Origin of the sequence: Mycobacterium sp. IS-2888, from assembly GCF_001954215.1 — a bacterium.
Lineage (GTDB): Bacteria > Actinomycetota > Actinomycetes > Mycobacteriales > Mycobacteriaceae > Mycobacterium.
Genome location: NZ_MBET01000104.1, coordinates 1 through 57671, shown reverse-complemented (window position 1 = coordinate 57671; position 57671 = coordinate 1). Strand labels below are relative to the sequence as shown.

Here is a 57671-nt window from a genome sequence, read left to right as displayed (position 1 = left end):
TGCGCCGGCCCGACCTGACGCTGGCGACCGAGGATCACAACGTGCCCACCATCGACATCGACAAGCCGATCGCCGACCCGATCTCGCGCACCCAGGTCGAGACGTTGCGGCGAAACTGTGCCGAATTCGGTGTGCGGCTCCATCCGATGGGTGACATCGAGCAGGGCATCGTCCATGTCGTCGGGCCGCAGTTGGGGCTGACTCAGCCGGGAATGACGATCGTCTGCGGCGATAGCCACACCTCTACTCATGGCGCGTTCGGCGCGCTGGCGATGGGCATCGGCACATCGGAGGTCGAACATGTGCTGGCTACGCAGACATTGCCGCTTCGGCCATTCAAGACAATGGCGGTCAACGTCGACGGCGAATTGCCCGCCGGTGTGACGGCCAAGGACATCATTTTGGCGTTGATCGCAAAAATCGGCACCGGCGGTGGACAGGGTCACGTCATCGAATATCGGGGCAGCGCCATCGAGTCGCTGTCAATGGAAGGCCGGATGACGGTCTGCAATATGAGCATCGAAGCGGGTGCCCGGGCGGGCATGGTGGCGCCGGACGAAACCACGTACGAGTTTCTGCGCGATCGTCCGCATGCGCCGCGCGGCGCGCAATGGGACGCCGCGGTCTCCTATTGGCAGCAGCTGCGCACCGACCCCGGTGCCGCCTTCGACACCGAGGTCTATCTCGACGCGACGTCGTTGAGCCCATTTGTCACGTGGGGAACAAACCCCGGACAGGGCGTCCCGTTGGCCGCGAACGTCCCGGACCCCGACCTGATGACCGACGACGGCGAGCGGCAGGCCGCCGAGAAAGCCTTGGCGTACATGGACCTTCGACCCGGGATGCCGATGCGCGAGATCGCCGTCGACGCCGTGTTCGTCGGCTCGTGCACCAACGGTCGCATCGAAGATCTGCGGGCGGTGGCCGAGGTGTTGCGCGGCCGCAAGGTCGCCTCGGGCGTGCGGATGCTGGTTGTTCCGGGCTCGATGCGGGTGCGCGCCGAGGCCGAAGCCGAGGGTCTCGGTGAGGTATTCACCGCCGCGGGTGCGGAGTGGCGGCAGGCGGGTTGCTCGATGTGCCTGGGCATGAATCCCGATCAGCTTGCGCCGGGGGAGCGCTGCGCGGCGACGTCGAACCGCAACTTCGAAGGGCGGCAGGGCAAAGGCGGCCGCACGCATTTGGTGTCGCCGGCCGTTGCTGCGGCTACCGCGGTGCGCGGCACGCTGTCCGCGCCGGCCGACTTGAACTGATTCAACTTCGATAGAGGATGAGCATGGAAGCCTTTCACACCCACACCGGTATCGGGGTGCCACTGCGGCGCTCCAATGTGGACACCGACCAGATCATTCCCGCGGTGTATTTGAAGCGCGTCACCCGAACCGGTTTCGAGGACGGCTTGTTCGCAACGTGGCGCTCAGATCCCTCATTCGTCCTAAACCTCAGCCCCTTTGACCGCGGCTCGGTTCTGGTGGCTGGCCCCGATTTCGGCACCGGATCGTCGCGTGAGCATGCGGTGTGGGCGCTCATGGACTACGGGTTCCGGGTGGTCATCTCGTCTCGATTCGGTGACATTTTCCGGGGCAACGCGGGCAAGGCGGGGCTGCTCGCGGCAGAAGTCGGCCAGGACGGCGTCGAGCTTCTTTGGAAGCTCATCGAGCAGAGTCCGGGCTTGGAAATCACTGCCAATCTTCAAGATCGAAATATCACCGCGGGAACGGCGGTGCTGCCGTTCAAGATTGACGATCACACTGCGTGGCGATTGCTCGAGGGTCTTGACGATATAGCCCTTACGCTGCGAAAACTCCGTGACATCGAATCGTTTGAGGCGGCTCGTCCGGAGTGGAAACCGCGCACTGTACCCAGCTCCTGATGCGAGTCGACCCGGGCGGAATTTCGTCTCGCCCGGCTAAGTAAGCGGGTCGAATTCGGGGTGCGCCACCGGTCAAGGGCGGCAACCGGATTGCGAAAATTCCAATCATCGCGTCTTGAAATTGCGCGTGGCGCTTGGCAATTTGCCAGGTGAGGGTTTACCGTGTTCGCTAGTTGGTTCGAAACGAGGACCACTGGCTTCGGAGGATTTTGGATGAACAAAGCAGAGCTCATTGACGTGCTCACGCAGAAATTGGGCTCGGACCGTCGGCAAGCGACCGCTGCTGTCGAGAATGTTGTCGACACCATTGTGCGCGCGGTGCACAAGGGCGACAGCGTAACTATTACCGGCTTCGGTGTGTTCGAGCAGCGCCGCCGCGCAGCGCGCGTGGCCCGCAATCCGCGCACCGGCGAGACGGTGAAAGTGAAGCCGACGTCTGTCCCGGCGTTTCGTCCGGGTGCCCAATTCAAAGCGGTTGTCTCTGGCGCACAGCGCCTCCCGTCGGAAGGACCTGCAGTGAAGCGTGGTGTTGTGGGCGGTGCGGCCAAGAAGGCTGCCAAGAAGGCTCCGGCTAAGAAGGCCGCCGCCAAGAAGTCTCCGGCCAAGAAGGCCGCCAAGAAGGCTCCGGCCAAGAAGGCCGCGACCAAGCGGGCGCCGGCTAAGAAGGCGACCAAGAGGGCGCCGGCCAAGAAGGCCGCGACCAAGAGGACGCCGGCTAAGAAGGCGACCAAGAGGGCTCCCGCCAAGAAGGCCGCGACCAAGAGGACGCCGGCTAAGAAGGCGACCAAGAGGGCTCCCGCCAAGAAGGCCGCGAAGCGAGCTCCGGCCAAGAAGGCGACCGCGCGCCGCGGCCGTCGCTAAGCACTAACCCGAATTCCAGACGCAGATACCCTTTGGGGGCAGCGCTGCCCCCAAAGGGTATTCGCGTGTTTAGGCCCGCACGTTGGCGGCCAGCGAGCCGCCGATATGGTTGGCCGCCACTAGCCGGCCCGCCGCCAGCGACAGCACCCACGTACTGCCCTTGTGGTTGCGGGACTTGTCGGGGCGAACGCCGTCGCGTTCGCACCACCAGGCGATCAAGTCCGGAATCACCTTGCCCTGCGTGCAGATCACCGGGGTGCCGTCCTGCGCGGCGATATCCATCACCCGGCGCCGGCCGCGTTTGGGGTTCTTGGCGTATGACTCTTCGGTGAGGGTGGGCTCGTTGCGGATCGTCACACCGAGTTCCTGTGCGAGCGGTTCCACGGTCTGGTGGCAGCGGAGCCGGTCGGCCGCGTGGACGTCGGTGGCGCCGAAGACCATCAGCTGTGGGACCAGTGCCTCCGCCTGCGCGCGTCCCCTCTTGTCCAACGGTCGCTTGGTGTCGTCCCCGGAGAACCGGGACTTGCGGCCGGCGGTGCCGTGCCGGACCACCAAGACGGTCTTCGTATCTGCTGGCTGTTTTGCAAAGCGGCGCAATACTTTTCGATCGTGTACGTAGTCCAGTTTCTTCATCGCGTCACGGACCGGCAGCCAGATCAGCTCGTCGACCTCGCTGCCCGCGCTGAATTCCCCGCCCGACGCGCGCGCCGCCCAGTAGTACACCTTTTTGACGCCCTGGTCGATCGGATAACTCACGGTGGGAAGGCGCCTGCCGAGGACGCACCGGTGCCCGGTCTCCTCCATCACTTCGCGCGCCGCGGCCACGGGCGCGGTCTCGCCGGGGTCCACTTTGCCCTTGGGCAGCGACCAGTCGTCATAGCGGGGGCGGTGGATGACGGCGATCTCCGGGTTGGCCGAATCGAAAGTCCCGGGCCGCCACAACACCGCGCCGGCGGCATACACGAGCCGGCTCCCCGAGCGCCGGCCGGAGGACGAGTTCTGGTCGGACACCTCACTCCTGCAGGTTAATTCGGCCTGAGTCGCTCCGGCCTTGGGCGTGACCTCGAAACGTAGCACACGCCGTCAGGCGCTACGGTGCAGCTCCATCAGCGATACCTGATGGTCGCGCACGCTGTGACCATCCTGTGGCGATGCGGTCCACTGCCCGTCGGACCCGAGCTCCCAGCACCGGGTGGACGGGTCCAGCGCGGACTCGAACAAGTCGTCCAGATATGCGGTGAGCCTTGGGTCTTTGACCTGAACCAGCACCTCGACTCGGCGGTCGAGGTTGCGGTGCATCATGTCGGCGCTGCCGATCCAGTACTCGTCGATGCGATCGAAATGGATGATCCGCGAGTGCTCCAGGAACCGGCCGAGAATCGAGCGGACCGAAATGTTCTCCGAGAAGCCTTCCGTTTCGGGGCGCAGTGCGCAGATGCCGCGCACCACCACCTCGACCCGCACGCCCGCGCGCGACGCGCGATACAACGCGTCGATCACCTGCTCGTCGACGAGGGCGTTCATCTTGAGCCGAATCCGCCCCCCGCCGTTTTCACGGTGCGCGGCGATCTCACGCTCGACGCGTTCGATGATGCCGGTGCGAATGCCGTCCGGCGCCACCAACAGGTTGCGGTAGGACACTTTTCGGGAGTAGCCGGTCAGCGAATTGAACAGGTCGGTCAGGTCGGCCCCGATATCGGGCGCCGCCGTGAGCAGCCCGACATCCTCATACAGCCGCGCCGTCTTGCTGTTGTAGTTGCCGGTCCCGATGTGGCAGTACCGCCGGATCGTCGAACCCTCGCGTCGCACCACCAGGCACGTTTTGCAATGTGTCTTGAGGCCGACGAGCCCGTACACCACGTGCACGCCCGCTTGCTCCAGCGCACGCGCCCAGCGGATGTTGGCCTGTTCGTCGAAGCGTGCCTTGATCTCGACGAGCGCCACCGCCTGCTTGCCGGCCTCGGCGGCGTCGATCAGCGCCCGGACGATCGGCGAATCACCCGATGTGCGGTACAGCGTCTGTTTGATCGCCAGCACATTGGGATCCGCGGCGGCCTGCTCGATGAATCGCTGCACGCTGGTGGAGAACGAGTCGTACGGATGATGCACCAGCACATCGCCTTCGCGCAGCGTCGCGAAGATGCTCTTGGGGGTTTCCCGGTCGGCGAAGGCGGGGTGGGTGGCCGGAACGAACGCCGGGTCTTTGAGCGCCGGGCGGTCCAGTCCGTAGATCTGCCACAGCGACGAAAGATCGAGTAGGCCGGGCACTTCGATGACGTCACTGGGATTCACGTCGAGTTCTCGCAGCAGCAGCTCCAGCATGCCCTCGGTCATGTCGTCGGCGATCTCGAGTCGCACCGGAGAACCGAACCTCCGTCGCGCCAATTCCCGCTCCAGCGCTTGCAGCAGGTCTTCGTCGCGGTCCTCCTCGACTTCGAAGTCGGCGTTGCGAGTAATGCGGAAGGCGTGATGTTCGACGACGTCCATACCCGGGAACAGCACCGGAAGGAAGGCCGCGATCAGCTCTTCCATCGGCAGGTACCGGATTATGGTGCGCGCTTCGCCGGAGCCTTCGCGGGCCGGTTCGCGGCTGCCGAGTTCGACGAAGCGATCGACGTTGTCGGGCACCTTGACTCGCGCGAAGTGCTGGCCGCCGTCTTCGGGTTGCTTCACCGTGACCGCTAGATTCAGGCTCAGTCCGCTCACAAACGGGAACGGGTGGGCGGGATCGACTGCCAACGGTGTGAGGACGGGGAAAACCTGCTCGTTGAAATAGGTCGACAGTTCGTCGCGCTCGGCCTGATCCAGATCGGCCCACGTGACGATGTGAATGCCTTCCTCGGCCAGGGCCGGCCGCACCGAATCGAGAAACACGCGGGCGTGCCGCGTCGCGATCCGCTGCGTCTGCTCGCCGATGCGGGCCAATTGCTCACGCGGTGTCAGACCGTCGGCGGAGCGGACCGACAGACCCATCTCGTCGCGGCGCTTCAGTCCGGCGACCCGAACCATGTAGAACTCGTCGAGATTGGAAGCGAAGATCGCCAGAAACTTTGCCCGCTCCAGCAGCGGCAGCGAGTTGTCGTCGGCCAGCGCTAGCACGCGCGCGTTGAAGTCCAGCCAGCTCAGTTCCCGGTTGAGGTAACGGTCTTCCGGCAGTGCATCGCTGATCGCGGCGGGGGTCGCGGCCGGCGGTGCGGCCAGCGCCGGACCATCCGGTTGCCATGCCGTTTCTGCGAGGCGCGCCTCGGCTTCGGTTTCGGTCACCATGCGATCATCCCGCATCACCCGCTGGTGCTGCTAGCGCCCGACAGACATCCATCCGTCGTTGGCGCGTCGTTCATCCCCCGGACAGGTTTGCTGCCGGGGACCGGATCGGCCTAGATCTCTCAGTGCCGCGCGACGGCACGTGCTGTCGCCGCGCCGACGCCCAGCTGGCGCGCGGCCGCCAGGTCGGCGGGTGTGTCGACGTCGCAGCGCAGGCCGGGCCACGCGCCGGTCAGCTCGATCGCACCCGAACGGCGGTGCCGCGCGCAGGAATCCGGCCCGAACTGCGGCTCGAGAAAGGAACCGAACGCGCACAGCGCCGCGGTCCCGGTCGCCAGCCGGTCTGCGACGAAGCTGCGCCGATGTTGCCGGGCGGCGGCGATCGCCTCCGCCAGTTCTTGTGTCTGCAGCGCCGGCAAATCGCCTTGCAGCACAACGACATTCGAGAACGACCGGGCCACCGCGCGTTCGGCGGCGCCGATTGCGTTGTTCAGCGGGTCGCGATGGCCCTCCGGGGTCGGATCGGCCAGCACGTTCGCCCCGAGGTCGGCCGCCGCGGCCGCCGCGGCGTCGTCGGGTGTGATGACGGTGATCGAGCCGACCGATGCGACGCCGGCCGCGGCGGTCAGGGTGTCGACCAACATGGCGAGCACCACGCTCTCGCGGGTTTGCGCCGAGAACACCGGGGCCAGCCTGGTCTTGGCGGCGGCCAACCGCTTGACGGCGATGATCAGGGCAACGTCAGCTGCCCCGTCGCCCGCACCGTCGGCGCGTGTGCCGCTCATGAGGCCATCCTGCCAGCGCCGATTCCCGCAACGCCGCCTCGGGCTAATCTGAAGCGCCGGCCGCGCGATAAGAAGGCGGCGCGGTACACGGTCTCGAGGACAGACGGGGTGGTAAATGGCCAGCACGATGCCCGGCTCGGGGGGCGCCGTTGCGGTGATGGGCGCCGGTGCGTGGGGCACCGCGCTGGCCAAGGTGCTGGTGGACGCCGGGGGCCCGGACGCACGGGTCACGCTGTGGGCCCGGCGACCCGACATCGCCGAGCAGGTCAACGCCACCCGATATAACCCCGCCTATCTGCCCGGCACGTTGCTGCCGGATGGCATCCGCGCGACCGCCGATGCGAAAGATGCGCTGGCCGGCGCGTCGACGGTGCTGCTGGCGGTGCCCGCGCAGACGATGCGGGCCAACCTCGAGCAGTGGGCGCCCTGGTTGGCCGACGGCGCGACGCTGGTCAGTCTGGCGAAGGGCATCGAGCTGGGCACGCTGATGCGGATGAGTCAGGTCATCGTTTCGGTGACGGGCGTCGACCCCGCACAGGTCGGAGTGATTTCGGGGCCGAACCTCGCCAGCGAGATCGCCGAATGTCAGCCTGCCGCCACGGTTGTCGCGTGCAGTGACTCCGGCCGCGCCGTCGCCGTGCAGCGGATGCTGAACAGCGGGTACTTCCGCCCGTACACGAATAGCGATGTGGTCGGCACCGAGATAGGTGGGGCGTGCAAGAACGTCATCGCGCTGGCATGCGGGATGGCGGTCGGCGTCGGCCTCGGCGAAAACACCGTGGCGGCGATCATCACCCGCGGCCTGGCGGAGATCATGCGCCTGGGGATGGCCTTGGGCGCCAAGGGCGCGACGCTGGCCGGCCTGGCGGGGGTGGGCGACCTGGTGGCCACGTGCACGTCGCCGCATTCGCGTAACCGGTCGTTCGGCGAGTGCCTGGGCCGCGGCGGAACGATGGAATCGGCGATGCAGGCCGGGAAAGGGCACGTCGTCGAGGGGGTGACGTCGTGCGAGGCGGTGCTCGCTCTGGCGGCCAGCTACGACGTCGAGATGCCGCTGACGGAAGCCGTGCACCGGGTATGTCACAAGGGGCTCTCGGTGGGGGAGGCGATGCTGCTGCTGCTGGGCCGCAGCACCAAGCCCGAGTGAAAGCCCAGCTAGCGGCCCGGCACCCGGCCCGAGGGCGCTCCACCCGGTAGCCTCTCCAGGTTGTGAGTGCCAGCGACCGCGTGCGCGTCGCCGTCGTCTTCGGCGGGCGCAGCAACGAGCACGCCATCTCGTGCGTGTCCGCCGGCAGCATTCTGCGCAACCTCGACCCGCAGCGTTTCGAGGTGGTCGCGATCGGCATCACCCCGGAGGGTTCGTGGGTGCTCACCGACGGCGACCCGGACGCGCTGGCGATCACCGACCGACAGCTGCCCGGGGTGACCACCGCTTCGGGCACCGAGCTGGCGCTGCCGGCCGATCCGCGGCGCGGCGGCCAGCTGGTGTCGCTCCAGGCCGGTGCGGGTAGCGCCGGGGAAGTCCTGGCGTCGGTCGACGTGGTCTTTCCGGTGCTGCACGGCCCGTACGGCGAGGACGGCACGATCCAGGGGCTGCTCGAACTGGCCGGGGTGCCGTACGTCGGCGCCGGCGTGCTGTCCAGTTCGGTCGGTATGGACAAGGAATTCACCAAGAAACTGCTTACCGCCGAAGGACTTCCGGTCGGCCCGCATGCAGTGCTGCGCCCGGCGCAGGCGGCGCTGCCCCTCGACGAGTGCGAGCGGCTGGGTTTGCCGGTGTTCGTCAAACCCGCGCGCGGCGGTTCCTCGATCGGCGTCAGCCGGGTGTCGGGTTGGGACGAGCTGCCGGCCGCGGTGGCGAATGCTCGCCGGCACGATCCGAAGGTGATCGTGGAGGCGGCGATCAGCGGTCGTGAGCTGGAGTGCGGCGTGCTCGAAATGCCCGACGGCACAGTGGAAGCCAGCACGTTGGGGGAGATCCGGGTGGCCGGGGTACGCGGCCGCGAGGACTCGTTCTACGATTTCGCGACCAAATACCTCGACGACGCAGCCGAATTGGATGTTCCGGCGAAGGTCGACGACGAGATCGCCGATGCGATACGCCAATTGGCGATCCGGGCGTTCAAGGCCATTGACTGCCAGGGCCTGGCCCGGGTCGATTTTTTCCTCACCGACGACGGGCCGGTGATCAACGAGATCAACACGATGCCGGGATTCACCACGATTTCGATGTACCCGAGGATGTGGGCGGCAAGCGGCGTCGACTATCCCACGCTGCTGGCGACCATGGTGGAGACCGCGCTGGCGCGGGGCGTGGGTCTGCGCTAACGGGCCCGCTAATCCGGCCGGGCCGGGTCGATGGGCACCGCCGCGATGGTGCGGTCGATGATCTCGGAGAGCTGCTGGATGGGTGTCGGCCCCGATCCCGACGGCAGCGTCAACGCGACATACACCGGCCGGTCCACGGTGTACCAGGTGGATCTGCCCGCATTGGTCGATGGGGGGCCGGCGGATTGCTGTTGGGCCCCCACCTCAAACCACTGCACCCGGTCGACGGCCTGGATCGGGGATCCCACCACGAATTCGGCCGGGCGGTCGAGTCCGCAGCGCAGCACCAGCGGCGGGCTGTCGGGTCCTGACCGCCAAGCGGCCGCGCCCTGCGGCGCCGGCTGCGCGAGCGACGCGCGCTGATAGTTACCCAGCCGCTGCGGCAGCGCGTTCGTGAGCGCCTTGCATGCGGCGCTGGCGGCCTGCGGCGCGGGGACGGCCGGAATGGCGACGGGTTGTGGTGGCGCCTCGCGGTTCGCCGCGATGACCAGGATCGCGCCGATCGCCGCGACTGCCAGCGCGACCGCGGCGATCATCGCGGCGCGCGGAGGTCCGCCGAGATCGGTCGCGGTACTGGGGTCGGTCGTCACCGCCCGCGCACCTCCTGTCTCCTACACTGGCGCGGTCGGGCAAAGACCCAACTTACCGCAGGTCGGGGCGACCCCAGAGTGGCCCGAGGAGGTGGCGTGCGTGGACTCTGACTTCGGAGCATCGGGGGAGTTCCCCACGCTGGCACGGCTCGGCGAATTCGCGGTCATCGATCGGTTGGTGCGGGGACGCCGGCAACCCGACGGGGTGCTGCTCGGGCCCGGCGATGACGCGGCGCTGGTGTCGGCGGGCGACGGCCGCACCCTGGTCTCGACCGATGTCCTGGTGCAGGACCGCCACTTTCGGCTGGACTGGTCGACGCCCCACGACGTCGGCCGCAAGGCGATCGCGCAGAACGCCGCCGACATCGAGGCGATGGGTGCGCGGGCCACGGCGTTCGTCGTCGGCTTCGGCGCCCCCGGTGACACCCGCGCGGCGGACGTGGACGCGCTCGTCGACGGGCTGTGGGACGAGGCCGCGCGGATCGGCGCGGGCATCGCCGGCGGCGACCTGGTCAGCTGCCCCCAGTGGGTGTTGTCGGTGACCGTGCTGGGCGACCTGGACGGACGCGCCCCGGTGCTGCGGTCCGGGGCCCACGCCGGTTCGGTGCTCGCTGTCGCCGGCGAGTTGGGTCGCTCGGCTGCGGGATATGCCCTGTGGCACAACGGTATTGGTGGGTTCGACGAGCTTCGGCGTCGTCACCTGGTGCCCGAGCCGCCGTACGGCGCGGGAGCCACGGCCGCGAGCGCGGGCGCGGAGGCGATGATCGACGTCTCCGACGGTCTGGTGGCCGACCTGCGCCACGTCGCCGAGGCGTCCGGGGTGGGGATCGACCTGTCCACCGCCGCCCTGGCGGTGGACCGCGACGCGCTGGCCGCGGCCGCCGCCGCCGCGGGCGCCGACCCGTGGTCGTGGGTGCTGGCCGGCGGCGAAGACCACGCCCTGGCGGCCTGTTTCGCCGGTCCGGCGCCGGCCGGCTGGCGCGTCGTCGGCCGCGTGCACGACGGGCCGGCCCGCGTACTCGTCGACGGAGCGGAGTGGAGCGGCTACGCGGGATGGCAGTCGTATTAGTGTGGCGCCGTGACCGTCTACGCCATCGCCCAGCTGAAATTCACCGACCGGGCGGTATACGACCGTTACCAGGCGAGGTTCATGGAGGTCTTCGCCCGTCACACCGGAACCCTGCTGGCCGCCGACGAGTCGCCGAAGGTCGCGGAGGGACAGTGGGATCGCGAGAAGGTGGTGTTGATGTCCTTTCCCGACGAGGCGGCGTTCCACGCTTTTGTGCAATCGCCCGAATACGAGGACATCGCGAAGGACCGGCGCGCGGGCGCGGACACGGTGGTGCTGCTGGTGCAGGGATTACGGTGACCGCGCGCCCATTGAGCGAGCTCGTCGAGCCGGGCTGGGCGACCGCGCTCAAGCCAGTGACCGACCAGGTCGCCGAGATGGGCCAATTCCTGCGTGCCGAGATCGCCGCGGGGCGCAGGTATCTGCCCGCCGGGCCGAACGTGTTGCGCGCCTTCACGTTTCCGTTCGACGACGTCCGGGTGCTGATCGTCGGCCAAGACCCCTACCCGACACCGGGACACGCTGTGGGCCTGAGCTTTTCGGTGGCCCCCGAAGTGCGTCCGCTGCCGCGAAGCCTGGCCAACATCTTCGACGAGTACAGCGCCGACCTGGGCCATCCCCAGCCCTCGTCCGGCGACCTGACGCCGTGGGCGCAGCGCGGGGTCCTGCTGTTGAACAGGGTGCTGACGGTGCGCCCCAACAACCCGGCGTCGCATCGGGGCAAGGGCTGGGAAGCGGTGACCGAATGCGCGATTCGCGCCCTGGTGGAGCGGTCCCGGCCGCTGGTGGCCATCCTGTGGGGCCGCGACGCGTCGACGCTCAAACCCATTCTGGCCGAAGGGGATTGCGTGGCGATCGAGTCGCCGCACCCGTCGCCGCTGTCGGCGTCGCGCGGCTTCTTCGGCTCGCGGCCGTTCAGCCGCGCCAACGAGCTGCTCGTCGGCATGGGCGCCGAGCCCGTCGATTGGCGGCTGCCGTGACCGAGATGACGGCGCTGCGGGCGCACCGCAGGGGCGGACCGGAGGTACTCGTCGTCGAGCGCGCCCCGGCGCCGGTGGCGGGCGCCGGCGAAGTCGTCGTGGCGGTGCACGCCGCGGCCATCACGTTCGACGAATTGACGTGGGACGAAACGTGGACCCGCGACGGCGTCAGCCGCACTCCGGTGATCCCATCGCACGAGGTATCCGGCGTCGTCTCCGATATCGGCACGGGCGTCGGAGATTTCGCGGCCGGCGACGAGGTGTACGGGTTGATCGGATTCGACCGTGACGGCGGGGCAGCGGATTTCGTTGCCGTCCCGGCGGCCGAGCTGGCGGCCAAGCCGTCGGCGGTCTCACATGTGGTCGCCGCCGCGTTGCCGCTGGCCGGGCTCACCGCCCTGCAGGCGTTGGTCGACCAGGCCGCGGTGCAACCGGGGGAGGCCGTGTTGGTGCACGGCGGCGCGGGCGGGGTCGGTGCCCTGACGGTGCAACTGGCCGCGATCCTCGGCGCGGAGCTCACAGCCACCGTGCGCAGCGACGCGGGCGAACTGCTGCGCGGCTTCGGCGCGCAGCGGGTGATCGACGTTCGAACGCAACGGTTCGAGGAAACCGGTGATACCTACGACGTCGTCATCGACACCGTCGGCGGCGAGACGCTCGACCGATCCTTTTCGGTGGTGCGCCGGGGCGGGCGGCTGATCACCCTGTCGGCGCCGCCGCCCGCGGGCAAAGCCGACGAATACGGGATCACGGCGACGTTCTTCATCGTCGAGCCCAATCGAGACCAGCTCGGTGAGCTCGCGGCCCTCGTCGACAGCGGCCGGCTGCGCGTCGAAATCGCGGCGACATTCCCACTCGAGCAGGGTCGGGAAGCGTTCGAAAGCGGTCAGCGCCCGGGCCGGCGGCCCGGCAAGAGCGTCATCGTTGTCCGCAGCTAGCCGCGGACGACCTTGCCGGCCTTGATGCAGGACGTGCAGGCGTTGATCCGCTGCTTGTTGCCGCCGGGACGCGCCACGACGTGCACGGTCTGGACGTTGGGGTCCCACCGGCGGCTGGTGCGGCGGTGGGAGTGCGACACCGACTTACCGAAGCCGGGGCCTTTCCCGCAGATATCGCACACAGCGGCCATTCTTCAAGCTCCTCAAAATTCGGGGGCCCGGCAAAGGATGGATCTCGACGAGCCGGGACGGCCCAGGCTGACCCGGGCCAGCCCAGAATACCGACTGCTGCGGGCAACCACCAAAACGGTCAACAGTCCACCGGCGGCAACGACCGGCGCCGTCGTCCGCGCTGGCTAGGCTCAATATGCCGGTTTACCCGAATGAAGCGCTGAGGAGGTGGGTCACCTGAGCACGTCGTCGCAGGATCGTTTGCTGGACGCGGTGGCCCTGCGCGACTGGGCGCACACCGCCGTCAGCGACCTGATCACTCACATCGACGAGATCAACCGGCTCAACGTGTTCCCCGTCGCCGATTCCGATACCGGCGCCAACATGCTGTTCACCATGCGTTCCGCCCTGGCCGAGGCCAACGCGCGCGCCGACGGCGGCTCCGGATGCGTCGCCCGCGTCGCAGGCGCCCTGTCGGCCGGGGCGCTGAACGGGGCCCGCGGCAATTCCGGCGTGATCCTGTCCCAGATCCTGCGCGGTATCGCCGATGTCACCGCCGGCGCGGCCGCCGACCGCGGCGGTGAATTGCCCGAAATGGACGCCGCGACCCTGGCCGGCGCGCTGCAACGCGGCGTCGATCTGGTCATCGCCTCGATGGGCGGGCAGGAGGTCCCGGGAACCATCGTCTCGGTCCTGCGGGCCGCGGCCGAGGCCGTCGAGGAATGCGCGGACGACGGGCTGGCCCCGGCGATCACCGCGGCCGGCGACGCGGCCGTCGTCGCGCTGGAGAAAACCACCGAACAGCTCGACGTCCTCGCCGACGCCGGGGCGGTCGACGCCGGGGGCCGGGGCCTGCTGGTCCTGTTGGACGCGCTGCACAGCACCGTCATCGGGCAGGCGCCCGCCCGCACGGTGTACGAGTTGTCGCCCCGCGCGCCGCAGCCGGAGGCCCCCGCCGAACGCCCCGCGCCGCAGTTCGAGGTGATGTACCGCCTGGACGGGTGCGATCCCGCGGCGGCCGACGCGCTGCGGGACCGGCTGTCGGAATTGGGTGATTCCGTGGCCATCGCGCCCGCGACCGCGCAGGGCACCTACTCGGTGCATGTGCACACCGACGACGCCGGCGCCGCGGTGGAAGCGGGCCTGGCGCGCGGGCGGCCGAGCCGGATCGTGGTCTCGGCGCTGAGCTCCGGCGTCACCGGGCTGCCGGCGGGCAGCTGGACGCGGGAGCGGGCGGTGTTGGCCGTGGTCGACGGCGACGGCGCCGCCGAGCTGTTCGCCAGTGAGGGCGCCTGCGTGCTGCAACCGGATCGCGAGGCGGGCGACCCGGCCACGGGTATCAGCGCCCACCAGCTGGTGCGTGCCCTGGTCGACACCGGCGCCGCACAGGTGATGGTGCTGCCCAACGGTTATGTGGCCGCTGAGGAGCTGGTCGCCGGCTGCACCACCGCCATCGGGTGGGGCATCGACGTGGTGCCGATACCGACCGGCTCGATGGTGCAGGGGCTGGCCGCGCTGGCCGTGCACGAAACCGACCGCCAGGCCGTCGACGACGGCTACACCATGGCCCGCGCCGCCGGAGCCGCCCGGCACGGATCCGTGCGCATCGCGACCGAAAGCGCGCTGACCTGGGCGGGTCGCTGCCAGCCCGGTGACGGCCTGGGCATCGCGGGCGACGAGGTGCTGATCGTGGCGGCCGATGCGGCCGGGGCGGCGATCGGCCTGCTCGATCTGCTGCTGGCGTCGGGCGGCGACCTGGTGACGGTGCTGGTCGGGGCCGGCGTCGAGACGGCCGGTGCCGAGACCGCGATCGGCGACATCCTGCAACAGCATGTGCACGACCACCATCCGGGTACCGAGCTGGTGATCTACCCCACCGGCCACCGCGGCGACGCCCTGCTGATCGGGGTCGAGTAGCCGTGGTGTCACTGGGTGACCGGCTGGACTACATCGTGGGCGCCAAGGCCGCCGGCGACCTGGACGACGTCTTCGGCATCCGGACCGTCGACGACCTGCTGCGCCACTACCCGCGCGCCTACACCGAGGGCGCCGCCGTGCGCGGCGCGGAGGACGAGCGGCCGGAAACCGGCGAGCACATCACGATCGTCGACACGATCACCGCCACCGAGACGTTCCCGATGAAGAAGAACCGGAAGAAGCTGTGTCACCGCATCACCGTCGGCTCCGGACGCGGCAGGGTGACCGCCACATTCTTCAACGCGAACTACATCAAGAAGGACCTCACCAAAGACACGAAGGTGATGCTCTCCGGGGAAGTCGGGTTTTTCCGGAACGTCATGCAGCTCACGCATCCCGCGTTCCTGATCCTCGACTCGCCGGACGGCCGCAACCGCGGCACGAAGTCGCTGAAGACCATCGCCAACGCGTCGCACGTCGCCAGCGGCGAAGAAGTGGTGGAGGTGTACCAGCGCCGCTTCTTTGCGATCTACCCGGCCAGCGCGAAGCTGCAGAGCTGGGACATCTTCGCCTGCGTCCGCCAGGTGCTCGACGTCCTGGATCCCGTGCCCGATCCGCTGCCCGCCGACTTGCGTGACCGGTTCGGCCTGATCTCCGAGGACCAGGCGCTGCGCGCCATCCATGTCTCCGAAAACGACGACGAGCGGGAGCGCGCGCGGCAGCGGTTGACGTTCGACGAGGCCGTCGGCCTGCAGTGGGCGCTGGTCGCCCGCCGCCACGGTGAACTCTCCGCGTCGGGCCCCCCGGCCGCGCCGCGCCCGGACGGCCTGGCGGCGGAGTTGCTGCAGCGGTTGCCCTTCGAGCTGACGGCGGGACAGCGCGAGGTGCTCGCGGTGTTGTCCGACGGGCTGGCCGCGACCCGCCCGCCCAACCGCCTACTGCAGGGCGAGGTGGGCTCGGGCAAGACGATTGTCGCGGTGCTGGCGATGCTGCAGATGGTCGACGCCGGTTACCAGTGTGCGCTGCTGGCACCGACGGAAGTGCTTGCCGCACAACATCTCCGGTCGATCCGCGACGTCCTCGGGCCCCTGGCGATGGGGGGCCAACTGGGCGGGGCCGAGAACGCGACCTCCGTGGCGCTGCTCACCGGCTCGATGACCGCGGCGCACAAGCAGCAGGTCCGCGACGAGATCGCCAGCGGTCAGGTCGGCATCGTCGTCGGCACCCACGCGCTGCTGCAGGATGCGGTGGACTTCCACAACCTGGGCATGGTGGTAGTCGACGAGCAGCACAGGTTCGGGGTGGAGCAACGAGATCAGTTGCGCGCCAAGGCTCGTGCCGGCATCACGCCGCACCTGTTGGTGATGACGGCCACGCCGATTCCGCGCACCGTCGCGCTCACCGTCTACGGGGACCTGGAGACCTCGACGCTGCGCGAACTTCCGCGCGGGCGCCAGCCCATCACCAGCAACGTCATCTTCATCAACGACAAGCCCGCATGGCTCGGCCGTGCCTGGCAGCGCATCATCGAAGAGGTCGCCGCCGGCCGCCAGGCTTATGTGGTGGCGCCCCGGATCGACGAGTCGGACGAGCCACCGAAAGGCGACCCGCAGAAGGGAAAGCAGGAGGAGCAGAACGCCCGACCGCCGGAAACCGCCGAAGGCCTTTACGCCCGACTGCGTTACGGCGAGCTGGCGAACCTGCGGCTCGGGCTCATGCACGGGCGGCTGTCGGCCGAGGAGAAGGACGCTGCGATGGCCGCCTTTCGCGCCGGCGAGATCGATGTGTTGGTGTGCACCACCGTCATCGAGGTGGGTGTGGACGTCCCCAACGCCACGGTCATGTTGGTCATGGACGCCGACCGGTTCGGAATCAGCCAGTTGCATCAGCTGCGGGGCCGTATCGGCCGCGGCGAGCATCCGAGCCTGTGCCTGTTCGCCAGCTGGGCCTCGCCGCGATCGCCGGCCGGTCACCGGTTGTCCGCCGTGGCCGCGACCATGGACGGGTTCGCCCTTGCCGACCTCGATCTCAAGGAACGCCGCGAAGGAGATGTGCTGGGCCGCAACCAGTCCGGCAAGGCGATCGGGCTGCGGTTGCTGTCGCTGGCCGACCACCTGGACTATATCGAGGCCGCGCGGGACTTCTGCGCGCGCGCCTACGAGGACGGGGACCCGCATCCCGGGCTGGAGCTGCTGGCGGCGCGGTTCACCGACACCGACCGGATCGAATACCTGGACAAGTCGTGAATCGCAAAGTGCTGCTGTGGTTGTCGCTCGCGGCGGTGCTCGCGGTTCTGGTCGCCTACCAGACGCTGGGCTCGTCGGCGGCCAAGCGCGCCGAAGTCGCCGCCCGCGCGGACGTCCCGACGGTGCAGCCCGGCGCCGACGTGCTGGCGGGCATCACCGTGCTGCCGCAGCGGATCCACCGCTACGACTACCGCAGGGCCGCCTACGGCGACGCGTGGGACGACGACAACGATGCCCCGTTGGGCCACAACGGATGTGACACCCGTGACGACATCCTCGACCGCGATCTCGTCGACAAGACGTACGTGTCGGTCAAGCGCTGCCCGAACGCGGTGGCCAGCGGGACCCTGCACGACCCGTACACCAACACCACCGTCGCGTTCCAGCGCGGCGCCAAGGTCGGCGAATCGGTGCAGATCGACCACATCGTCCCGCTCGCCTATGCCTGGGACATGGGGGCCTACGCGTGGCCCGAGCCCGAACGCCGGCGCTTCGCCAACGATCCGGCCAACCTGCTGGCCGTCGAGGGGCAGGCCAACCAGGACAAGGGCGATTCGCCGCCGGCCCAGTGGATGCCCCCGAACGCCGCCTTCGCGTGCCAGTACGCCATGCAGTTCATCGCCGTGCTGCGCGGTTACCAGTTGCCCGTCGATCAGCCCTCGACCGACGTGCTACGCCGGGCCGCGGCGACCTGCCCGGCAGGCTGAACACCCGCACGTTCCCCACCATTTCCTCCGAGCGTGTCTACGACTGTAGACAACGTGATGTCACCGTGTTAACGTCGATATGTCTACAGATGTAGACATATCGGCTTTTGGCGCCAAAAGTACTGAACGGCAGGCGTTCACGAGCCGACACGAAAGGGATCGGTCCGTGAACGGAGAACACGACCAAGGCGGAATGCAATCCTTCGGGCCCATTCCGCGCCCACTGGACGAGCCGGTATTTCACGCCCCGTGGGAGGGGCGCGTGGAGGCCATGACGATGGCGCTGCTCGTCGCGGGCCACCTCGGCGGTGGCGGCGTGTTGCGCTATGCCATCGAGAGCCTGCCGCCGCTTCGCTACTTGCAGGACGGTTACTTCGGTCGCCACCTTGACGGGCTGGAAGGGGCGCTGGTGGACCGCGGTCTCTTGGGCCCGGCCGAGATCCGCGATCGCGTCGAGCGGCTCACCGGCAGTGAAGACCCGCGAGGCGACAGCGGCGACGTTCACCCGCCCGGCACACCGGGACCGCCGACACGAGGCGGTGAACCGAGTAACCGCCGCGAGGCCGATCATCCGGGCCGGTTCGCAGTGGGCGACGAGGTCATCGCACGCAATATTCATCCCCGCGGTCACACCAGGCTGCCCCGTTATGTGCGCGGTCGTCGCGGCGTCGTCGCCCACGTCCATCCCGCCGCGGTGTTTCCCGACACCGACGCACATGGCATGGGCGAGAACCCGCAACGCGTCTACACGGTGAGCTTCGACAGTCGCGAGCTGTGGGGAGACACCGCAGAGCCCAATCTGAAAATCCAGCTCGGACTGTGGGAAAGCTATTTGGACTCAGCATGAATCATCAAGACAGCCAACAATATTCGGATCAATCCGATCCCGCCCTGCGAACCCGCGCGATCGAATCACTCCTGCTGGAAAAGGGACTGATCACACCCGCGGCCATCGACGCGGTCGCCGCGATGCTCGAACATGACATCGGTCCGCTCAACGGTGCGCGAGTCGTAGCCCGCGCCTGGAGCGACCCGGAGTACAAGGAGCGCCTCCTGGCGGACGGCAACGCCGCCCTGGAAGAACTCGGCCTAACCGCCCCAACCGAACTCGTCGTCGTGGAAAACACGGACGGTGTCCACAACGTGATCGTCTGCACGCTGTGCTCGTGTTACCCGTGGACGCTCCTGGGCCTTCCACCGACCTGGTACAAATCTCCCGAGTACCGGGCCCGCGTGGTGATCGAGCCTCGCACGGTGCTCGCCGAGTTCGGAGTGCACCTGGACCAGTCGACCGAAATCCGCGTCTGGGACTCCACCGCGGAGACCCGCTATCTGGTCTTGCCCCGTCGGCCGGCCCACACCGCGGGCTGGAGCGTCGACGACCTCGTCGCCATCGTCACCCGTGAGGCAATGACCGGCGTCGCCCTCATCACCGACCCGCCCGACCAGCCGACGCGTCGCCGAGCGTGAATCTCGCTACGCGACGCGCCGACCAGCCGTCGTCAGATTCACAGTCGGCGACAAAAAGCTACGGGCCCTCGTAGGTCTCCGGGTCCGGGCGCAGCCGCGTGCCGTCATTGAGCCCGCTGATCGCATCCATGTGCTCGGCGGCCAACTCGAAATCGAACACGTCGAGGTTGCCTGCGATGTGCTCGGCGTCGGCCGACCGGAAGACGACGGCGTTGCCCAGTTGCAGGTTCCACCGCAACAGCACCTGCGCGGCGGTCTTCCCGTACTGGTCGGCAACCGAGGCCACCGTCGGGTTGTCGTTCAGCTTGCCCAGAGCCAGCGGCGTGTAGGACTGCGTGACGACGTTGTGCTGCGTGTTCGCCTTGCGCAGCTCGTCCTGGTTGAACAGCGGGTGTAGCTCGATCTGGTTGACCACCGGGGTGAAGAAGGCGAGGTCGATGACCGTCGTCAGGTACTCCTCGGTGAAGTTGGAGACACCGATCGAGCGGGCGTGGCCTTCTCCGCGCGACTGGATCATGCCGCCGAAGGAGTTCACATAGTTGCCCGCCGACGGGACGGGCCAGTGGATCAGGTAGAGATCGACGTAGTCCAGGCCGAGGCGCTCCAGGCTGGCGTTGCAGGCCTCCTGGGCCTTCATGAACCCCTGGTCGGCGCAGGCCAGCTTCGTGGTGACGAACAGTTCCGCGCGGGGAATCCCGGAGGCCGCGATCGCGCGCCCGACCCCGGCTTCGTTCCCGTAGACCGAGGCCGTGTCGATGAGCCGGCAGCCGAGTTCCAGCGCCGCCGACACCGCGCGTTCGGCCTCGTCGTCGGAGAGATCGGCGACACCCAGGCCGAGCACCGGCATGGTGTTTTCGTCATTGAGAGCTATCGAGGGTATGGCTGAGGATCCGGCCGAGCCCGACTCGCCAGTCAACGTCATTCACCTACCTGCGAAATTGAAGGTTCGTGGATTCGGACCAAGCCGGGTTCCGTCGTCGAGCGAGGAGATCGTCGCCATTTCGTTTTCGCTCAGTTCGAAATCGAACACGTCGAGGTTGCTCGCAATCCGTGCGGGGTTGACCGACTTGGGGATCACGATATTACCCAGCTGGATATGCCAGCGAATCAACACCTGGGCAGCTGTGCGCCCACACTCCGCCGCGACGGCGGTGATCATCGGATGCGTCAGGAGCGATCCCTGGCCCAGGGGCGCCCACGCCTCGGTTGCGATGCCGCGTTGGGCGTGCACCTCGCGCAATTCTTTTTGGGTGAATCGTGGGTGCAGTTCGATCTGATTGACCGCCGGAACGATGCCAATGGCATCGATGAGAACCGAGAGGTGCTCGGGTTCGAAATTGCTGACTCCGATGGACCGGATACGGCCCTGGTCGTGCAGGTGGGCGAAAGCCTTGAAGGTGTCGACGAACTTGTTCAGCGCCGGCTGCGGCCAATGGATCAGATAGAGGTCGAGATAATCCAGACCGAGCCGGTCCATGCTGGCGTCGAACGCCCGCAGCGTGTTGTCGTAGCCCTGGTCCGGGTTCGCCAATTTGGTTACCACGTACAGTTGGTCGCGCGGCACGTCGGAGGCGGCGACCGCGCGTCCGGTCTCCCGCTCGTTGCGGTAGGCCGCGGCGGTGTCGATATGTCGGTAACCGGCGCGCAGGGCGGCAGCCACCGCCTGCTCGGTGTCTGCCGGCGGGATCTGGAAGACTCCGAGCCCGACGGCGGGGATCGAATTTCCGTCATTCAGCGTCACCAAGGGAGCTGCCATGACACAGAGTCTGCCAGGCGCGTGGGACCTGGACCTCGGAGCGAGACAGGCGCCGATCGGATGGACCAGCCGCCTGCAGGGCCTGGCCACCACGGCCGGTGTCAAGGTCATTCCATGGATCCCGACGGCCGCCCAGCGGGCGCTGGTCCGCGGGCGCGCGATCATGATCGACGGCAACACGCTCGATCCCACGCTGCAGCTGATGCTGACGGGCCAGCGCCTCGTCGGCATCGACGGCCTGGTCGTCGACGACGACGCGGCGGCCTCCCGCGCCCAGATGCGCGAGGGCCTGCTCAGATTTTCCGGTCCGCAGATTCATGTCGAGGTGGACGACATCACGCTGCCCGGGCCGGCCGGCGAGATCGCGGCGCGGCACTACCGCCCGCCCAACGGTGCGGCGGCGCCGTTGCTGGTCTTCTATCACGGCGGTGGCTGGACGATCGGTGACCTGGACACCCATGACGCGCTGTGCCGGTTGACCAGCCGTGATGCCGGCATCCATGTGCTGTCGGTGGACTACCGGCTGGCCCCCGAGCACGTGGCGCCGGCCGCAGTGGAGGACGCCTACGCCGCCTTCACCTGGGCATACGAGCACGCCGGCGAACTCGGTGCGATTCCCGGGCGTGTCGCGGTGGGCGGCGACAGCGCCGGCGGCAACCTCGCCGCCGTCGTGTGCCAGCTGGCGCGCGATGCGGGGGAACCCGCGCCGGTGCTGCAGTGGCTGCTCTACCCCCGGACCGATTTCACCGCGCAGACCCGGTCGATGAGCCTGTTCGCCCGCGGCTTCCTGCTGACCAAACGAGACATGGACTGGTTCGACTCGCAATACCTGCGGCGTTCGGCGCTCGACCGGACCGATCCGCGGCTTTCCCCACTACTGGCCGAGTCGCTGTCGGGGCTGGCGCCGGCCCTGATCGCGGTCGCGGGTTTCGACCCGCTGCGCGACGAGGGCGAGAGCTACGCGACCGCGCTGCGGGCCGCCGGCACGCCGGTGGACCTGCGGCCCATGGGTTCGCTGACCCACGGCTTCGCCAGCCTGTTCCCGCTCGGCGGCGGCAGCGCCGCGGCCACCAGCGAACTGATCTCGGCCCTGCGCGCTCATCTGAGCCGGGCCTGATCATCGCTCGCCGGTAATGTAGAGGCGCGCCGCCCGACCCACGCACAAGCCCGCACCGAAGGATCACCGAACCAGTGGCCGACAAACCCAACCGTCCCCCTCGATACGACTTGAAGTCCGGCACCGGCAAATCCGGCAGACTCTTCCAGATCGGCGGCACCGCCTTCGTCGTCATCCTGCTGGTCGCGATCGTGTCCTACATCGTGATGACCCACCACGACAAGAAGGCCGCGGCCAGCGGGGCGGGTGACACGGTGCGGGTGACGTCGAGCAAGCTGGTGACCCAGCCGGGGACGTCCAACCCCAAGGCCGTGGTCACCTTCTACGAGGACTTCCTGTGCCCGGCGTGCGGCAACTTCGAACGCACCTACGGGCCAACGGTGTCCAGGCTCATCGACACCGGCGCGATCGCGGCCGATTACTCGATGGTTGCCATCCTCGACAACTCGAGGAACCAGAACTATTCGTCGCGGGCGGGCGCGGCGGCGTTGTGCGTCGCCGATGAGTCCATGGACGCGTTTCGCCGTTTCCATACCGCGCTGTACACCACCCGAGTCCAACCCGACGAACGCGGCAGCAGCTTTCCCGACAACGCGAAACTGATCGAACTCGCCCGCGAAGCCGGCGTCGTCGGCAAGGTCCCGGACTGCATCAACAGCGGTAAGTACCTCTCCAAGGTCACCGGGGAAGCGGCGGCCGCAAACATCACCGCGACCCCGACAATCAAGATCAACGGCGAGAACTACGAACCATCGACGCCTGATGCACTCGTCGCCAAGATCAAGTCCATCGTGGGCGACGTGCCGGGGCTCGACAACGCCGTCGCCCCTGCGGCGTAGCGACGGTTGCGGTGTCAGCAGAAGCCGCCGCGCCACCGGACGACCTGACGCCGGAATCGCCGCCCGTAGCGCCCGTACCCGCGCTCAGCGCATGGTGGGTGCTGATCGCCGGCGCGATCGGCTTGTTCGCGTCGCTGACGCTGACGGTCGAGAAGGTCAAAATCCTGCTCAACCCGTCCTACGTGCCGTCGTGCAACTTCAACCCGATCGTCTCGTGCGGCTCGGTGATGGTCACACCGCAGGCATCCCTGCTGGGCTTCCCCAACCCGCTGCTGGGCATAGTGGGATTCACCGTCGTAGTGGTCACCGGTGTGCTCGCTGTGGCGAAAATACCTCTGCCCCAATGGTATTGGGTCGGGCTGGGGGTGGGAACTCTGGTCGGTGTGGTGTTCGTGCATTGGCTGATCTTCCAGAGCTTGTACCGAATCGGGGCGTTGTGCCCGTACTGCATGGTGGTCTGGGTGGTCACCGTCTCGCTGCTCGTGGTGGTCTTCTCCGTCGTGCTGCGTCCCGTGCTGGCGAACACGGACCGCGCGTTGTTGCGGGTGCTCTTCGAGTGGCGATGGTCGATCGCCGCGCTCTGGTTCACCGCCGTGTTCCTGCTGATCTTGGCGCGGTTCTGGGACTATTGGTCCACGCTTTTGTGAGCCGCGGCGCGTGACACGGATCATCGGCGGCATCGCCGGTGGGCGGCGTATTGCGGTCCCGCCGAAGGGAACCCGGCCGACCACCGATCGGGTCCGGGAGTCGCTGTTCAACATCGTCACCGCCCGGCGCGATCTGAGCGGACTGGCGGTCCTGGACCTCTACGCCGGTTCGGGGGCACTGGGGCTCGAGGCTCTGTCCCGCGGTGCGGTGTCCGCGCTTTTCGTGGAGTCCGACCAACGTAGCGCCGCCGTCATCGCGCGCAACATCGACGCGCTGGGCCTTACCGGGGCGACGCTGCGCCGCGGCCCGGTGGCGACGGTATTGGCGGCCGGCGGGCCGTCGCCGGTGGACCTGGTGCTCGCGGACCCGCCCTACGACATCGACGCCGCCGAAATCGAGGCGGTCCTGGCCGCGCTGACCGCGCACGGCTGGGTGCGCGACGGAACCGTCGCGGTGGTCGAGCGTCCCGCGGGCGCCCCAACGCTGAACTGGCCGGCCGGCTGGTCGTCGTGGCCGTCGCGCGTTTATGGCGACACCCGGTTGGAGCTGGCCGAACGGCTGTGAGACAGCGTGTAGCGTCAGTGGTCATGCGCGCCGCTCCTCCCCATCGCTTCGTTCTGCATCGTCGCTGGCGCGGAGCATGAGCGGCGCGGTATGCCCGGGGTCGTTTGACCCGGTGACGTTGGGCCACATCGACGTTTTCGAGCGCGCCTCCGCCCAGTTCGACGAAGTCGTCGTGGCGATCCTGACCAACCCCGCCAAGAAGGGCATGTTCGACATCGATGAGCGGATCGCGATGATCGAAGAATCCACCACCCACCTGCCGAACCTGCGGGTGGAGGTCGGGCAGGGTCTCGTCGTCGACTTCGTCAGGTCGCGGGGGATGACGGCCATCGTGAAGGGCCTGCGCACCGGCACCGACTTCGAGTACGAGCTGCAGATGGCGCAGATGAACAAGCACATCGCCGGCGTCGACACTTTCTTCGTCGCGACCGCCCCGCGGTATTCGTTCGTGTCGTCGTCGCTGGCCAAAGAGGTCGCGACGCTGGGCGGTGACGTGACGGAGCTACTACCCGAACCGGTGAATCGCCGACTGCGCGAACAGTTGTCCGATCGCACGGACTGACGAGTCCGCTCCCGGATACGGGTCGTCGCCATTCTCCGCGATCATCAGACCGAAAAATGCTGCCGTACAAAAGGTTTGAACGCCCAAGGCAGGTTTTGGGCCTAGCGGTGTCGCCAACGAGTTTTCGAACGATGCACCTTCGCGCGAGCAAATGAGAGCAATCTGTAACAAACTCGTTGGCTTTTGGAACACGACGGCAACAATTTTGGGGGACCGTGAGTGCCAACGACACTGCGGCCATTAAGGGGTCAGGGTGAAGAGGGCACTAATGGGCGTGTCGGCGGCAACAGCCATAGCGCTGACACCGCTCTGCATTCCACCAGCACAAGCACACGCCGATCCGTGCGTCACCATCATCACTGCCACTGGCGACCAGGCCTGCGTCGACGGATTCCAGCGCGATAACCCCAGGCACAGATACCGCCTGGGCGATTGCGAGGGCGCGAGCCCCTATGACGGACAGATGGGCCAAGTTTGCGGGTAACTTCTGAGCCGGCCGCCGGGTGACACGCAGCCAGCGGTGACGGAGTCCACGGCCATGAAGGACCAACTTCCCCGGAGACGGGATTCCCGCCTCCTGCAAGAACGCTAGTGGTGGCTGTGGCCACTCTGATCCGGCTGTGCCTCGGGCGAACCGCCCATCATGCGCAGCATCGGAAGTCCCCCTGAGGTGACGAACCGCAGGACCAGGACGGCCGTGAGGCCGAGGAAGGCGATGTTGAGCCACGTGGTGTAGTTCCACGAGATCGACGCTTCCATGACCGTGGCGTTGCGGGAGTGTGGGATGAGATCGGCTGTGCCGAAGATCAATTCGACGAGGTACCCGGCGGCGACCATCGCGACGTAGAAGGTGCCGAGCAGCGCCAGCGCCATTTTGACGCCGTAGTACTTCCGGTAGATATTCAAGATCGGCAGGATGATCAGGTCGGCGAAGATGAACGCGATGACACCGCCGAAGCTGATGCCGCCGTTCCAAAGCACCGCGGCCAGCGGCACATTGCCGATTGAACAGACGAAGGACACGATCGCCACGATGGGCCCCACGAGCGGTCCCCACAGCGCGGCCCAGCCGGGATGGCTGGCTAAAAAGAAGCTCTGCCAAAAGCTTTCGGGAACCCACGCCGCGAGGGCACCCGCAATCAACAGGCCCAGCACGAGATCGCGCAGGATCGCCAGCCACTCCATCACGAACACATGCGAAACCGAGGTGAAGCCCTGCGCGGAGAGCAGCCGCCGCCAGAAGGAGCCGTCGCCTTGGATGGACATGTCCATGGCGGCGTGGCCTTCCATCGATCCGGCGATTCCCCGCTCGGCCTGCTCGCGCGCGGCGTCGATCAGGCGCGAGCGCACGAAAAGCCGGAACAGCACGGCCAGTACGACGATCATCAGTGGGCCGCCGACGAACTCTGCGGCGGTGAACTGCCAGCCCACCAGCAGGGCGAGGATGATGCCCAACTCGACGACGAGGTTGGTGGAACCGATTTCGAACGCCATGGCCGCGGTGAAGTTCGCGCCTTTGCGGAATAGCGATCGGGCCAGGGCCACGGCGGCGTAGGAGCACGACGACGACGCGGCTCCCAGCCCCGCGGCCACCGCCAGCGTTCGAGGCCGATCGTCGCCCATCAGGTTCACGATCGTTGAGCGGCGCACCACGGCCTGGACCACCGCCGACAACGCGAAGCCCAGGATCAGAGCCCAGGTGATCTCCCACGTCATCGACCCCGCCAGCGCCAACGCGTGCCCGATTGCCGGTAGCACTTTGCCTGTCACTGGTCCTCCGCTCCGGTTCGTCCTGCGGCGATACGGTGGCGATAATACCCTATAGGGGTATATCCCGCGCGCTGTCGGCCGGCGAAGTTAGAGTCGGGCACGTGTTGCAAACCGTCGCGATCCGCGGGTACCGCTCGCTGCGGGAAGTAATCCTGCCGCTGGGCCGGCTGTCGATCATCACGGGCGAAAACGGCGTCGGAAAGTCATCGTTGTATCGCGCGCTGCGATTGCTGGCCGATTGCGGTCGCGGCGAGGTGATCGGGTCGCTGGCCCGCGAGGGCGGCCTGGAATCCGTCCTATGGGCCGGGCCCGAGCAACTCGGCGCCGCGCGCCGGACGGGAAAGGCGCAAGGAACCGCGCGCAACAACCGGCCCGTGTCACTCGAACTCGGCTTCGCCGCAGACGATTTCGGGTATCTGGTGGATCTGGGGCTACCGCAGTCGACCGGGCGGGCCCGTTCGGCGTTCGCACGCGATCCGGAGATCAAGCGAGAGGCGTTGTTCGTTGGCCCGGTACTGCGGGCGGCGAGCACCCTGGTGCGCAGGACACGCACTTTCGCCGAAGTCAGCGCGCAATCGGGCCGTGGCTTCGACGAGCTGTGCCGAACGTTGCCGTCGTATCGCAGCGTGCTGGCGGAATATGCCAACCCGCAAGCGCTTCCCGAACTCGCCGCCGTGCGTGAGCGGCTGCGCGGCTGGCGCTTCTACGACGGCTTCCGGGTTGACGCCGGGGCGCCCGCGCGGCGGCCGCAGGTGGGCACCCGCACCACGGTGCTCTCCGACGACGGCCATGATCTGGCCGCCGCCATTCAGACGATCATCGAGGCCGAAATCGACGAGTTGAGCCGCATCGTCGCCGACACCTTCGACGGCGCGTCGGTCTCGGTCGTCGTCAACGACGGGCTGTTCGACCTCCAGCTGGGCCAGCGCGGCATGCTGCGCCCGCTGCGGGCGGCCGAGTTGTCCGACGGCACCCTGAGGTTTCTCCTGTGGGCCGCCGCCCTGCTAAGCCCGCAGGCGCCGTCGCTGATGGTGCTCAACGAGCCCGAAACCTCGTTGCACCCGAGCCTGGTCGGTCCACTGGCGTCGCTGATCCGCGCGGCGGCGTCGCAGACCCAGGTGGTAGTCGTCACCCATTCGCGTTCGCTGCTGGGTTTCCTGGAGGATGCGGCGGTCGGCATCGAGCTGTACAAGGACTTCGGCGAGACCCGCATCACCGGCCAGAGCCTGCTGACAACCCCGCGCTGGGATTGGGGCAAACGCTAGGTATGCCGAGCGCCGCAGCGCGACGGCGAAAAGGTCGGGGGTTGGCACAGGCTCATATACTGACCGCAAAATAACCGGACTTTGCCAACTCCGGCACTGCCGCAAATATGGACGGTAACGATCTGGTCAACGCCAGTGTGCTGGGGTTTTCCCGTTTGTTCCCCGAGCAAATGCCCGACACACCGGCCTCGCCACCGCCGTCACAGACGTAACACCAGGCACACTGGTAACAACAGGAGCTTTTGCAAGACGCCAGGAGGGCATGGCCGTGTATCGAGTGTTTGAAGCGCTGGACGAATTGGGCGCCATCGTCGAAGAAGCCCGCGGCGTGCCGATGACGGCCGGCTGCGTGGTGCCCCGCGGTGACGTCCTCGAACTGATCGACGACATCAAAGACGCAATCCCTGGCGAGCTGGACGACGCCCAGGACGTGCTCGACGCGCGTGATTCGATGCTGCACGACGCCAAGACGCACGCCGAGTCCATGGTGTCCTCGGCGACCACCGAGTCGGAGTCGATGCTCAACCACGCCCGCGCCGAGGCCGATCGCATCCTTTCGGACGCAAAGGCCCAGGCGGACCGCATGGTGAGCGAGGCGCGCCAGCACAGCGAGCGGATGCTCGGGGAGGCCCGTGAGGAGTCGATTCGCATCGCCACCGCGGCGAAGCGCGAGTACGAAGCCAGCGTCGGCCGCGCCCAGGCCGAAGCCGACCGGCTGATCGAAAACGGCAACATCTCCTACGAGAAAGCCGTGCAAGAGGGCATCAAGGAACAGCAGCGCCTGGTGTCGCAGAACGAGGTGGTGCAGGCGGCCAACGCGGAATCCACCCGCCTCATCGACACGGCGCACGCCGAGGCCGATCGCTTGCGCGGCGAGTGCGATATCTACGTCGACAACAAGCTCGCCGAGTTCGAGGAGTTCCTCAACGGCACGCTGCGCTCCGTGGGTCGTGGCCGCCACCAGCTGCGCACGGCGGCCGGCACGCACGACTACGCGACGCGCTAGCCCCCCGGCGGCCGTTGACCGCTTCGTTGCGCCCTCGCGCCGGACGGCGCGCGCCGTAGGATTTCCCCTATGGCGCGGCAGCACAGCACCACGGCGCGGCGACACCCGACCTCGCCGATGGCGATCGATATCACCCGGCTCGGGCGACGCCCGGGCGCCATGGTCACCCTGCGCGACACCGTGCCCAGCCCGTCGCGCATCGGGCGGGACATGATCGCGATCGAGCCCGGCGCACCGGTGGAACTGGACCTGCGGGTCGAGTCGGTGTCCGAAGGCGTCCTCGTCACCGGGACGGTGGCCGGGCCGACAGTCGGCGAGTGTGTCCGCTGCCTGACCGAGGTCACCGGTCGCGTGCAGGTCGCGTTGACCGAACTCTTCGCGTATCCGGACAGCACGACCGAGGCGACCACCGAGGAAGGCGAGGTCGGCCACGTCGTCGGGGACACGATCGACCTCGAGCAGCCCATCGTCGACGCCGTCGGACTGGAGCTTCCGTTCGCCCCGCTGTGCAGGCCGGATTGCCCGGGATTGTGCCCCGAATGCGGTATTTCCCTCGCCGCGGAGCCGGGCCATCGCCATGACCGCATCGACCCGCGATGGGCGAAGCTGACTCAGATGTTGGAACCCGAAGCGTCCCAGCGGGATTCGCGGGGTGAGCAGTGAGCTCGCGGCAGGTCCTGCTCGACGCGCTCGGAGTCGAGCTGCCCGACGAGCTGCTCTCGTTGGCGTTGACACACCGCAGCTATGCCTACGAGCACGGTGGGCTGCCGACCAACGAGCGGCTGGAGTTTCTCGGCGACGCCGTCCTGGGCCTGACCGTCACCGACGAGCTCTACCACCGCCATCCCGACCGTTCGGAGGGAGATCTGGCCAAGCTGCGGGCCAGCGTGGTCAACACCCAGGCACTGGCCGACGTGGCGCGCAACCTGGCCGAAGGCGGCCTCGGCGTTCATCTGCTGCTGGGCCGCGGCGAGGCCAACACGGGCGGAGCCGACAAGTCGAGCATCCTTGCCGACGGCATGGAGTCGCTGCTGGGTGCGATTTACCTGCAGCACGGCATCGACACGGTGCGCGCGGTGATCCTGCGGCTCTTCGGCCCGCTGCTGGACGCCGCGCCCACGCTCGGCGCCGGGCTGGACTGGAAGACCAGCCTGCAGGAGCTGACGGCGGCGCGCGGCATGGGCGCGCCGTCCTACGTCGTCACATCCACGGGACCGGACCACGACAAGGAATTCACCGCGGTCGTCGTCGTGATGGAAACCGAATACGGGTCCGGGGTGGGCCGCTCCAAGAAGGAAGCCGAGCAAAAGGCCGCCGCAGCAACCTGGAAAGCGCTGGAAGTGCTGGACACCGCCGGGAAATCCTCCGCCTGAATGCCCGAGCTGCCCGAAGTCGAGGTGGTGCGCCGCGGCTTGCAGGCCCACGTGGTGGGCAAGACGATCACCGCCGTTCGGGTCCACCATCCCCGCGCGGTGCGCCGGCACGAGGCCGGGCCCGCCGACCTCACCGCCCGCCTGCTCGACGTGGGGATCACCGGAACGGATCGTCGCGGTAAATACCTGTGGCTGACGCTGGAATCCGGTGAGGCACTGGTCGTTCACCTCGGCATGAGCGGGCAGATGCTGCTGGGGACCGTCCCGCGCGCCGATCATGTGCGCATCTCTGCGCTGCTCGACGACGGGACCGTGCTGAGCTTTGCAGACCAGCGGACGTTCGGCGGGTGGATGCTCGCCGACCTCGTGGACGTGGACGGCAGTGTGGTGCCGCAGCCCGTCGCGCACCTGGCGCGTGACCCGCTCGATTCCCGGTTCGATGCCGAGGCTGTCGTAAAAGTGTTGCGGCACAAGCACTCCGAGATCAAGCGCCAGCTGCTGGATCAGCAGGTGGTGTCGGGGATCGGCAATATATACGCCGACGAAGCGCTCTGGCGGGCCAAGGTGCACGGTTCGCGAATCGCCGCGACGCTGACCCGCAAACAGCTTGGCGCGGTGCTGGATTCGGCCGCGGAGGTGATGCGCGAAGCCCTGGCGCAGGGCGGGACATCGTTCGATTCGTTGTATGTCAACGTCAACGGCGAGTCGGGGTACTTCGACCGCTCCCTGGACGCCTATGGCCGTGCAGGTGAAAGCTGCCGGCGCTGCGGCGCGGTCATGCGCCGGGAGAGGTTCATGAACCGGTCGTCGTACTACTGCCCGAAATGCCAGCCGCGGCCCCGGCGTTGAGTGTGCATGCCGATCAATCGAAAATGTCGCGGCGCAAAGCTACTGGCGATGCTGGCGATAGGGCCGGGTCCACGAACCACTCACACGGGAATATCAGACCGAAGAGTTGGGGTGGCACTCGGAGCAGCGCCTCGAACAGGCGCGCGGTCCGGCCGGAGCCGCCGATCTGCGAGCGGTGTGCGGCGAGCGCGTCCCGCTTCTGCCGCGCGAAACGAAAGACGTTGATGCGATGGGTGATGCTCGCCCGCGGAGCGTATGCAGTGCGGACGATGTCTTGCTCGTATGGTGCGGGTAGCCGTAGCAGATGAGCCAGATCGCTGGTACGGCGCAATAATTCGCGCGGCATGGTCGCCTCGAGCACCCGCGGGGTCGTGGCAAGCTGGGCGGCCCGTTTGCCGACGCGGTGTACCTGCACGTGATCACGATGCCCATAACCGCCGTTGCGCTCGTAGCTGAGCAGCAGGTCCGCGTCTTCGTCGCGAAGTATGTCGGACAGCCGTTGGGCTGCCTCATCGACATTCGCGCGCCCGAATCTGACCCGGCCGGGCGGATCCGGATAGAAATCCGGGCCGTAGCCGCTGTCGGCATAGTGCAGGCACTCGACCCGATGCACCCCGAGAATGTCTGCACTCGAACGTAATTCGTCCAGCCGGACGTCATCGTCCGCGTCATGCACGCGCCCATCGGTCGCCGTGACCACAACGACGCGGTGCCCGGCGGCGGCCGCCCGCGCGAGCGTGCCGCCGGTGAGAACGACCTCGTCGTCCGGATGGGCATGGAACGCGACGACGGTGGCCATGGAACGCAGTATGCCGGGCGTCCCTTTGAGTGCGCGTCGACGGCCTTGAGCGTGAGCCCACGGCGGCGACACGCCGAGCGGCGCCGCCCAGGACGCACACTCAACGGGCTGATACCGGCCCGCCCCGTCGCCCGGTAGAAAGAAGACATGACGGAACTGTGGGTCGAACGCACCGGATCGCGCCGCTACACCGGACGCAGCTCACGGGGCGCGCAGGTGCTCGTCGGCTCCGAAGGCGTCGAGGGCGTATTCACCCCCGGCGAACTGCTCAAGATCGCGCTCGCCGCGTGCAGCGGGATGGCCAGCGACGAGCCGCTGGCCCGCCGGCTCGGAGACGACTACAACGCGGTGGTCAAGGTGTCCGGGCCCGCCGACCGGGAACAAGAGCGTTATCCGCTGCTCGAGGAGACCCTCGAGCTCGACCTGTCGGGACTGTCCGAGGAGGAAAAGGAACGCCTGCTCGTGGTGGTCAACCGGGCCATCGACCTGGTCTGCACGGTCGGGCGCACGCTGAAATCCGGCACAGAAGTCAAGTTCGAGGTCGCCAGTGTCGAATCCAACGTCGGATCCTGAAGTCCGGCTCACCGCCTGGGTGCACGGGAGGGTCCAGGGCGTCGGTTTCCGCTGGTGGACCCGCTGCCGCGCGCTGGAGCTGGGCCTCACCGGCTATGCGGCCAACCAGCCCGACGGCCGCGTCCGGGTGGTCGCCCAGGGCCCGCGCGAGGCGGGCGAGAAACTGCTGCAGCTGCTCGACGGCGGCGGCACGCCCGGACACGTCGACAAGGTCGTCGCCGATTGGTCGGCGCCGACCGAGCAGTTCGACGGTTTCGTCGAGCGCTGACCGAGTGACTGATGTGGCCCGTGTGGCCAGTGCGCCGATATGTGAACGGCAGGCAAATTTCGTGCTGGCCGACACCCTTCGGTAGAGCCGGACGCGGGCAATTTGACCGGTAGTCTGGCGAGCCGTGTACCTCAAGAGTCTGACGCTGAAGGGCTTCAAGTCCTTCGCATCGCCGACGACTCTGCGCTTCGAGCCCGGCATCACCGCCGTGGTGGGCCCCAACGGCTCCGGCAAATCCAACGTGGTCGACGCCCTGGCCTGGGTGATGGGGGAGCAGGGCGCAAAGACGCTGCGCGGCGGAAAGATGGAAGACGTCATCTTCGCCGGCACCTCGTCGCGCGCACCGCTGGGCCGCGCCGAAGTCACCGTCACCATCGACAACTCCGACAATGCGCTGCCGATCGAGTACTCCGAAGTGTCGATCACTCGGCGGATGTTCCGCGACGGCGCAAGTGAATACGAAATCAACGGCGCCAGTTGCCGTTTGATGGACGTGCAGGAGCTGCTAAGCGACTCGGGCATCGGGCGCGAGATGCACGTGATCGTCGGGCAGGGCAAGCTCGACGAGATCCTGCAGTCGCGACCCGAAGATCGCCGCGCGTTCATCGAGGAAGCCGCCGGCGTGCTCAAGCACCGCAAGCGCAAGGAAAAAGCGCTCCGCAAACTCGAAGCGATGTCGGCGAACCTCGCCCGGCTCACCGATCTGACAACCGAATTAAGGCGTCAGCTCAAACCGCTGGGTCGGCAGGCCGAGGTGGCCCGCCGCGCCCAAACCATCCAGGCCGATCTGCGCGATGCCAAACTGCGGCTGGCCGCCGACGACCTGGTCAGTCGGCAGGTGGAGCGCGACGCGATCCTCGAGGCCGAGGCGGCGATGCGCCGCGAACACGACGAGGCCGCCGCCCGCCTCGCGGTGGCATCCGAGGAGCTGACCGCGCACGAGACCGCGCTCGCCGACCTGTCCGGCCGCGCCGAGTCGGTTCAGCACACGTGGTTCGGGCTCTCCGCCCTGGCCGAACGCGTGGGCGCGACCGTGCGCATCGCCAACGAGCGCGCCCAGCATCTCGACGTCGAGCCGGCGACGACCGGAGACACCGACCCCGACGCGCTGGAAGCCGAGGCCGAGCAGGTCGCGGCCGCCGAGCAGCGGCTGTTGGCCGAGCTGGCCGCGGCGGGCACCCGGCTGGATGCCGCCCGCGCGGAATTGGCCGAGCGCGAGCGCGCCGCCGCCGAGGCCGACCGGGCCCACCTGGCGGCGGTCCGGGCCGAGGCGGACCGGCGGGAGGGTCTGGCGCGACTGGCCGGTCAGGTGGAGACGATGCGAGCGCGCGTCGAATCGATCGACGACAGCGTCGCGCGCCTGACCGAACGCATCGAACACGCCGCCGCCCGCGCGCAGCAGACCAAGGCGGAGTTCGAAACGGTGCAGGGCCGCGTCGGCGAACTGGACCAGGGCGAGGTCGGCCTGGACGAGCACCACGAACGCACGGTGGCCGCGCTGCGGTTGGCCGACGAACGCGTCGCCGAGCTGCAGTCCGCCGAGCGGGAGGCCGAACGTCAGGTGGCGTCGCTGCGGGCCCGCATCGATGCGCTCTCGGTGGGCCTCGAGCGCAAGGACGGCGCGGCGTGGCTTACGCAAAACTACAGCGTCGCAGGGCTTTTCGGCCCCGTCGCCAAGTTGGTCAAGGTTCGGTCCGGTTACGAGACGGCGTTGGCCGCGGTGCTCGGGTCCGCGGCGGACGCGCTGGCCGTCGAAAGCTTCGGCGCCGCCCGTTCGGCGGTCTCCGCGCTGAAGGCGGCCGACGGCGGCCGCGCGGCCCTGGTGCTGGGCGACTGGCCCGCCGATAATCCCGCACCGGCCGGTGAGCTACCCGGCGGCGCCCTATGGGCGCTCGATCTGGTCGAGGCGCCGCAGCGGCTGCGCGGCGCGATGGTCGCCATGCTCTCCGGGGTCGCCGTGGTCGGCGACCTGGGCCAGGCGCTGGATCTGGTGGCGGCGCGGCCGCAATTGCGCGCGGTCACCGTCGACGGTGACCTGGTGGGCGCCGGCTGGGTGAGTGGCGGCTCCGACCGCAAGCTGTCCACGCTGGAGCTCACGTCGGAAATCGACAAGGCCGGCAGCGAGCTCGCCGCGGCGGAGGCGCAGGTGGCTCAGCTGAGCGCGGCGCTGTCCGGCGCACTAACCGAGCAGAGCGCCCGTCAAGACTCCGCCGAGCAGGCGTTGGCCGCGCTCAACGAATCCGACACCGCGATCTCGGCGATGTACGAGCAGCTCGGCCGGCTCGGTCAGGACGCCCGCACCGCCGATCAGGAGTGGAACCGGCTGCTGCACCAGCGCGAGGAGTTGGAGTCGGGCCGGGCGCAGACCGTCGAAGAGGTCACCGAGCTCGAAACGCGGCTGCGCAACGCCCAAGAAACGCAGCACGTGCAGGTGGCCGACCCCGTCAATCGCCAGCAGATCGCGGCCGCCGCCGAAAGCGCCCGCGGCGCCGAGGTGGAGGCGCGGCTCGCCGTCCGCACCGCCGAGGAGCGGGCCAACGCGGTGCGCGGCCGGGCGGATTCGCTACGCCGCGCGGCCGCCGCCGAACGCGAGGCGCGGATCCGGGCCCAGCAAGCGCATGCGGCGCGATTGCGCGCGGCCGCGGTGGCCGCGGCGGTGGCCGATGCCGGGCGGCTGCTGGCCGAGCGGCTCGACCGCGTGGTCGACGCGGCGTCGCAAATCCGCGACGCGCTGGTCGCGGAGCGTCAGGAGCGGTCAGTGGCCATGGCGGCGGTCCGCGACGAGGTGCAGCAGCTGGGGGCCCGGGTGGCTACCCTGACCGATTCGCTGCACCGCGACGAGGTGGCCAATGCCCAGGCGGCGCTGCGCATCGAGCAGCTCGAGCAGATGGTGCTGGAGCAGTTCGGCATGGCGCCGGCCGACCTGATCGCCGAGTACGGCCCCGAGGTCGCGCTGCCCCCCACCGATCTCGAGATGGCCGAATTCGAGCAGGCCCGCGAGCGCGGCGAACAGGTGACCATGCCCGCGCCGATGCCGTATGACCGCGCCACCCAGGAGCGCCGGGCCAAACGCGCCGAGCGCGAGCTGGCCGAGCTGGGCAGGGTCAACCCGCTGGCGCTCGAGGAGTTCGCCGCGCTGGAGGAACGCTACAACTTCCTGTCCACCCAGCTCGAGGACGTCAAGGCGGCCCGCAAGGATCTGCTGGACGTCGTCGCCGACGTCGACGCCCGCATCCTGCAGGTGTTCACCGACGCCTTCAACGACGTGGAACGCGAGTTCTCCGACGTGTTCACCGCGCTGTTTCCCGGCGGCGAGGGCCGGCTGCGGCTCACCGATCCCGACGACATGCTCACCACCGGCATCGAGGTGGAGGCGCGTCCGCCCGGCAAGAAGATCACCCGGCTGTCGTTGCTGTCCGGCGGTGAAAAGGCGCTGACCGCAGTGGCGATGCTGGTCGCGATCTTCCGGGCCCGCCCGTCGCCGTTCTACATCATGGACGAGGTCGAGGCCGCGCTCGACGACGTGAACCTGCGCCGGTTGATCGGCCTGTTCGAACAGCTACGCGCCCAGTCGCAGATCATCATCATCACGCACCAGAAGCCGACGATGGAGGTCGCCGACGCGCTGTACGGCGTGACCATGCAGGGCGACGGCATCACCGCGGTGATCTCGCAGCGCATGCGCGGCCAGCAGGTGGAGCAGCTGGTCTCCAGTTCCAACTAGGGCCGGTCCAACCGGCGCGCGGCCGCTTGGAAGAATGTCAGCGTGTCGCAAGGTCTTTGGATCGCCATCGCGGTCTTGGGCGCCATCGCCGCCCTGCTCATCATCGTCGCGTTGGTCCTGGGTCTGCGCCGTTACCGCCGCCGCCGCATCAGCCTGACGACGACGGCCGAACCGGGCGCGATCGACCGCTCGGGCGGCTACACCGCCTCGTCGGGCATTACCTTCAGCCAGTCCGCACCGACGGCAGACCGGCTCGACACCGCCGGGCTGCCCGCCGTCGGCGACGACGCCACCGTTCCCCGCGACGCGCCGCGGCGCACGATCTCCGACGTCCACCTCCCGGAGGCGGCGCCCGAACCCGCGGTGCCCGAACCCGAGCCGGTGGCACCAGAGGCCCCGGAGGCGCCGGCCGCCGCCGAGATCGAGGCCATCGCGCCGCCCGAAGGCCGGCTGGAACGACTGCGCGGCCGGCTGGCCCGATCGCAGAACGCCCTGGGCCGCAGCGTGCTCGGATTGATCGGCGGCGGCGACCTGGACGAGGACTCCTGGCAGGACGTCGAGGACACGCTGTTGGTCGCCGATTTGGGCCCCGTGGTCGCCGACTCGGTCGTCTCGCAGCTGCGGAGCCGCCTGGCCAGCGGCAACGTGCGCACCGAGGCCGACGCAAAGGCGGTCCTGCGCGACATCCTGATCACCGAGCTGCAACCCAGCATGGACCGGTCGATCCGCGCCCTGCCGCACGCCGACCACCCGTCGGTGCTGCTGATCGTCGGCGTCAACGGCACCGGAAAAACCACCACCGTCGGCAAGCTGGCCCGGGTGCTGGTCGCCGACGGGCGCCGCGTCGTCCTCGGCGCCGCCGACACGTTCCGAGCCGCGGCCGCCGATCAGCTGCAGACCTGGGCGGCGCGCGTGGGCGCCGAGGTGGTGCGCGGCCCCGAAGGCGCCGATCCGGCGTCGGTGGCCTTCGACGCGGTCGACAAGGGGATCGCCGCGGGTGCCGACGTCGTTGTGATCGACACCGCCGGCCGGTTGCACACGAAGGTCGGGCTGATGGACGAACTCGACAAGGTCAAGCGGGTGGTCACCCGGCGCGCCGCCGTCGACGAGGTGCTGCTGGTCCTCGACGCCACCATCGGACAGAACGGGCTGGCGCAGGCGCGGGTTTTCGCCGAGGTCGTGGAAATCACTGGCGCGGTACTGACCAAGCTGGACGGAACGGCCAAGGGCGGCATCGTTTTCCGCGTTCAGCAAGAGCTCGGCGTGCCGGTAAAGCTGGTCGGACTCGGCGAAGGACCCGACGACCTGGCGCCCTTCGAGCCCGCCGCATTCGTGGACGCGCTGCTCGGCTGAGACCGCTTACATGCCACGCGGGACGTTAATACCGCCGAAACATGGCGGCCCCATTGCCGAAACAACAATTGCGCATGGTTCTCGCAGGCCACAGGCACCTGCCTGTCGGCCTACTCATGTCGACCGGAGGTGAAAGCGAGTGAGTTTCCCGCAATTGGGCCAACCCGATACCGGTGATACCGCCTGGATGTTGGCGAGTTCCGCTCTGGTGCTGTTGATGACACCGGGTCTGGCCTTCTTCTACGGCGGCATGGTCCGCACCAGAAGCGTGCTCAACATGATCATGATGAGCATCAGCTCCATGGGCGTGGTGACAGTGCTGTGGGTGCTGTACGGCTACTCGATGTCGTTCGGTAACGACAAGGGTGGCGTCGTAGGCAGCCCGACCGACTACTGGGGTCTGGCCAAGCTGATCGGGGGCAATGCCGTGAAGGCCGACGCCACCAAGGGCGTCGCGCAGGTCGACATCCCGCTCGCCGGCACCATGCCGGCCACCGTCTTCGTGGCCTTCCAGCTGATGTTCGCGATCATCACCGTCGCGCTGATCTCGGGTGCGGTGGCGGACCGGCTGAAGTTCACCGCGTGGTTGGTGTTCGCCGGGCTGTGGGCGACGCTGGTCTACTTCCCGGTCGCGCACTGGGTCTTCGCGGCTGACGGCTTCGCCTCCGAGCACGGCGGCTGGATCAACAACAAGTTGCACGCGATCGACTTCGCCGGCGGTACCGCGGTCCATATCAACTCCGGTGTGGCCGGCCTGATGCTGGCGATCGTCCTGGGCAAGCGCAAGGGCTGGCCGACGACGCTGTTCCGGCCGCACAACCTGCCGTTCGTGATGCTCGGCGCCGGGTTGCTCTGGTTCGGCTGGTTCGGGTTCAACGCCGGGTCGGCGACCAGCTCGAACGGCGCCGCCGGATCGACATTCATGACCACCACGGTCGCCACTGCCACCGCCATGCTCGGCTGGCTGCTGACCGAGCGCATCCGCGACGGGAAGCCCACGACACTGGGCGCAGCGTCGGGCATCGTCGCCGGGCTGGTTGCCATCACCCCGTCGTGCTCGTCGGTCAACATCCTGGGCGCGATCGCGGTCGGTGCGGTGGCCGGCGTGGTCTGCGCGCTGGCGGTCGGGCTGAAGTTCCGGTTGGGCTTCGACGACTCGCTCGATGTGGTCGGCGTGCACCTGGTCGGCGGTCTGGCGGGCACGCTGCTGGTCGGCCTGCTCGCCGCGCCGGAGAGCCCGGCGATCAACGGCGTGGCCGGTGTATCGAAGGGCTTGTTCTACGGCGGCGGCTGGGCGCAGCTGGAGCGGCAGGCGGTCGGCGCGTTCTCCGTCCTGTTCTACTCCGGCATCGTTACGCTCATCCTGGCCCTGATCCTGAAGTACACCATCGGGTTGCGCCTCAACCCCGAGGCGGAATCCTCGGGTATCGACGAGGCCGAGCACGCGGAGAGCGGTTACGATTTTGGAGTGATCGGCGGCCAGGGGTCTGGGCTCCCGACACGAACCGCGCTGGACGACCGTAACGGTTCTGAGGACTGGGTGGACGAGAAAGTGGAGGCAGAGCACGCATGAAGCTGATCACCGCGATCGTAAAGCCGTTCACCCTTGATGACGTCAAGACCACCCTCGAGGAGGCGGGCGTCCTGGGGATGACGGTCAGCGAAGTTCAGGGCTACGGACGGCAGAAGGGCCACACGGAGGTCTACCGGGGCGCGGAATACTCGGTCGACTTCGTGCCGAAGGTGCGGATCGAGGTCGTTGTCGACGACTCGATCGTCGACAAGGTCGTGGACAGCATCGTTCGGTCGGCGCGCACCGGCAAGATCGGTGACGGCAAGGTCTGGGTGAGTCCCGTGGAAACCATAGTGCGGGTCCGCACGGGTGAACGCGGAACCGATGCGCTGTGACAGCAGCCGCACATTGCTGATCCGACCCGGACGGGCCGGGAGGGTATGAATCCGGACCCACCCGATCCGTCCGGGAGCGGAGCAGAAAGCGCCTGCGAGGCAGGCGATTTGGCCGAGGCGCGGCGCAAGCTGCTTTCCGATGGCGTTGGACTGCATGCTGCCGAGCTGCGGCACGCATGGCTGGATCTGCACGAGTCCTGGCTGACCGCCAAGGCGGCGGAGATCGGGATCACCGACGCCAGTGGTTTCGCGATCGTCGGGATCGGCGGCATCGGCCGCCACGAACTGCTGCCGTATTCCGATCTGGACCTAATGCTGTTGCACGACAACAAGTCTGCGGACGTGCTGCAGCGGGTCGCCGACAGGTTGTGGTATCCGTTGTGGGACGCCAACGTCCGGCTCGACCACAGCGTGCGAACGGTCTCCGGGGCGCTTGGCGTCGCCAATTCCGACATGATCGCGGCACTGGGCATGTTGGACGCCCGCCACATCGCCGGCGATCCCGAGCTGTCCGACGAATTGATCTCCGGCGCAAGAAAGCAGTGGCGCAGCGCAATTCGTTCCCGGATGGACGAGCTCGTCGAAATAACGCAGGCCCGCTGGCAGCGTTGTGGCCGGATATCGCAGCGGGCCGAGCCGGACCTGAAATCGGGCCGCGGCGGCCTGCGCGACGTGCAACTGCTCGACGCGCTGGGGGTCGCCCAGCTGATCGACCGTCACGGTATGGGCCGCCCGGAGACACCGGGGGGTTCACTGGACGATGCCTACCTGACGCTGCTCGATGTGCGCACCGAGCTGCACCGGGTGTCGGGGCGCGGACGCGATCAGCTGCTGGCCCAGTTCGCGGACGAGATCAGCGCTGCCTTGCACATCGGGGACCGATTCGACCTGTCGCGCAAGCTTTCCAGCGCCGGCCGCACCATCGGCTACCACGCCGAAACGGGGATGCGCACCGCGGAAAACGCGCTGCCGCGCCGCGGCGTGTCGGCTTTGGTGCGGCGCCCGAAACGGCGACCACTCGACGAGGGCGTGGTCGAGTACGCGGGCGAAATCGTGCTCGCCCGCGATGCCCAACCCGAAACCGACCCCGGCCTGGTGCTCCGCGTTGCGGCCGCATCGGCCGACACCGGATTGCCCATCGGCGCAGCCACATTGAACCGCCTGGCGACCGGGGCGCCCGAGCTGCCCACGCCCTGGCCGCGCGAGGCGCTGGACGACCTGCTGGTTGTGCTTTCCGCCGGGCCCACTACGGTGGCGACGATCGAAGCGCTCGACCGCACCGGGATATGGGAGCGATTGTTGCCGGAATGGGCTGCGATTCGCGACCTTCCGCCCCGCGACGTTGCACACAAGTGGACGGTCGATCGTCACGTGGTCGAGACCGCCGTCCACGCGGCACCACTGTCCACCCGCGTGGCGCGCCCCGACCTGCTCGCGCTCGGCGCGCTGCTGCACGACATCGGAAAGGGCCGGGGCGTCGATCACAGTGTGCTCGGCGCCGAGATGACGAGGGAGATCGGCGCCAGGCTCGGGATCGCGCCCCCCGACATCGAATTGCTCTCGAAACTGGTGCGCCACCACCTGCTGCTGCCGATCGTGGCCACTCGCAGCGACCTGAACGACCCCGCCACAATCGAGGGCGTATCCGAGGCACTCGGCGGGGATCCACAACTGCTCGAGGTGCTGCACGCGCTGACGGAAGCGGACTCCAAGGCCACCGGCCCCGGGGTGTGGAGCGAATGGAAGGCCCTGCTGGTCGACGATCTGGTGAGTCGCTGCCGGCTGGTGATGGCCGGTGAGCCCCTTCCGCGGGTCGAACCGACTGCGCCGCATTATCTTTCGCTGGCGACGGACCGCGGGGTACACGTGGAAATCACGCCCGTCGACGGCTCGCGCGCCTATCACGTCGTCATGGTCGCCGCGGACCAGCGGGGACTGGTGTCGAAGGCGGCCGCCGTGCTGGCACTGAACTCGCTGGGCGTCCATTCGGCGACGGTGAACAGCCACGAAGGAGTCGCGGTCACCGAATTCGTGGTGTCGCCGCACTTCGGCTCCCCGCCCGCGGCGGAATTGCTGCGCCAGCAGTTCGTGGGCGCCCTTGCCGGCGACATCGATGTCCTGGCGATGGTGGAGAAACGTCACGCCGAGGCCACGGCGTCGGCGCGGGCGGGTGAGGTACAGGCGGGAGCGCCCCTGACGCGTTCCACCGCCCCACCGCACATCCTGTGGCTCGACACCGCCTCCGACGGGCAGCTGGCCGTCGAGGTGCGCGCGATGGATCGGCCCGGCCTGCTGGCCCTGCTGACCCGGGCGCTGGAAAGGGCTGGGGCGGATATCGTTTGGGCGAAGGTCAACACGTTCGGGTCGACGGCCGCCGACGTGTTCTCGGTGGTGCTGCCGCCCGGGCCCGAGCCGGGCGGTGACGACACCGCGCGAGCCGAGGTGCAAAAACACCTGCTGGCCGTCCTAGGTGGCGCGGACGAAGTGGCGGTCATCTAGGCCGCAATCACGAGTGCTCCGAATTCAGTTGCCGCACAGCGGCGATGCGCGCCTTGAGCTGCTCGCGAGTTGCGGCGGCGATCGGCGGCCCCCCGCAGCGGCGCCGCAGTTCGTTGTGGATCCACCCGTGCGGTTTCCCGGTGCGGTGATGCGCTATCGACACTAAAGTGTTGAGTTCAGTGCGCAGTTCGCGCAGCTGCCCGTGCACCGTGACCGAGGCCATCGGCGCGCCTTGATTGGCGGCCGCCCGGCGCTGCAGCTGCTCGTCCTGGCGGCGGTGCAGCAGGGCGCGCATCTGCTCGGCGTCGAGTAAACCTGGGATGCCGAGGTAGTCGGCCTCCTCGTCGCTTCCGGCCGGTGTGGCGGTGCCGAACGAGGAGCCGTCGAAGATGACCTGGTCGAGTTCCGCGTCGGCGCCCAACGACGTGAAACCCTGGTCGGTTTCTGTCTTTTCGGTTTGTGCCCGCATTGCGGGATCCCCGTCGAGCGGGTCGCCTGTGTCGCGGTGTGGTTGGCCGAGCACGTGGTTGCGCTGCGCCTCCAACTCGCTCGCCAGCTGGAGCAGGTTGGGCACCGACGGCACGAAGATGCTCGCGGATTCGCCGGGCCGGCGAGACCGCACGAACCGGCCGACGGCCTGCGCGAAGAACAGCGGTGTCGAGGCGCTCGTCGCGTAGATTCCGACCGAAAGCCGTGGCACGTCAACGCCTTCGGAGACCATGCGCACCGCGACGAGCCACCGGCCGGTGCCTTCGGCGAATTTCGTGATGCGGGCCGAGGATCCCGGGTCGTCGGACAACACCACCGTCGGCGCCTCGGAGGTCAGCTTCTTCAGCAGGGCGGCGTACGCGCGCGCCGCGGCCTGATCGGAGGCGATGATCATGCCGCCGGCGTCGGGCACATGGGTGCGCAGCCCGCGCAGCCGCTGGTCGGCGGCGGCGATCACCGCGGGCATCCACTCGCCGGCGGGGTCCAGCGCCGTGCGCCACGCCCGCGCGGTCTGCTCGGCGGAGAGCGGCTCGCCGAGCCGTGCCGCGTGCTCCTCGCCGGCGCTGTCGCGCCAGCGCGCCTGCCCGGAGTAGGCGAGGAACACCACCGGCCGGACCACACCGTCGGCGAGCGCTTCGGCGTAACCGTAGGTGTGGTCGGCCTGCGACCGCAGCACCCCGTCGGCGCCCGGCTCGTACGTGACGAACGGGATGGGGCTGTCGTCGCTGCGAAAAGGCGTGCCCGTCAAGGCAAGTCGGCGGGTGGCGTCGCCGAAGGCTTCGCGAATGGCATCACCCCAGGTCTTGGCGTCACCGCCGTGATGGATCTCGTCGAAGATGACCAGCGTTTTGTGTTGCTCGGTGCGCACCCGGTGCAGGGTCGGATGCGCGGCGACCTGGGCGTAGGTGACCATCACACCGTGATACTCCGGCGAGGTCCGCGGGTTGGTGTTGGAGAATCGCGGGTCCAGGGCGAGACCGTGGCGCCCCGCGGCCTGCGCCCACTGGACCTTCAGGTGCTCGGTGGGGACCACGACGGTGATCTGCTCGACGGCGCGATGGGCGAGCAGTTCGGCCGCCACCCGCAGCGCGAACGTCGTCTTGCCGGAACCGGGGGTGGCCACGGCGAGGAAGTCGCGCGGCTGGGCGGCCAGATACTTCACCAACGCCCGGCGCTGCCAGCCCCGCAACGCATGGGCGCCAACCGGCTGCACAGACAAACTTCCCCCCGTAGCTGGTCACGCCCTGACAAGTCTTGCGCCCGGCCCGCGACGCGGCGGCGGGTGTGAAATGTAGCATGCCAACGCTTTTCGGTGCTGAAGCGACGCGACCTAGACGGCGTGGCCCGCCAGGTCGCGGGTTCGCAGCCACTCGTCGATTCGTGCGGCGACGTCGGGCCAGCCCGGTTCGAGCATCATGTTGTGTCCCATGTCGAAGAACTCCGGCTCGGTCGCATACGCGCGCGCCGTCGCACGCACCGCGCGCACGCTGACAAAGCCGTCGTGCAGGCCGCCTAGGACCAGGATCGGGGTGGTCACCCGCGCGGTATCGACCCGCCGCAACATCGGATCGGTCATCGCCGCGCGGATGCTCTCGGGCCCGGCGCGTTTCCAGCAGGATTCGACGACGGCCTCGGGCGTGTCGGCGCAGAAGAGGTATTCGCGGGCGAGCGCCTGGGTGCGCAGGAACTTGACCAACGTCGGGTCGTGAAACGAGTGCACCGTCATCCACGGCCGGCGACGCCAGACGCGCAGCGCCGCCCCGAGCACGCCCGACGGCGGCAGGGAGCCCACCAGCACCGCGGCCGGCGCGGTTCGGTCCTCGAGATAGCGCTGGATCGTGTAGCCACCCAGGGAATGGCCGATCAGCACCGGCGCGCCACCCAGGTCGTCGGCGACAGAACGGACGTCGTCGATGTAGTCGGCGATGGAAACGTGCTGCAGCGGCTTGGCAGTGGGGCTGGTGCCGTGCCCGCGCAGGCTCATCGCGACCGCGCGGTAGCCGGCGTCGGCGAAGAAGTCCAGGAAGCCGTCGTCCCAGCACCAGGCGCCGTGCCAGCCGCCGTGGACGAAAAGCAGCGGCACCGGATGCGCGTCGGTACAGCTTCCCTTGTCGATCACCTCGAGCATGAATCCGCAGTCTAGAACCCATCCGAACGTGCGGCTGGCCGCACGTGCGGCGTCGAATGTGCGGCTGGCCGCACACTCGGGCCGAACTTTCCAGCCGCTAGGCTGACGGGGTGTTTGAATCGCTGTCCGACCGATTGACCGGCGCCCTTGCCGGGCTGCGCGGCAAGGGCCGACTGACCGACGCCGACATCGAGGCCACCACCCGCGAAATCCGGCTCGCGCTGCTGGAAGCGGACGTTTCGCTGCCCGTGGTCCGGGCCTTCGTCGGCCGGATCAAGGACCGCGCCCGGGGCGCCGAGGTGTCCGGCGCGCTCAACCCTGCGCAGCAGGTCGTCAAGATCGTCAACGAAGAACTCATCGGCATCCTGGGCGGCGAAACCCGCCAGCTGGCGTTCGCGAAGGCGCCGCCGACCGTCGTGATGCTCGCCGGCCTGCAGGGTTCCGGTAAGACGTCGCTGGCCGGGAAGTTGGCCGCCTGGCTGCGCGGGCAGGGGCACACGCCGCTGCTGGTGGCCTGCGACCTGCAGCGTCCCGCCGCGGTGAACCAGCTGCAGGTCGTCGGCGAGCGCGCCGGCGTACCGGTGTTCGCGCCGCATCCCGGCGAGTCCCCGGAATCCGGACCCGGCGACCCGGTCGCCGTCGCGGCCGCGGGTCTCGAGGAGGCCCGGGCCAAACACTTCGACGTGGTCATCGTCGACACCGCCGGCCGGCTGGGCATCGACGAGGAGCTGATGGCCCAGGCGGCGGCCATCCGGGACGCCATCGATCCCGACGAGGTGCTGTTCGTCCTCGACGCGATGATCGGCCAGGACGCCGTCACCACCGCGGAGGCGTTCCGCGAGGGCGTCGGCTTCACCGGCGTGGTGTTAACCAAGCTCGACGGCGACGCCCGCGGTGGCGCCGCGCTGTCGGTCCGCGAGGTCACCGGTGTCCCAATCCTTTTCGCCTCCACGGGTGAGAAGCTCGAGGACTTCGACGTCTTCCACCCCGATCGCATGGCCAGCCGCATCCTGGGCATGGGCGACGTGCTGAGCCTGATCGAACAGGCCGAACAGGTCTTCGACGCCGAGCGGGCCGAGGCCGCCGCGGTCAAGATCGGTGCCGGCGAGCTGACGCTCGAGGATTTCCTGGAGCAGATGCTCGCCATCCGCAAGATGGGCCCGATCGGCAACCTCCTGGGCATGCTGCCCGGCGCCGGGCAGATGAAGGAGGCGCTGGCCGAGGTCGACGACCGCCAGCTCGACCGGTTGCAGGCCATCATCCGCGGCATGACGCCGCAGGAGCGCGCTGACCCCAAGATCATCAACGCCTCGCGGCGGCTGCGCATCGCCAACGGCTCGGGCGTGACGGTGTCCGAGGTCAATCAGCTGGTCGACCGCTTCTTCGAGGCCCGCAAGATGATGTCGTCCATGCTGGGCGGCATGGGAATCCCCGGTATCGGCCGCAAGTCCGCGACGCGAAAGAGCAAGGGCGCCAAGGGCAAAAAGGGCAAGAAGGGTGGGCGGGGACCGACCCCGCCCAAGGTCCGCAACCCGCTGGGCGCCGGCATGCCGGGCATGGCGGGGATGCCCCCGGGGTTCCCCGACCTGTCGCAGATGCCCGAGGGCCTCGACGAGCTGCCGCCCGCGCTGGCCGACTTCGACCTGTCCAAGCTGAAGTTCCCGGGCAAGAAGTAGCCGCACCGTGCGCCTGCACGTGCGAGGTCTGGGCCTGCCCGACGAGACCGAGATTCAGCTGTGGATCGTCGACGGCCGCATCAGCACCGAGCCGGTCGCCGGGGCCGACACCGTTTTCGGGGCCGGCTGGATCCTGCCGGGATTGGTGGACGCGCACTGCCACGTCGGGCTTGGTCACCACGGCGAGATCCCGATCGAGGAGGCGATCGCCCAGGCCGAGACCGAACGCGACATCGGCGCGCTGCTGCTGCGTGACTGCGGCGCGCCGACCGACACCCGCAGCCTCGACGACCACGACGACCTGCCCCGCATCATCCGCGCCGGAAGGCACCTGGCCCGGCCCAAGCGCTACCAGGCGGGCTTCTCCGTCGAGCTCGAGGACGAATCCCAGCTGCCGGCGGCGGTGGCCGAGGAGGCCAGGCGCGGCGACGGCTGGGTCAAGCTGGTCGGCGACTGGATCGACCGCGGCGTCGGTGACCTCGCCCCGCTGTGGTCCGACGACGTGCTGGCGGCCGCGATCGACACCGCGCACGCCAACGGCGCCCGCGTCACCGCCCACGTCTTCAGCGACGAGGCGATGCCCGGCCTGATCAAGGCCGGCATCGACTGCATCGAACACGGCACCGGGCTCACCGACGACACCATCGCGCTGATGCTCGAGCACGGAACGGTGTTGGTGCCCACGCTGGTCAACATCACCGAAAACTTTCCGGGCATCGCCGAGGCCGCCAAGCGCTATCCGACCTACGCCGCCCACATGCGCGACCTGCACGCCCGCTGCCGTGAGCGGGTCGCGGCGGCCCTGGACGCGGGAATCCCGATGTATGCCGGTAGCGATGCGGGCAGCATGGTCGCGCACGGCCGGATCGCCGACGAGGTCGAAGCCCTCAAGGGGATCGGGATGAGCCCGACGCAGGCTTTGGGCGCGGCCTGCTGGGATGCCCGTCGTTGGCTGGGCCGCCCCGGTCTGGATCACGGGGCCTCGGCCGACCTGTTGTGCTACACCGACGATCCACGCGAGGGTCCCGGCGTGCTGAACCGGCCCGACCTGGTGATCCTGCGCGGCGCCATGTTTCGGCCCTGACCTGCGCATTCGCCGCGTGGCAGGCAATTTCTCAAAAAGATTGCGAGCGCTTGCTATCTATGTTACAGTCGTCGCAACCCAATGAACCGGAGGAAGACAGTGACCTACGACGTGATCATTCGCGATGGATTGTGGTTCGACGGCACCGGCGGTGCCCCGCAAACCCGCACGCTCGGGATTCGCGACGGCGTGGTGGCCACGGTCGCGGGCCCCTCGGACGCGCCGCTGGACGAGACCGGTTGCCCCGAGGTGATCGACGCGGCGGGCAAGTGGGTGATGCCCGGCTTCATCGACGTGCACACCCACTACGACGCCGAGGTGCTGCTGGATCCCGGGCTGCGGGAGTCGGTACGCCACGGTGTGACCACGGTGCTGCTGGGCATGTGCTCGCTGTCGACGGTGTATGCCGACTCCGAGGATGCCGCCGACCTGTTCAGCCGGGTCGAGGCCGTGCCGCGCGAGTACGTCCACGGCGCGCTGGCCAGTAACCGGACCTGGACCACCGCCGCCGAATACATCGCGGCCGTCGACTCGCTGCCGCTCGGGCCGAATGTCAGCTCGCTGCTTGGTCATTCGGACCTGCGCAGCGCGGTGCTGGGGCTCGACCGGGCGACCGACGCCACCGTCAAGCCCACCGACGCCGAACTGGAGAAGATGGCGACCTTGCTCGACGAGGCGCTCGAGGCCGGGATGCTGGGCATGTCCGGCATGGACGCGGCGATCGACAAGCTCGACGGCGAACGCTTCCGGTCGCGGGCGCTGCCGTCCACCTTCGCGACCTGGCGGGAACGGCGCCGGCTGATCAAGGTGCTGCGCAAGCGCGGGCGGATCCTGCAGAGCGCGCCCGACGTCGAGAACCCCGCGTCGGCGCTGATGTTCTTCCTGACCAGCAGCCGAATGTTCGGACGCCGCAAGGGAGTTCGGATGAGTCTGTTGGTGTCCGCCGACGCCAAGTCGAACCCGCTGGCCGTCTACGTGTTCGGGCCGGCGACTCGCCTGGCGAACAAGCTGCTGGGCTCGAGCGTGCGGTTCCAGCACCTGCCGGTGCCGTTCGAGTTGTACTCCGACGGAATCGACCTGCCGGTCTTCGAGGAATTCGGCGCCGGCACGGCCGCCCTGCATCTGCGCGACCAGTTGGAGCGCAACGAGCTGCTGGCCGACCGGGACTACCGCCGCAAGTTCCGCAAAGAGTTCGACCGCGTCAAACTCGGACCGTCGCTGTGGCACCGCGACTTCCACGACGCGGTCATCGTTGAGTGCCCCGATAAGTCGTTGATCGGCAAGAGCTTTGGCACGATCGCCGACGAACGCGGGCTGCACCCGCTCGACGCGTTCCTCGATGTGCTCGTCGAAAACGGCGAACGCAACGTGCGCTGGACAACCATCGTGGCCAACCACCGGCCCAAGCTGCTCAACGCGCTCGCCAAGGAGGAAAGCGTGCACATGGGCTTCTCGGACGCCGGTGCCCACCTGCGCAACATGGCCTTCTACAACTTCCCGATCAAGCTGCTCAAGCGAACTCGCGACGCCCACCGCGCGGGCGCGCCGTTCATGTCCACCCAACACGCGGTGCACCGGCTGACCGGCGAGCTGGCCGAGTGGTTCGGACTCGACGCCGGCACGCTGCGCGAGGGCGACCGCGCGGACTTCGTGGTGATCGACCCGGCCGGCCTGAACGACTCGGTCGACGGCTACTACGAGGAGGAGGTTCCCTTCTACGGGGGCCTGCGGCGCATGGTCAATCGCAACGACGAGGCCGTCGTCGCGACCGGTGTCAACGGCGCCGTCGTCTTCCAGAAGGGCCAATTCCGCGACGGCTACGGCCAGACCGCCAAATCGGGCCGGTACCTGCGGGCCGGTGCGCGACCGCGGCGCGAGCAGCGCTCGGCCGCGCTGGTGTGAGCGACTGAGATGGCCAGGACGCAGCAGCAACGCCGCGAGGAGACCATCGGACGGCTCCTCGAGGCGTGCATCGCCAGCATCATCGAGGTCGGCTACGCCCGCGCCTCGGCGGCCGTGATCACCAAGCGCGCCGGCGTCTCCGTGGGTGCCCTGTTCCGGCACTTCGAGACGATGGGCGACTTCATGGCCGCCACCGCATCGGAGGTGCTGCGCCGGCAGGTTGAGTCATTCACCAAGCAGGTCGCCGAAATCCCGGCCGACCGCCCGGCGCTGGAAGCCGCGCTGACGATCCTGCGCGACATCACCAGCGGCCCGACCAACGCGGTGCTGTACGAGCTGATGGTCGCCGCCCGCACCGACGAGAAGCTCAACGCGCATCTGGCCGACGTGATGGCCCAGTACTCGGCGAAGATTCTCGACGCCGCGCGCACCCTGCCCGGCGCGGAAACCATCCCGGAGGACACCTTTCCGGTTCTGGTGGCATTGCTGACCAACGTCTTCGACGGGGCGGCAATCGTGCGAGGGGTGCTGCCAGAACCGGATGTGGAGGAGCGCCGGATCGCGCTGCTGACCGCGCTGATAACCGGGTTGTTGCCGAACGAGACTGTGTGACAAGCGGTTACAGCGCGCCGATACCGGTCTCCGGGTTGAGCGCGAAACCCCAGTCGAACAGGCTTGCCGCCTGATCCCAATACGTGGGCCCGCCCTGCTTCACCATCCCGTACATCATGGCGATCACCAGGCGGCGACCACCGCGGGCCGCGGCGCCGACGAAGGTCTTGCGGGCCGCGTTGGTGAACCCGGTCTTGCCGCCGATGGCGCCGGGATAGCGCTGTAACAGTTCGTCCTGGTTGGTGATCGGTTCGTCGCCGTGATCGCCGGGGAACGTCGCCGACGGCTCGGCGGTGATGTGCGCGAACATCGGATTGGCCATTGCGGCCCGGAAGATGACGGCCAGGTCGTGGGCCGTGGAGGCCCCGGAGCCGCCGGGCCCGTCCAGCCCCGATGGCGTCGCCGCGTGGGTGTTGGTCGCCCCGAGTGAGGCCGCTTTGGCGTTCATCTTGCCGACCGCGACGTCCGCGCCGCCGAGCTGGTGTGCCAGCGCGTTGGCGGCATCGTTGCCGGAAACCAGCAGCAGCCCGTCGAGCAGTTGGCGCGCGGTATAGGTGCGGCCGGGTTTGACGCCGACACAGTTGCACTCGACCTGGGTATCGGCGACGTCGGCGACGACGGTGGAATCCAAGCTCAGCTCGTCCAGGGCAACCAACGCCAACAGCACCTTGATGGTGCTCGCGGGCGGGTGGGCCACGTTCTGGTCACGGCCGGCCAGCACCTGACCGCTGTCGAGGTCGGCCACGATCCAGGTCTGGGCCGGGCCGTCGGGAATCGGGACCGAGCCGGCAGGCTGCATGCTGTCGGCCCCCGCGGTGGCCGGGCTGACAGTGGCACCCAAGGTGCCGACCGTGAGCGCAGCGGCGGCCGCGGCGATGAGTTTCCGCATGGGCGCAAAGTTTAACGTCCAGCGGCTCTGACTCAATGAACCGGCGGCTGGTCCGGATCGTGATAACCACGGTGGCGGTCGTACTGGCCGGCACCTCATCGGGTTCTTGCGAGGGAGTGCCGATGAGTAAGCGGGGGCGGCGAGCCGTTGTCTGTGGTGCGAGTATGGCCGGGCTGCTGGCCGCTCGGGTGCTGTCGGACTTTTACGAGACGGTCACGCTCGTCGAGCGCGACCGACTCCCCGACGGTGCTGAGCAGCGTCGAGGCGTACCCCAGGGACGGCATTTCCATGCCCTGCTGAGCACAGGGTCGAAAGCCCTGGGCGAGCTATTTCCGGGTCTGCTCGACGAGCTCGTCGCCGGCGGCGCGAACGTCCTCGACAATGAGCCCTCGCGCGTGTATGTCCGGTTGGGGCGCCACGAGCTTGACCTCTCGGGCAAATTCGCCGACCCGGCGTCGCTGGTCTTGTATCAACCGAGCCGGCCGTTTTTGGAGTCCCATGTCAGGCGACGGGTCCGTGACCTCACGAACGTGTGCTTCCTGGAGGGCCACGATGTCGTCGAGCCGATCGGAGACCGGCCGGATCGGGTCACGGGTGTGCGGGTGGTCAACCGCGCCACGGGTGTGCAAACCGCGCTGGAAGCCGACATGGTGGTCGATGCGACGGGCCGCTCCGCGCGCATGCCGGCGTTCCTGGGCAAGCTTGGCTACCAGCGACCGCTCGAGCAGCGGTATCCGGTGCAGCTGAGCTATGCCAGCCAATTTCTGCGGATTCCCGCGGGCATCCTGGGTGAGAAATTGGGCTTCTCGGTCGGCCCGACGCCCGAACGACCCACCGGGGTGGTGGCCGTGGCCTACGAGCACGGCACCTGGATTTTGACTTTGTTCGGCGTGGGCGGTGTCGAGCTGCCCCATGATCTGCCTGGCGTCATCGAGTGCGCTGCGCAGTTCGCGCCGCCTTTTCTGATCGCTGCGCTGCGGGCCGCCGAGCCCCTGGGTGCACTGTCGTTGCAGCATTACCCGGCCAGCACGTGGCGGCGCTATGACAAGATGCGCCGATTCCCGGCGGGGCTGCTGGTGATGGGTGATGCGATCTGCAGCTTCAACCCGGTCTACATGCAGGGCATGACGATGGCCGCGCAGCAGGCCCTCGCCCTTCGAAACTGCCTGGCCGACGGCGAGGGCGACGTCCGTCGGCGCTTCTTCAGACAGACCGCCAAGCAGATCGCGCCCGTTTGGCGGGGGAACCGGCTCAGCGATTTCACCGTGTCCCAGGCGGGCGGTTGGCGTTGGGTGCTGAGGCGCTTGATGACCTGGCCGATGGACAAGGCCCAGGCGGCTGCCGCGACCGATCCGGTAATCGCCGAAGAACTGCTTCGTGTGATGCACTTTGTCGACCCGCCAGCCCGGCTGATGCGGCCCTCGTTCCTGATCCGCCTGGTCACCGCCAACCGCCGATCCGGAATGGCCAAGCGTCCGCCGACACTGCACGCGGCACCTGACGCCGGGGTTCATGGAACATGATCGCTCCGCGACCGCGGAACTTTCTCTGACCGCACTGCTGGCGAAGCCCACGGCCGGGCAACCCAGCGCCGTTGTCGTAGACCGCCCCGGTTGCCGAAGGGCTGATTCGTAAGCGCGTCCTCGAGCCGATTGAACCGACCGGCGCCGATGCTCGTGTCTAGGTGTGGTTGGGGAGTTTAAGTGTCATCGCCGCCGGGGGGCATGCCACCGCAACGTCGCGCAGCATGAGGTCGTCGAATGATTTTGAGGTTTCCGGGATTTGAGGCCTTCGAGTTCAAGGCCACCAGCCGCCATTTGGCACGGCTGCTCGAGGGCTGCGCGTATTTGACCGCCTTTGGCGAGGCGAACGACAGCCTTATTGCACGAAAGTCAGTAAGGCGCTTGCGATCCCGCCGGCACGCCAGCCCTGAATAGGGTCCGCCGTCATCATGCTCAACTACGGCACGCAGCCAGACTTCGTCGGACCACTAACCGCGGCTCAGCGGTCGATATGGGCTGCCCAACAGCTCCAGCCCGAAATCCCTTACAACTTCGCCGCTTTTCTGCCGATCGATCACGATGTCGACGCCGACAGGCTCATCGATGCCTGCGAATCGGCGGCAACGCGGTTCGGCACGCCATGCGCTCGGCTAGCCCTCGCCGACGGCGAACCGGTCTTCATCGTCGACCGCTCCCTTACCCAGACGGGAATCACCGACTGCATCGATCTGCGCGCCGAGCGCGACCCGGTAGCCGCCGCTCGCAGTTGGATGAACCACGACTACCGCCAACCAGTCGACCTGCTCCATGACCGACTCACAAACTTCACACTGCTGCGGATCACCGACAACCTGTCGTATTTCTACCTGCGTACCCACCACCTGCTCTGCGACGGGTACGGCGCCAACAATTTCGTCCGGCACATCGCCGCCGTCTACTCCGGGTCCGCGCCCGAACGCGGCGAAGTCGACTTTTCCGAGTTCGCCCTGCTCCATGAAGCCGACCGGGAATACCGGCAGTCTTCGCGCAGTCACGCTGACGCCGAGTTTTGGAAGAGCGTCGTGCGCGGACCTCTGGACATTATCGACTTGGGCGGGACGCGGAGGTCGGTGCCACCGCGCCACCCCCTGGTGCGCGAGCTGGCGTGCGGTCAGGGATTCTCGGCGTCCCCGCATGACCAGTTCGATGTCGCGAGGTTTGTCGCCGCAATGACGGTGTTTATCGCGAAAACCACAGGGCGCCAAACCATCTCGTTGTCATTGCCGGTTTCGGCGCGCACGACGGCGGCGCTGAAAACATGTGCCGGCATGGTGTCCAACATGGTGCCGCTGCTGATCGACGTCGAGGACCGCGACACTCTTGGTGCACTGACCGATCGAGCCACCAAGGCTTTGGTCGGTGCGCTGCGCCACCAACAATTCCGGCATTGGCCGGACCTGATCGCCGGCACAACCCGTGTCGACATGAACGTCGAGTTCGGCGCGGCCATCAACGTGCTCGACTTCATTGCCCCGCTTCGTTTCGGGCCGTCGGAGACGGCGTACAACGTATTGAGCATCTATCCCATTCAGGACATTGCCGTCAACATCTATCCGCGGCTGGGCGACGGCACGCCACGAATTCAGTTGATGTGGAATCCCGACCGCTACACCTCCGACGAAATCGGCAGGCACACAAGGCGTCTGGAAATGCTGCTGGACCGCCTCTTGGTGGCGGATGCGTCGCTGGTCGTGGCTGAGGTGTCGGTTCTGGATCGCGATGAGCGCGAGCTGGTGTTGTCGGCGTGGTCCGGTGCTGGGGTGGGCGCGCCGATTGGGGTGGCGCCGCAGTTGTTGGCGGCGACGGTCGCCGCCGATCCCGATGCGGCGGCCGTGATCGACGGCACCCGGGAGCTGTCGTATCGCGAGCTTGACGAGTGGTCGACGCGGTTGGCGCGGGTACTGATCGAGGCCGGGGTGGGTCCCGAGCGTGCTGTGGGGGTGGCGATGGACCGCTGTGTGGAGTTGGTCGCGGTGTGGTGGGCCGTGGTCAAGGCCGGCGGTGTGTACGTGCCGGTCGACCCGGTCCACCCGGCCGAGCGGATCGCCACGGTGCTAGATGCGGTGGACGCCGTGTGTTTGTTGACCTGTGGCGTCGACACGGTGCCCGGGGGCGGGACGCGCCCGGTGCTGCGCGTCGACCATCTGGACATGTCGGATCGCGCGCCTGAGCCGATTACCGACGCCGATCGCCTCGCGCCGCTGGGCGTGGATAACACCGCCTACGTCATGTTCACCTCAGGATCCACCGGCGCACCCAAGGGGGTGGCGGTCAGTCACGCCGGTCTGCTGGGGCTAGCCGCGGCGCAACGCGCGATATATGGCCTGGGCGCGAGTGCGCGGGTGCTGATGGTGGCGGCACCGACCTTCGATGCGTCGATCTTCGATTGGTTGTGGGCGGCGGGATCCGGAGCGGCGTTGGTGGTCGCGCCGCCGCAGGTGTACGCCGGGGAGGCGTTGACCGCGTGGGTACAGGACCAGCGTGTCAGCGCGGCGGCGTTGACCCCGACGGTGCTGTCGTCCCTGGATCGGACCCGGCTCGACGGGCTGGACACGCTAATCACGATGGGAGAGGCCTGCTCCGCGGAAGTGGTGGCCGCCTGGGCCCCAGGCCGGCGGATGTTCAACGGCTACGGTCCCACCGAGTCCACCATCTGCTCCACCTCCACCGCGCCGCTGTCGCCGGGGCAGCCGGTCAGCATCGGCGCTCCGATCCCGGGGGTATGCGCGCTGGTGCTCGATGCACGGTTGAACCCGGCGCCGATCGGGGTGGTGGGCGAGCTGTATCTCGGTGGGCCCGCGCTGGCGCACGGCTACGTGGGCCGCGCCGAGTTGACCGCGGAACGGTTCGTGGCCAATCCGCACGGAGGTGGTGGCGCACGGATGTATCGCACGGGCGACCTGGTGCGGTGGACCTCCGCCGGCACTCTCGATTACCTGGGTCGGCCCGATACCCAGATCAAACTGCGCGGGCAGCGCATCGAACTTGGCGAAATCGAAAACTCCCTGCTGGCCTGCCCGCAGGTCACCCAGGCCGCCGTCGCCGTGCACCACAACTCCGCCGGCACACACCTGATCGCCTACATCACCCTCGAACACACCGCGACCGCGGATCACGTCGCCGAAAGCGTCGAACAGTGGCAACACGTGAACGACCAGCTCTACGGCGCCGAGGTCGGGGACTTCGGCAGGGATTTCCGGGGCTGGAACAGCAGCTACACCGATGAGCCGATCCCGCTCGAGGAGATGGTCGAGTGGCGCTCGGCCACGGTGGATCGGATCATCGCCCTCGAGCCCAGACGGGTATTGGAAATCGGCGCGGGCTCCGGACTGATCTTGTCGCAGATCGCCCCTCAGTGTGAGCACTATGTCGCCACCGACATTTCGCCGGTCGCCATCGACAATCTGGCCCACGTGCTGGAGCAATTGCAGATTCCATGGCGTGATCGAGTCGAGCTACTGACACAGCCCGCGCACGTCGCCGAGGGTTTGCCCCGGCGCCATTTCGACACCGTCATTCTCAATTCGGTCGTCCAGTATTTCCCCAATGCGGACTATCTGGCCGAGATCATCGATTACGCCGTGGATCTGCTAGCGCCCGGCGGGAGATTGTTCATCGGCGATGTGCGCAACCACACGCTGCAAGGCGCATTGCAAACTGGAGTCGCGCTCGCCCGCGCCACCGCCACCGACACCGCTGAGATCCGGGCACGCGTCTATCGCGCCATGGTCAGCGAGCCCGAATTGCTGTTGGCCCCAGAGTTTTTCACCACCTGGGCCGCCGACCATCCGCACGTGGCCGGACTAGCCATCGAAGTCAAACGTGGATTGGCCGATAACGAACTCATCCGCTACCGCTATGACGTCATCGTCCACAAAGCCCCCACCCCGCTGCGCTCACTGGCCACCGCACCCACCTGGACGTGGGCCCATTGCGAAGGCCTGAACGGGTTGCAAGACCGATTGATATCCCAACATCCGGCCACTGTTCGCGTTACCGACATCCCGCGCGCCGGACTGATCACCGACGTCCGCGTCGAAGCCGCCGTGGCCGCCGGACGGTCCCTAGCCGACGCGCTAGCTGATGCCACCGCCGAGGCCGCCGACGCCGTTGTGCCCGAAGCGTTGTACCGCCTCGGCGAGACCACCGGATACCAGGTGGCGGTGACCTGGGGTGCCCAGCCCGGCACTGTGGAGGCGGTTTTCATCATCCCCATCGGCCCGCACCCACCTGCAGTCACCGACGTGTATCTGTCGCCCGCTCGCCTGCGCGGCACCAATGCCAATGACCCGCAAACCAACATCAAGATCAGCGCAGTGCGTGAGTGGTTGAACGCACGGCTGCCCGATTACATGATGCCGGCCCAGATCATGGTGCTCGACGAGTTCCCGTTGACCTCCTCGGGCAAGATCGACCGCAGGGCCCTGCCGGCACCGATATTTGCCGCGGCATCTTTCCGGGCGCCGCAGTCCGAGAACGAAAAAATCGTTGCCCAGGTGTTCAGCGAAGTGTTGGGCCTGGACCGGGTCGGGCTGGACGACGATTTCTTCGCCCTCGGTGGCGATTCGTTGATCGCAACACGGGTGACCGCGCGCCTGCAGTTGACGTTGGGCAGGGAAGTGCCGGTGCGGTACCTGTTTGAGGCTTCCACCGTCGGTCAGCTCGCCGACTATCTGGACCGTCATCGTGGCGGGCCTGGCGTCCCGCCGCTGCGGGCGATGCCGCGCCCGGCCCGGGTTCCGTTGTCGTTTGCCCAGCAGCGGTTGTGGTTCCTCAACCAGTTCGAGGGCCAGGTTCCGACCTATAACATGCCGACCGCGTTTCGGATCGACGGGGCGCTGGATGTCGACGCGTTGGGTGCGGCCCTGGATGACGTCATCGCCCGCCACGAATCGCTGCGCACCATATTTCGCGCAATCGACGGAGTGCCGTTCCAAGAGGTGTTGCCGGCCCAGGCTGGCATGTGGCGGCGCGGCGGCCCAGCGGTGGTGTCGTTGCCCGAGCGCGATGTGCGCGGCGAGTTGATGGCCCTGGCGGGGTACCGATTCGATTTGTCGACCGAGATCCCCATTCGCGCGCAGATCTATTCGGTGGGGCGCGAGCAGTATGTCGTGGGGATTGTATTGCACCACATAGCTTTTGACGGATGGTCACCGGCGCCGATGGTCAGGGATGTGGGCCAGGCGTATCGGGCGCGGCGGATGGGTCGGGTGCCGGGGTGGGTGCCGTTGGGGGTGCAGTATGCGGATTATGCGTTGTGGCAGCGGGGGTGGTTGGGGTC

The 57671-nt window shown here is 68.0% G+C and carries 48 protein-coding genes and 1 pseudogene (1 of these 49 running past the window's edge); 37 read left to right on the top strand and 12 right to left on the bottom strand.

Translation table 11 applies throughout. The annotated features are described in order from the left end of the window. The 3 genes from leuC to A5745_RS21345 form a co-directional block, all read left to right on the top strand. Window positions 1-1250, top strand: partial view of a 3-isopropylmalate dehydratase large subunit gene (gene leuC / locus A5745_RS21355; RefSeq protein ID WP_076118717.1) — the 3' portion only. Its footprint begins 163 nt before the window's first position; the window shows 1250 of its 1413 coding nt (coding positions 164-1413); the start codon falls outside the window, past its left edge; it ends in the stop codon at window positions 1248-1250. Window positions 1251-1273: 23 nt separating this feature from the next. After that, on the top strand, window positions 1274-1870 hold the full coding sequence (gene leuD / locus A5745_RS21350) for a 3-isopropylmalate dehydratase small subunit (protein ID WP_076063231.1): 597 nt from the start codon (window positions 1274-1276) through the stop codon (window positions 1868-1870). A gap of 213 nt (window positions 1871-2083) precedes the next feature. Next, the gene (locus A5745_RS21345; protein WP_076063229.1) at window positions 2084-2731 is read left to right on the top strand and encodes an HU family DNA-binding protein; all 648 of its coding nucleotides are present in this window, start codon (window positions 2084-2086) and stop codon (window positions 2729-2731) included. 69 nt (window positions 2732-2800) lie between these two features. On the opposite strand, the gene A5745_RS21340 is transcribed toward A5745_RS21345, so the two are convergent. The 3 genes from A5745_RS21340 to cofC all read right to left on the bottom strand — a co-directional run bounded on the left by A5745_RS21340 (window position 2801) and on the right by cofC (window position 6780). Next, window positions 2801-3742, bottom strand: coding sequence for an NUDIX hydrolase (locus A5745_RS21340; RefSeq protein ID WP_076063367.1), 942 nt, complete (start codon window positions 3740-3742; stop codon window positions 2801-2803). 72 nt (window positions 3743-3814) lie between these two features. Continuing rightward, entirely contained in the window at window positions 3815-6016 is a 2202-nt protein-coding gene (locus A5745_RS21335) for an RNA degradosome polyphosphate kinase (RefSeq protein WP_076063227.1), read from the bottom strand. 101 nt (window positions 6017-6117) lie between these two features. Next, the gene (cofC, locus tag A5745_RS21330; protein WP_076063225.1) at window positions 6118-6780 is read right to left on the bottom strand and encodes a 2-phospho-L-lactate guanylyltransferase; all 663 of its coding nucleotides are present in this window, start codon (window positions 6778-6780) and stop codon (window positions 6118-6120) included. Window positions 6781-6907: 127 nt separating this feature from the next. Between cofC and A5745_RS21325 the strand changes: the two genes are divergently transcribed. After that, window positions 6908-7927 (top strand): NAD(P)H-dependent glycerol-3-phosphate dehydrogenase, encoded by a 1020-nt coding sequence (locus tag A5745_RS21325; RefSeq protein WP_240563096.1) that lies wholly within the window; start codon window positions 6908-6910, stop codon window positions 7925-7927. Window positions 7928-7989: 62 nt separating this feature from the next. Then, the gene (locus tag A5745_RS21320; RefSeq protein ID WP_076118714.1) at window positions 7990-9108 is read left to right on the top strand and encodes a D-alanine--D-alanine ligase family protein; all 1119 of its coding nucleotides are present in this window, start codon (window positions 7990-7992) and stop codon (window positions 9106-9108) included. Window positions 9109-9116: 8 nt separating this feature from the next. Here the strand turns inward: A5745_RS21320 and A5745_RS21315 are convergent, their stop codons facing one another. Continuing rightward, entirely contained in the window at window positions 9117-9644 is a 528-nt protein-coding gene (locus A5745_RS21315) for a DUF3515 domain-containing protein (RefSeq protein ID WP_076118809.1), read from the bottom strand. 154 nt (window positions 9645-9798) lie between these two features. Here A5745_RS21315 and A5745_RS21310 point away from each other — a divergent pair, with 154 nt between their 5' ends. Genes A5745_RS21310 through A5745_RS21295 form a run of 4 tightly spaced genes read left to right on the top strand, consistent with a single transcriptional unit; the run spans window position 9799 to window position 12685 of the window. Beyond that, window positions 9799-10767: a thiamine-phosphate kinase gene (locus A5745_RS21310; RefSeq protein ID WP_076063220.1), complete on the top strand. Its 969-nt coding sequence runs from the start codon at window positions 9799-9801 to the stop codon at window positions 10765-10767. Window positions 10768-10776: 9 nt separating this feature from the next. Next, window positions 10777-11067, top strand: a complete 291-nt coding sequence (locus A5745_RS21305) for a DUF1330 domain-containing protein (protein ID WP_076063218.1) — start codon at window positions 10777-10779, stop codon at window positions 11065-11067. After that, window positions 11064-11747: a uracil-DNA glycosylase gene (locus tag A5745_RS21300; protein WP_076063216.1), complete on the top strand. Its 684-nt coding sequence runs from the start codon at window positions 11064-11066 to the stop codon at window positions 11745-11747. The genes A5745_RS21305 and A5745_RS21300 overlap by 4 nt, the downstream gene beginning before the upstream one ends. A gap of 5 nt (window positions 11748-11752) precedes the next feature. Next, window positions 11753-12685, top strand: coding sequence for an NADP-dependent oxidoreductase (locus A5745_RS21295; protein ID WP_076118807.1), 933 nt, complete (start codon window positions 11753-11755; stop codon window positions 12683-12685). On the opposite strand, the gene rpmB is transcribed toward A5745_RS21295, so the two are convergent. After that, window positions 12682-12876, bottom strand: a complete 195-nt coding sequence (rpmB, locus tag A5745_RS21290; RefSeq protein WP_076063214.1) for a 50S ribosomal protein L28 — start codon at window positions 12874-12876, stop codon at window positions 12682-12684. The two genes, A5745_RS21295 and rpmB, sit on opposite strands and share 4 nt — an antisense overlap. A gap of 244 nt (window positions 12877-13120) precedes the next feature. Here rpmB and A5745_RS21285 point away from each other — a divergent pair, with 244 nt between their 5' ends. The 5 genes from A5745_RS21285 (at window position 13121) to nthA (ending at window position 19196) form a co-directional block, all read left to right on the top strand. Then, window positions 13121-14773 carry a DAK2 domain-containing protein gene (locus tag A5745_RS21285; RefSeq protein ID WP_217695298.1) on the top strand — a complete coding sequence of 551 codons (1653 nt, stop codon included), beginning with the start codon at window positions 13121-13123 and terminating at the stop codon, window positions 14771-14773. Window positions 14774-14775: 2 nt separating this feature from the next. Continuing rightward, the gene (gene recG / locus A5745_RS21280; RefSeq protein ID WP_076118711.1) at window positions 14776-17019 is read left to right on the top strand and encodes an ATP-dependent DNA helicase RecG; all 2244 of its coding nucleotides are present in this window, start codon (window positions 14776-14778) and stop codon (window positions 17017-17019) included. Beyond that, entirely contained in the window at window positions 17016-17726 is a 711-nt protein-coding gene (locus tag A5745_RS21275) for an HNH endonuclease family protein (protein ID WP_076063211.1), read from the top strand. The genes recG and A5745_RS21275 overlap by 4 nt, the downstream gene beginning before the upstream one ends. Window positions 17727-17892: 166 nt before the next feature. Then, window positions 17893-18573, top strand: coding sequence for a nitrile hydratase subunit beta (nthB, locus tag A5745_RS21270; protein WP_076118709.1), 681 nt, complete (start codon window positions 17893-17895; stop codon window positions 18571-18573). Beyond that, a complete protein-coding gene (gene nthA / locus A5745_RS21265) occupies window positions 18570-19196 on the top strand; it encodes a nitrile hydratase subunit alpha (protein ID WP_076118706.1) in 627 nt (208 codons plus the stop codon). Before nthB ends, nthA begins: the two co-directional genes overlap by 4 nt. Window positions 19197-19254: 58 nt before the next feature. Here nthA and A5745_RS21260 read toward each other — a convergent pair whose 3' ends face one another. Both A5745_RS21260 and A5745_RS21255 read right to left on the bottom strand, forming a co-directional pair. Beyond that, entirely contained in the window at window positions 19255-20112 is an 858-nt protein-coding gene (locus tag A5745_RS21260) for an aldo/keto reductase (protein WP_175879862.1), read from the bottom strand. Between the two features lie 6 nt (window positions 20113-20118). Next, window positions 20119-20952: an aldo/keto reductase gene (locus tag A5745_RS21255; RefSeq protein WP_076063203.1), complete on the bottom strand. Its 834-nt coding sequence runs from the start codon at window positions 20950-20952 to the stop codon at window positions 20119-20121. Here A5745_RS21255 and A5745_RS21250 point away from each other — a divergent pair. From A5745_RS21250 to coaD, 5 genes are all read left to right on the top strand, one after another. Further along, complete coding sequence (locus tag A5745_RS21250; RefSeq protein ID WP_076118700.1) at window positions 20951-22069, top strand: alpha/beta hydrolase; 1119 nt, start codon at window positions 20951-20953, stop codon at window positions 22067-22069. The genes A5745_RS21255 and A5745_RS21250 overlap by 2 nt on opposite strands. Before the next feature lie 74 nt (window positions 22070-22143). Further along, window positions 22144-22908 (top strand): DsbA family protein, encoded by a 765-nt coding sequence (locus tag A5745_RS21245; protein ID WP_076118697.1) that lies wholly within the window; start codon window positions 22144-22146, stop codon window positions 22906-22908. A 44-nt stretch (window positions 22909-22952) separates the two neighbouring features. Then, window positions 22953-23555 (top strand): vitamin K epoxide reductase family protein, encoded by a 603-nt coding sequence (locus tag A5745_RS21240; RefSeq protein ID WP_139329724.1) that lies wholly within the window; start codon window positions 22953-22955, stop codon window positions 23553-23555. Window positions 23556-23565: 10 nt separating this feature from the next. After that, the gene (rsmD, locus tag A5745_RS21235) at window positions 23566-24120 is read left to right on the top strand and encodes a 16S rRNA (guanine(966)-N(2))-methyltransferase RsmD (RefSeq protein ID WP_076118693.1); all 555 of its coding nucleotides are present in this window, start codon (window positions 23566-23568) and stop codon (window positions 24118-24120) included. 76 nt (window positions 24121-24196) lie between these two features. Further along, complete coding sequence (gene coaD / locus A5745_RS21230; protein WP_076063194.1) at window positions 24197-24682, top strand: pantetheine-phosphate adenylyltransferase; 486 nt, start codon at window positions 24197-24199, stop codon at window positions 24680-24682. 588 nt (window positions 24683-25270) lie between these two features. Here the strand turns inward: coaD and A5745_RS21225 are convergent. Continuing rightward, window positions 25271-26452, bottom strand: coding sequence for a permease (locus A5745_RS21225; RefSeq protein WP_076118690.1), 1182 nt, complete (start codon window positions 26450-26452; stop codon window positions 25271-25273). Window positions 26453-26553: 101 nt separating this feature from the next. Between A5745_RS21225 and A5745_RS21220 the strand changes: the two genes are divergently transcribed. The 5 genes from A5745_RS21220 (at window position 26554) to mutM (ending at window position 30945) form a co-directional block, all read left to right on the top strand. Then, a complete protein-coding gene (locus A5745_RS21220; RefSeq protein WP_076118688.1) occupies window positions 26554-27717 on the top strand; it encodes an AAA family ATPase in 1164 nt (387 codons plus the stop codon). 268 nt (window positions 27718-27985) lie between these two features. After that, window positions 27986-28723 carry a cell division protein SepIVA gene (sepIVA, locus tag A5745_RS21215; protein WP_076063359.1) on the top strand — a complete coding sequence of 246 codons (738 nt, stop codon included), beginning with the start codon at window positions 27986-27988 and terminating at the stop codon, window positions 28721-28723. 69 nt (window positions 28724-28792) lie between these two features. Next, window positions 28793-29386 (top strand): DUF177 domain-containing protein, encoded by a 594-nt coding sequence (locus A5745_RS21210; protein ID WP_217695297.1) that lies wholly within the window; start codon window positions 28793-28795, stop codon window positions 29384-29386. Then, entirely contained in the window at window positions 29383-30096 is a 714-nt protein-coding gene (rnc, locus tag A5745_RS21205) for a ribonuclease III (protein ID WP_076063189.1), read from the top strand. The genes A5745_RS21210 and rnc overlap by 4 nt, the downstream gene beginning before the upstream one ends. After that, on the top strand, window positions 30097-30945 hold the full coding sequence (gene mutM, locus A5745_RS21200; RefSeq protein WP_076118686.1) for a DNA-formamidopyrimidine glycosylase: 849 nt from the start codon (window positions 30097-30099) through the stop codon (window positions 30943-30945). 13 nt (window positions 30946-30958) lie between these two features. On the opposite strand, the gene A5745_RS21195 is transcribed toward mutM, so the two are convergent. Continuing rightward, complete coding sequence (locus A5745_RS21195; RefSeq protein WP_076118684.1) at window positions 30959-31744, bottom strand: PIG-L family deacetylase; 786 nt, start codon at window positions 31742-31744, stop codon at window positions 30959-30961. A gap of 147 nt (window positions 31745-31891) precedes the next feature. Here A5745_RS21195 and A5745_RS21190 point away from each other — a divergent pair, with 147 nt between their 5' ends. The 7 genes from A5745_RS21190 (at window position 31892) to A5745_RS21160 (ending at window position 42069) form a co-directional block, all read left to right on the top strand. After that, window positions 31892-32317, top strand: coding sequence for an OsmC family protein (locus A5745_RS21190; protein WP_076118681.1), 426 nt, complete (start codon window positions 31892-31894; stop codon window positions 32315-32317). Then, the gene (locus A5745_RS21185) at window positions 32292-32585 is read left to right on the top strand and encodes an acylphosphatase (RefSeq protein ID WP_076063182.1); all 294 of its coding nucleotides are present in this window, start codon (window positions 32292-32294) and stop codon (window positions 32583-32585) included. Before A5745_RS21190 ends, A5745_RS21185 begins: the two co-directional genes overlap by 26 nt. 124 nt (window positions 32586-32709) lie before the next feature. Next, the gene (smc, locus tag A5745_RS21180; protein ID WP_076118679.1) at window positions 32710-36309 is read left to right on the top strand and encodes a chromosome segregation protein SMC; all 3600 of its coding nucleotides are present in this window, start codon (window positions 32710-32712) and stop codon (window positions 36307-36309) included. Between the two features lie 42 nt (window positions 36310-36351). Then, entirely contained in the window at window positions 36352-37662 is a 1311-nt protein-coding gene (gene ftsY / locus A5745_RS21175) for a signal recognition particle-docking protein FtsY (protein ID WP_076118676.1), read from the top strand. A gap of 187 nt (window positions 37663-37849) precedes the next feature. After that, window positions 37850-39235 (top strand): ammonium transporter, encoded by a 1386-nt coding sequence (locus A5745_RS21170; RefSeq protein WP_076063355.1) that lies wholly within the window; start codon window positions 37850-37852, stop codon window positions 39233-39235. Next, window positions 39232-39570 carry a nitrogen regulatory protein P-II gene (glnB, locus tag A5745_RS21165; protein ID WP_076063176.1) on the top strand — a complete coding sequence of 113 codons (339 nt, stop codon included), beginning with the start codon at window positions 39232-39234 and terminating at the stop codon, window positions 39568-39570. The genes A5745_RS21170 and glnB overlap by 4 nt, the downstream gene beginning before the upstream one ends. 45 nt (window positions 39571-39615) lie before the next feature. After that, a complete protein-coding gene (locus tag A5745_RS21160; RefSeq protein WP_076118674.1) occupies window positions 39616-42069 on the top strand; it encodes a [protein-PII] uridylyltransferase in 2454 nt (817 codons plus the stop codon). Window positions 42070-42076: 7 nt separating this feature from the next. Here A5745_RS21160 and A5745_RS21155 read toward each other — a convergent pair whose 3' ends face one another. Both A5745_RS21155 and A5745_RS21150 read right to left on the bottom strand, forming a co-directional pair. Then, entirely contained in the window at window positions 42077-43771 is a 1695-nt protein-coding gene (locus A5745_RS21155) for a DEAD/DEAH box helicase (RefSeq protein WP_076118672.1), read from the bottom strand. Between the two features lie 117 nt (window positions 43772-43888). After that, window positions 43889-44686 (bottom strand): alpha/beta hydrolase, encoded by a 798-nt coding sequence (locus tag A5745_RS21150; protein WP_076118670.1) that lies wholly within the window; start codon window positions 44684-44686, stop codon window positions 43889-43891. A gap of 110 nt (window positions 44687-44796) precedes the next feature. On the opposite strand from A5745_RS21150, the gene ffh reads away from it, so the two are divergent. From ffh to A5745_RS21130, 4 genes and pseudogenes are all read left to right on the top strand, one after another. Continuing rightward, window positions 44797-46362, top strand: coding sequence for a signal recognition particle protein (gene ffh, locus A5745_RS21145; protein WP_076063169.1), 1566 nt, complete (start codon window positions 44797-44799; stop codon window positions 46360-46362). Between the two features lie 7 nt (window positions 46363-46369). Continuing rightward, window positions 46370-47446, top strand: a complete 1077-nt coding sequence (locus A5745_RS21140; protein WP_076118668.1) for an amidohydrolase family protein — start codon at window positions 46370-46372, stop codon at window positions 47444-47446. Between the two features lie 59 nt (window positions 47447-47505). Further along, window positions 47506-49348, top strand: a pseudogene (locus A5745_RS21135) (amidohydrolase family protein). A 9-nt stretch (window positions 49349-49357) separates the two neighbouring features. Continuing rightward, window positions 49358-49960 (top strand): TetR/AcrR family transcriptional regulator, encoded by a 603-nt coding sequence (locus A5745_RS21130; RefSeq protein WP_076118664.1) that lies wholly within the window; start codon window positions 49358-49360, stop codon window positions 49958-49960. A gap of 7 nt (window positions 49961-49967) precedes the next feature. Here the strand turns inward: A5745_RS21130 and A5745_RS21125 are convergent, their stop codons facing one another. After that, the gene (locus tag A5745_RS21125; protein WP_076118662.1) at window positions 49968-50849 is read right to left on the bottom strand and encodes a D-alanyl-D-alanine carboxypeptidase family protein; all 882 of its coding nucleotides are present in this window, start codon (window positions 50847-50849) and stop codon (window positions 49968-49970) included. 122 nt (window positions 50850-50971) lie between these two features. Between A5745_RS21125 and A5745_RS21120 the strand changes: the two genes are divergently transcribed. Both A5745_RS21120 and A5745_RS21115 read left to right on the top strand, forming a co-directional pair. Next, a complete protein-coding gene (locus A5745_RS21120) occupies window positions 50972-52372 on the top strand; it encodes an NAD(P)/FAD-dependent oxidoreductase (protein ID WP_076118800.1) in 1401 nt (466 codons plus the stop codon). Between the two features lie 428 nt (window positions 52373-52800). Continuing rightward, window positions 52801-57671, top strand: a 4871-nt coding sequence (locus A5745_RS21115; RefSeq protein ID WP_139329716.1) for a non-ribosomal peptide synthetase, incomplete at its 3' end; no start/stop codon positions are given.

Bases quoted from the DNA above. Each gene is read 5' to 3' on its own strand.
- A5745_RS21125 (WP_076118662.1), bottom strand. From the start codon at position 50,849: ATGCGGAAACTCATCGCCGCGGCCGCCGCTGCGCTCACGGTCGGCACC.
- nthA (WP_076118706.1), top strand. From the start codon at position 18,570: ATGAATCATCAAGACAGCCAACAATATTCGGATCAATCCGATCCCGCC.
- A5745_RS21255 (WP_076063203.1), bottom strand. From the start codon at position 20,952: ATGGCAGCTCCCTTGGTGACGCTGAATGACGGAAATTCGATCCCCGCC.
- leuD (WP_076063231.1), top strand. From the start codon at position 1,274: ATGGAAGCCTTTCACACCCACACCGGTATCGGGGTGCCACTGCGGCGC.
- A5745_RS21315 (WP_076118809.1), bottom strand. From the start codon at position 9,644: ATGATCGCCGCGGTCGCGCTGGCAGTCGCGGCGATCGGCGCGATCCTG.
- A5745_RS21210 (WP_217695297.1), top strand. From the start codon at position 28,793: ATGGCGCGGCAGCACAGCACCACGGCGCGGCGACACCCGACCTCGCCG.
- A5745_RS21250 (WP_076118700.1), top strand. From the start codon at position 20,951: ATGACACAGAGTCTGCCAGGCGCGTGGGACCTGGACCTCGGAGCGAGA.
- A5745_RS21170 (WP_076063355.1), top strand. From the start codon at position 37,850: ATGTTGGCGAGTTCCGCTCTGGTGCTGTTGATGACACCGGGTCTGGCC.
- A5745_RS21150 (WP_076118670.1), bottom strand. From the start codon at position 44,686: ATGCTCGAGGTGATCGACAAGGGAAGCTGTACCGACGCGCATCCGGTG.
- A5745_RS21195 (WP_076118684.1), bottom strand. From the start codon at position 31,744: ATGGCCACCGTCGTCGCGTTCCATGCCCATCCGGACGACGAGGTCGTT.
- A5745_RS21160 (WP_076118674.1), top strand. From the start codon at position 39,616: ATGAATCCGGACCCACCCGATCCGTCCGGGAGCGGAGCAGAAAGCGCC.
- A5745_RS21325 (WP_240563096.1), top strand. From the start codon at position 6,908: ATGCCCGGCTCGGGGGGCGCCGTTGCGGTGATGGGCGCCGGTGCGTGG.
- coaD (WP_076063194.1), top strand. From the start codon at position 24,197: ATGAGCGGCGCGGTATGCCCGGGGTCGTTTGACCCGGTGACGTTGGGC.
- A5745_RS21130 (WP_076118664.1), top strand. From the start codon at position 49,358: ATGGCCAGGACGCAGCAGCAACGCCGCGAGGAGACCATCGGACGGCTC.
- glnB (WP_076063176.1), top strand. From the start codon at position 39,232: ATGAAGCTGATCACCGCGATCGTAAAGCCGTTCACCCTTGATGACGTC.
- rpmB (WP_076063214.1), bottom strand. From the start codon at position 12,876: ATGGCCGCTGTGTGCGATATCTGCGGGAAAGGCCCCGGCTTCGGTAAG.
- A5745_RS21190 (WP_076118681.1), top strand. From the start codon at position 31,892: ATGACGGAACTGTGGGTCGAACGCACCGGATCGCGCCGCTACACCGGA.
- cofC (WP_076063225.1), bottom strand. From the start codon at position 6,780: ATGAGCGGCACACGCGCCGACGGTGCGGGCGACGGGGCAGCTGACGTT.
- A5745_RS21295 (WP_076118807.1), top strand. From the start codon at position 11,753: ATGACGGCGCTGCGGGCGCACCGCAGGGGCGGACCGGAGGTACTCGTC.
- A5745_RS21120 (WP_076118800.1), top strand. From the start codon at position 50,972: ATGAGTAAGCGGGGGCGGCGAGCCGTTGTCTGTGGTGCGAGTATGGCC.
- A5745_RS21345 (WP_076063229.1), top strand. From the start codon at position 2,084: ATGAACAAAGCAGAGCTCATTGACGTGCTCACGCAGAAATTGGGCTCG.
- mutM (WP_076118686.1), top strand. From the start codon at position 30,097: ATGCCCGAGCTGCCCGAAGTCGAGGTGGTGCGCCGCGGCTTGCAGGCC.